This window comes from Methylobacterium sp. Gmos3, from assembly GCF_056430985.1.
Genome location: NZ_JBWJYL010000015.1, coordinates 1 through 55,532, shown reverse-complemented (window position 1 = coordinate 55,532; position 55,532 = coordinate 1). Strand labels below are relative to the sequence as shown.

The window sequence follows — 55,532 nt, the reverse complement described above, 5'->3', positions numbered from 1 at the left end:
GCGGTTCGACATACCCATCGAGATCAGGCTGTTCCGGTCCCTGGACTGCCGGAACGAGGCGGCCGACAGGCTGTGGGATCACTTGATCGAGCGGGGCTCCCGGACCTAACCTTCATCGAGTGGATGCCGGTTTACGGCCCTGAGGTGCCTGATTAAGCATTCCTCGGCCCCACCAAACCATCAATTTCGCGACCAATCGGGTGCTCGTCCCGAAGCCGTCGTTCCGCCTTCGACCGAGACCGTGTCGAAACGCATCGATCGTGCTTGCAAATGGTCGAACTGCCGCTTGGTACCAATCCCAAAACGACCGGCTTGGGTGGATCCCTGCCCGTTCACTTTGGCGCAAACTTAGCACCGAAGCGGACGTCGTAGGTTCGCGTTCAAAAGCGAAAACTTCACGTCCTCGCGTTTGCGGACGATATCCGGTCAAGTTCAGTAAAGACGTCGTCGGTCAGCGTCAGGCTGGCAACGTCGAGGTTCTCGTGCAGGTGTTTGAGCGATGACGTCCCGGGGATCAGCAGGACATTGGGCGCCCGTTGGAGCAGCCATGCCAAGGCGACCTGCATCGGTGTGACCCTCAGCCTCGCAGCGACCGCAGACAGCGTATTGGACTGGAGTGGGCTGAAGCCTCCGAGCGGGAAGAACGGGACGTAGGGGATGCCCTCGGCGGCGAGTTCGTCGATCAGTGCGTCATCGGCCCGGTTGGCGAGATTGTACTGGTTCTGCACACAAACGATTTCGGTGATGCGACGCCCCTCGGCGACCTGCTGCTGTGTGGCGTTGCTTAGCCCGATATGCCGGATCAAACCCTGCTGCTGGAGGTTCGCCAGCACCGTAAGGGGGGCCTCGATCGACCCCTCGGCCGGGCCATGGGCATCGAACATCAGGCGCAGGTTGACGACGTCGAGCTTGTCCAGTCCCAGGTTGCGCAGGTTGTCGTGGACCGCCTGCACGAGTTCCTCGGTGGAGAAGGCGGGGTTCCACGATGCGTCCGAACCGCGTCGGGCGCCAACCTTCGTGACGATCACCAGATCGTCCGGATAGGGATGCAGCGCCTCCCGGATCAGTCGGTTGGTCACATGCGGGCCGTAGAAGTCGCTGGTGTCGATGTGATCGACGCCCCGCTTCACGGCCTCCCTCAGCACGGCGAGGGCCGTCTCGCGATCCTTCGGCAGCCCGAACACGCCGGGGCCAGCGAGCTGCATGGCGCCGTAGCCAAGGCGTTTCAAGGTACGGTCGCCCAGGGCGAAGGTTCCTGCCGATGCGATGGTGGTCATGACGGTCTCCTCTTCGCCCACGCATGTAGACCCGCGCCACTGATCGGATAAGCAGGCAGTATCGGAACGGGCTGTTCGGAATTTCGAACGATGGCGGAACTTGGGGACTTGGCGGCCTTCGTCACGGTGGCGCGGGCCGGGGGCTTCCGCGACGGCGCCCGCGCCGGCGGCGGGAGCGCATCCGGTCTCAGCGAGGCCGTAAGCCGCTTGGAGAGCCGCCTCGGCGTGCGTCTCTTGAACCGCACCACGCGCAGCGTCGCCCCTACCGAGGCGGGGGCCCGGCTGCTGGAACGGCTGGGTCCGGCGCTGGGCGAAGTCGAGGCGGCCCTCGACGTGATGAACGGGTTCCGCGACCGGCCGGCCGGAACGCTGCGGCTCAACGTGCCGGTCAGCGCTGCGCGGCTGGTGTTGCCCGCCATCGTGCCGGCCTTCCTCGCCTCCTATCCCGAGATCCGGTTGGAGGTGCTGGCCGAGGACAGTTTCGTCGACGTGCTGGCTGCAGGCTGCGACGCAGGGATCCGCTACGACGAGCGGCTGGAGCAGGACATGATCGCGGTGCCAATCGGCCCGCGTCACCAACGCTTCGCGACGGTGGCCTCACCGGCCTACCTCCACCGCCATGGCCGCCCGCGACATCCGAACGACCTCCTTCACCACGCCTGCATCGGGGGGCGTTTTGCCAGCGGTGCGACGTTGCCTTGGGAGTTCGAACGAGATGGCGAGTTCGTCCGCATCAATCCTACCGGCCCGCTGATCGTGCGGGTGGGCGGTGCGACGGATCTCGCTGTCGATGCGGCGGTCGCAGGCGTTGGCATTCTCACGCTGTTCGAGGACTGGCTGAAGCCCCATCTTGATACGGGTGCCTTGGAACCTGTTCTTGAACCATGGTGGCAGCGTTTTTCGGGCCCGTACCTGTATTATCCCGGGCGCCGATACCTACCCGCTCCGCTTCGTGCTTTCGTGGACTTCATTGGTCTCAAGCGATGACGCGCACGTCGAGCCTTGATGCGCTTTCCTGACCAGACGTCGCTCGCCACCCCCTGATCGCGGGCATCATTATACGTCCGCTCTTGGGAGTTCCATGACCGAGCGCGGACGACCGGGCCGGGTCGCAACCAGCCCGTCTGCTTAGGCTGGCCTCACCTCATAGGTATCGACTTGGGTGTCTTCTCGCCTCGTCGGCATTGGCCGGCGAGGAGATAAACGATGGGACACTCCGCATACGATCCGGTCACTAAAGGGCGGCCGGCCTGGAACGCCGGTCGCAAGCTCGGCGCCAAGCGCGCCCTCAAACCTCAGCGGGTTTGGGCCATCCGGTTCTGGCTCGACCGCGAACGGCGCGTGCGCGACCGTGCGATGTTCGACCTCGCCATCGACAGCAAGCTGCGCGGCTGCGACATCGTCAAGCTCAAGATCGGCGATCTCGTCACCGGTGGTCGCGTCCGTAGTCGGGCCATCGTCGTTCAGCGCAAGACCGGTCGGCCGGTACAGTTCGAACTGCTGGAACCTGCCCGCACCAGCATCCTGGCATGGCTGGAGGCCCGGGGTGGAACGCTTGACGACTATGCCTTCCCGAGCAGGCTCGACGGCGTTACGCACATCAGCACCCGGCAGTATGCACGCCTGGTCGACGAGTGGGTTGCAGGCATCGGGCTGCGAAGCGAGGACTACGGGACCCATTCCCTGCGTCGCACGAAGGCGTCATTGATTTACAAGCGGACCGGCAACCAGCGTGCCGTCCAGATTCTGCTCGGCCATACGAAGATCGAGAGCACGGTCAGGTACCTCGGTGTGGACGTCGAGGATGCTCTGACCCTGGCCGAGGGTACTGAGATTTGAGCGTTTGGCCCCTCGGCTACAGTGTCGAGGGGCTTCCAAACCAGCCCAGCTGCAAAGCGCCCATTCCAGTCACTCAGCCGACTCCAGCGCCTTCTCCGAAGCGGGCACCAACAGCTCAGCGCGTAAGTCCGAGTAGGACCCAGCCACCTCGAACGAGGCTGCTCCCCTAAAGCCTACGCGCTTGCCCCACCCTATGGTCAGCCTCATCCACAGCCACTTGTGCAGCTTGTTTGACGTCATCGTCGTGGGTGGAGGCGCCGTCGGCTGCAGCGGCTTCCGGTAGATGGGAAGGCAACTCTCCTCGTTGAGGCGTCCCGTCCCAAAGGCAGCGCATTCACACAGGATCTCGGCGGATAGGCGCTCGCGACCCGCATCGAGAGGTTCGACTTCTCACGTCGACTGGCACTGGACCTCGGTCACTTCGAGGAGCGGTCGGCCACGAGCGTGAACCTGTGCAGAAATCCGAGGAGGTCGGGCCGCGGGGTTTCGCCCGCCGCGTCGACGGAAACCGTTGCTGTTCGACCCGAGACCAGCCGCGTCTGATCAGGCACGCCATCCAGCTTGATCCGCACGGGAATGCGCTGTGCCAGCCGCACCCAAGAAAAGGTCGGGTTGACGTTGGCGAGAAGGTTCGCACCAGCCGAACGCTCGCGGTCCTCGATGCCGCCGGCGACGCTCTCGACATGCCCGGTGATCAAGCCGTCCTCGCCCATCAGGCGGATGCTGGCCTTGTCGCCGACGTTGATACGCGGCAGCTTCGTCTCCTCGAAGTAGCCCTCGACCCGGAGCGTATCGCGGTCGACCAGCGCCATCACGCCCCTGCCGGTGTTGACGTAGTTGCCCGGGCGCAGCTCCATGTTGGTGATGCGCCCGTTGACCGAGGCCTTCACCGCCGAGCGTTCGAGGTTCAGCCGGGCGAGGTCGCGGTCGGCCACGGCCTGATCGTAAGCAGCCTTGGCCGCGAGGTCTGTCGCTCGCGCAAGCTCGACCTTCTGCTGCGAGACCGCGGCGTCGCTCAGCTTGATGTAGCGCTGGTAGTCGGCTGCAGTCTGTTCCGCCGTCGCCTTTTTGCCCTCGACGATCGCATCGGCCTGCCGCAGGGCCAAGGTGAAGCGCTCGGGATCGATCTTGAACAGCACGTCGCCGCGCTTCACCGTCTGGTTGTCCTCGACCAGCACCTCGGTGACGAGGCCGGAGACGTCCGGCGCCACCTCGACCACGTCGGCGCGCACGCGGCCGTCCCGGGTCCAGGGCGCTTCCATATAGTAGTTCCACAAAGCCAAGCCGACGACGATTGCGGCGGCCACCATGGCCAGGGTGACGACGAGCCGGAACGAAAGGGCAAGGAGCCGTGTCATGGCGGGAACCGAACGATCGAGAGAAGACGTGAGGAATTGACGGGGGCGAACGAGGAGCCGTCAGGAGACCAGCGGCTGCCCGACCGTGACGACACAGCCCAGCAGGACGACGTAGAGCGCGAGGTCGAACAACGGCCGGTGCCAGACCAGCCGGTAGAAGCCGGTCAGGGCGAGCACCCGGCGCAGGGGCAGGCTGATCAGGAAGGCGAGGATCATCCAGGCCGCGAGGCTCGGGACGAAGACGCCGTAGATATCGAGTTCTCCGGTCATGCAGCAATCGCCCCCTGGGTTTGGGACATCAGACTTGGACGATAGGCAGGAGCCTCGGGGAACAGCCCGCGGCGGATTCCCACAAGCCCGAGAAGCGCCGCGCGATGAGCCGAACGCCCCGGCTCGATCGCAATCGCGTCGAGCGCGGCATCGAGAGACTCCAGAAGCTCGCTGGGCGGGAGGGTCGCGCTGCCGCCGAAGTGCCGCGCCATGCCGGCGAGGAGCCACTCGACCGCGGTCCTGGCCTCGTTCGAGAGCTGTCGGCGGTCGCGGCGCAGCTCGACTACGTTGACCCCAACCCGCACCTCGGCAAGGAGGTCGGCTGTCCACTCCGCATCATCCGGCGGCAATGCCGCGAGACGCGGGGCGAGCAGTCCGACGCGGTCGAGCATGATGGCAGCGAGCTCCAAACCGCTCTGCGCGCCCTGACGCTCGGCGGCCCGTGCGAGGCTACGCCGGTTCACGGTCCGGAGGCGGTGCGCCGACCAGCCGGCCCCGACTGAGCGGACGAGGCGTGTCACCAGCGTCGCGACCCACATCCCGACGATGATCGAGAGCGCGGAATTGGCGAAGGCAGCGAAGTCGCCGGTGTAGCTGCTCTGAAGGGCGATCACGGCCGAGCCGTTGACCGCAGCCCCCATCGCCATCGGCGCCGTCCGCGGCTGCGTCATGCAGACGCCGCACAAGATGAGCGCCGGCGCCAACGCCAGGGCCAGCATCTCGAAGCTGGTAGCCTGCGGCAGCACCCCGAACAGGTAGATGGCGGCAACGACGGCGCCGAGCACGGCCGAGTTGGCGAAGCCGAGGATGGACGGTGCAGGGTCGTCCTGCGCGGCGAAGAAGCAGCAGCCGACCGATGCCATCATCGGCGCGCCGGAGCCATCCGGCCACCCGGTCGCGATCCAGATCCAGCAGGCGAGCAGGACGACGAGGAACACGCCGACCGCGGACAGGAGGGCCATGCCATGGTCACGGTGCCGGATCGTGCGTGCGGCGGCGGTATAGCGGAAAGCGAGCTCCTCTTCGACGGGGGTGCCGTCGACGATGTGCCGTTGCAGGAGCCTGGCATCCTGGCGCAGGTCGATGAAGTCGCGCAGGCGCGCCACCAAGCTGGCGAGCACCAGGTCCGGCCAGACGAAGTCCTGGTGCAGGACCGGATCGACCGCGTCGACTGCCATTCGCAGCCGGTCAGCCTCGACGGGATCGGTCGTCCCCGAGGCGAGCCACGCAGCCATATCGTCGAGTAGTGCGCGGACGTTGGCCGGAAGCACCTTGGCTTGCTCCAGGGCCTCGACCCGGTCTGCGACCGCGGAAACGATCGGCAGGAACATCAGCATGTGCTGGCGCAGCGTCGCCATCGCATCCACCGAGCGTTCGGCGCCGGTCATGTCGTAGCGCAGCGGCGTCGCCAGGACGTCGAAGGCGATGGCGTCCGAGGCCAGCTTCAGCCGCTTGGCCTGAGTGTCTCGCGTCTGACGCGCACGGCCGAGCACGTCGGCGACCCAACCGCGCGCGTCGCGCAGCCAGAAATCCAGGCGCGCGGATATCATCGGCGCCACGGACTGGGGCAGCACGATGGTGTTGACGAGGCTGGCGCACAGGATGCCGAGCGTGATCTCCTCGGCGCGGGCCACTGCGGTGTCGAACATCGTCCCGGGTTCGCCCACGCTCGGGAACCCGATTAGGGCCGCCGTGTAGCCGCCCAGCATCATCAGGTAGCTGCGCGGGGTGCGGTCGAGTAGCGAGAAGTACAGGCAGACCGACACCCAGAGCGCGATTGCGAGCGTCAGAAGCTCCGGCGCATTGACGAGGTTCGGCACGAGGGCGATGCTGGCGATAGCACCCAGCAGGGTGCCGAGCACCCGGTAGAGGGCCTTGGCCCGAGTTGCGCCAGCCAGCACCTGGCTGGTGATATAGACGGTGCCCAGCGCCCAGTAGGGCCGAGGCAGGTCGATCCACATGGCGAGATACATCGCCAGCACCGCCGCCACGAAGGTCTTGATCGAGAACGCCCAGTCGCGCCAGCTGGGGAGCGTCATTCTGCGGCCTCCTCGCGCGCTATGCCGTCCGGGAACTCACGGATGTATCTCTGAAGCGCCTGGAAGACCCTCAGGCTCGCCTCCAGATCGGCGGTGTCGACGTCGGCGAATACCTGCTCCCGTAGTTCGTTGAGTTCGGTCTCCATCTGCGCCACGGTCTGCCGCCCGGCCGGCGTGAGGCTGAGGATCTTTGCACGCCTATCCGTCGGATCTTCCTTCCGCACCACCAGTCCAGCCGTGCAGAGCTGATCGAGCAACCGCACCAGCGATGCGCCTTCGATGCCGACGGCCTCGGCCAGGGCGTTCTGGCGCGGCTTGCCGTCGAGTCGGCCAATCAGGATGAGAGGGAGCGCGGTCGCGTCCGAGAGGCCATGTGCCTCGACAACGCCGTTGGCTGCGCGCCGCCACTGTCGCCCGGCCAGCAGCAGGGTGTGGGTGTAGGCTTGGCGCAAGTGAGCGAGCTTCTTGGACATCCAGTTCGCCTGGCCGCCGAAGGCAAGTCGAGCCCACGAGCGTGACCCTTATAGATGCCTCGCTATCGGTTAGGATGCGATCTTTTAGATGCCCAGCCATGCGACCGCGGCAGGCCAATACCGCGATGGATGGTAGTGCCTACTCGATCAGGCGCAGGCGGCAGGCGAGCATCGCCAACACGTTGACCAGGGACCGGCCGTCACCCGGAGGGCCATGTGGCTGACCAGCCGCTAGACCTCTCGTGCAACAATCCCGTTAGCAGGGCCGCTTTGCGCCCGATTAAGAGACTCGGAAGTCGCCTCTGACAGCTCTGAAGCTGACGTCAGCTCGGTATAAATTGCCGGACGCAAACGTCCCATCATGATGACTGCGGATGTCATGAGGGACAAATCCGAGCCCAACAAGGGCGCGGGCCTGAACCAAGCAGGTAAGGCCGTTCCTCCAAGGCGGCTCAGACTGAAAAGACCAGGTCTCATCACACCGATCGGCAGGCTCAATATTTGGGCGACCATGGCGCGCAATGAGGCCCTACGTGACGGCTTTTTCAACCGCCGCGGTTTGACAAACCACTGATTTACAACTGATATACCGATATATCGCTAAGCCCGGCCGTGGGCAGGATAGTCCCGCCCTCTATCCCGTAAGCCCGCTGGCTTTTGGGTAGCAGGTGTAAATCTTGGAAGTTCCAAGACAAAAGCACACAAGATTTTTACGTATTCGATTTTTCCGCGCATGTAATGGCAGTGTACGGAGCTTCCATGTCGAACATTCTTCGAGCCTTGCTCACGATATCGGTTCTCGCCGTGCCATCTGTTGGACAGGCGCAGCCCGTCTCAGGCGGTCGTGCCAACCTGATCGTCCAGCCGGAGCCGCCCAGCTTGATGCTCGGCCTCGTAACCAACGCGCCAACGCAGCTGGTGGCCGGGCAGATCTACGAAGGATTGCTGCGCTACGACGACAAGCTCAAGCCGTTGCCGTCGCTTGCCAAGAGCTGGGATATTTCCTCTGACGGACTGACGTACACGTTTCACCTCAACCAAGGGGTGACGTGGCACGATAGTAAGCCCTTCAGCGCAGACGATGTTCTGTTTTCTGTCAAAGAATTTCTGATGAAGACGCAGCCGCGTCACAGGAACACAATGACGCGCGTGGCCAATGTCGCTGCGCCTGACGATCACACGGTGGTCTTCACCCTCAAGGAGCCCTTCGAGCCCTTCATCCGCAGCTTCGCCTTCTGGGTGATGCCGATGGTGCCGAAACACATTTACGAAGGCACCGAATACGCCTCCAATCCGGCAAACGACAAGCCGATCGGCACTGGGCCGTTCAAGTTCGAAAGCTGGCGGAAGGGTAGCGCGATCCACCTCGTGAAGAACGAGAGTTATTACCTCGCGGGCAAGCCTTATCTTCAGGACCTCTACTATCACGTCATCCCGGACGGCGCCTCGCGTGCCGTGGCCTACGAGACCGGCAAGGTCGATGTGCTGCCGGGCGGGTCGGTTGAGAATTTCGATGTGCCGCGGCTCACGGCGCTGAAGAACACCTGCGTCTCGCAGAAGGGTCAGGAGTTCGACTCGCCCCTTTCGTTTCTCTGGCTCAACAACCGGAAGCCGCCGATGAACGACGTGCGGTTCCGTCAAGCGGTCATGTACGCCATGGACCGGCAGTTCGCCCTCGACGTCCTTTGGAACGGAATCGGCAAGGTCGCCACCGGTCCGATCGCCGGGACGACACCCTTCCACAAGGACGTCCAGCCGCAATATCCGCACGATCCGAAGAAGGCCAAGGCGCTCCTCGCCGCGATGCACTACGATGGCAAGCCGTTGAAGCTGCTGCCGCTTCCCTACGGCGAGACGTGGCAGCGCTGGGCGGAGGCCGTGAAGCAGAACCTCGGCGAGGTCGGCATCCCCGTCGAAATTCAGGCGACCGATGTGGCGGGCTGGAACCAGCGCGTGTCCCAATGGGACTACGATATGGCGTTCACCTACCTCTTCCAGAACGCCGACCCCGCCCTCGGCGTCGAGCGGAACTACATCACCTCGCAGATCTCCAAGGGTAATCCCTGGAACAATGTCGAGGGCTACTCGAATCCGACCGTCGACGCACTGTTCGCCAAGGCGGCGCTGGCGACGCCGGCCGAGAAGCGCCAGGATTTCTACGACGAGGTCCAGAAAGCCGTTCAGGCGGACGTGCCCGTGGCGTGGCTGCTCGATCTGCGCTTCCCGGTCATCTACCGGTGCAATGTTCAGGACCTGATCACGACTGCCAACGGTCTCAACGACTCGCTGCGCGACGCGTGGATCAAGCGCTGACGGCGCGGGACCGGCACGCACGACGCCTCATTCATCGGCCTCGATCGCGAGGCCGCGTCCGACACCCAGCCGCCGGCCGTTCCGGCCAAGCTCCCGCACGCGGAGGACCGCTCCAGCCATGCCCCGCTTCATCGTCTCGCGCCTGGGAAAGATGGCGCTCATCCTCGTCGGGATCGTCATCCTCAACTTCGTGCTCATCCACGCGGCGCCGGGGGATCCGGCCTCCGTGATGGCGGGTGAGGCCGGCGATGCCGACGCCGCCTTCCTGCAGCAGCTGCGCGAGCGCTTCGGTCTCGACAAGCCGCTGCCGATCCAGCTCCTGACCTACCTTGGGAGCGTCCTGAGGCTCGATTTCGGCTATTCCTATCGTCAGGGCATGCAGGTGATCGACCTGATCGCCGATCGGCTGCCCGCCACCCTGCTCCTGTCGGGCTCAGCCTTCCTGATCTCCCTCGTCCTCGGCGTGGCAGCGGGCGCGCTGGCGGCCTCGCGCCAAGGCAAGGTCTCCGACTCGATCATCTCGACCCTCGCCCTCCTGTTCTACGCCACACCGCTGTTCTGGCTGGCGCTGATGGCGGTGCTGCTGTTCTCGGTGCAGCTCGGCTGGTTTCCGGGCTTCGGCTACGAGAGCGTCGGTTCGGGCTACAGCGGCCTCGAACGGGCCGCCGACATCCTCCACCACCTCGTACTGCCGGCCCTGACGCTCGGCCTGTTCTTCATGGCGGTCTACGCCCGCATGACCCGGGCCTCCGTGCTGGAAGTGAGCCGGCTCGACTTCGTGCGGACCGCCCGCGCCAAGGGGCTGCGCCCCCGCGTCGTGCTGGTCCGGCACATCCTGCGCAACGCCATCCTTCCGGTCGTGACGCTAGCGGGCCTCCAGGCGGGGCAGCTGGTCGGCGGTGCCGTGCTGATCGAGACCGTCTTCGCGTGGCCGGGCATCGGCCGGCTGATGTTCGAGGCCCTGGAGCAGCGGGACTACAACCTCCTGCTCGGCATCTTCGTGGTCTCCGCCGCGATGGTGCTGGCCTTCAATCTCATCACCGACATCCTCTACCGGCTGGTGGATCCCCGTATCGGAGCTGCAGCATGACGGCGTTCTGGGCTCGATACGCCCGCAACCGCGGCGCGGTGGCGGGGATCGTCATCCTCATCCTGGTGCTGGTTCTGGCGGTCGCGGCGCCGGCGCTTTACCCGCGCTCCCCCTGGGCGATGGTGCAGCGTCCGTTCCTGCCGCCCTTCACCAACGGCGGCTTTCCGCTCGGCACCGACACGATGGGCCGGGATATCGCCTCTGCGGTGGCCCACGGGGCCGGGGTGTCGCTGCTGGTCGGCTTCGTCTCGACGCTCGCGGCCCTGTTGATCGGCATCCCGATCGGGGCCGTCGCGGGCTATTTCGGCGGCCGGGTCGACGACCTGCTGATGCGCTTCACCGAGTTCTTTCAGAGCGTTCCGAACTTCGCCCTCGCGGTCGTGCTGGTGGCGATCTTCCGCCCGAGCCTCGTCTCCATCGTCGCGGCGATCGCGATCGTGAGCTGGCCGCCGGTGGCCCGGCTCCTACGGGGCGAGGTCATGGCGTTGCGCGGGCGGGAATTCGTTCAGGCCGCTGTGCTGTCGGGCCAGCGCAGCGGCCCGATCATTCTGCGGCAGATCCTGCCCAACACGCTCTCGCCGGTCATCGTCCTCGGCACCATGATGGTGGCCGCCGCCATCCTGCTCGAAAGCGCCCTGTCGTTCATGGGCCTCGGCGACCCCAACATCATGTCGTGGGGCTACGTCATCGGTGCCGGGCGCACGGTCATCCGGCAGGCGTGGTGGGTCAGCCTCTTTCCCGGCCTCGCGATCCTCCTGACGGTGCTCGCCCTGAACCTCGTCGGCGAGGGGCTGAACGACGCCCTCAACCCGCGCCTGTCGCGCAAGACGCGATGAGGGGCGCAGCCATGACCATCGCCCCGCTGAACCACGCCCCCGGCGAGCCGGTGCTCGTCGTCGAGAAGCTCGCCATCGCCCTGCCGTCCGGCGCGGACCGTCCCTACGCCGTCGACCGGGTCAGCTTCACGCTGAGGGCCGGCGAGATTCTCTGCATCGTCGGCGAGAGCGGATCGGGCAAGTCGATGTCGGCCAACGCCGCGATGGGTCTCCTGCCGGAGACGGTGCGGCCGGTCGGCGGCCGCATCCTCCTCGGCGGGACCGACTTGCTGGCCCTCGGCGAGGAAGAACTCTACGCGGTGCGGGGGCGGCGCATAGCGATGATCTTCCAGGAGCCGATGACGGCCCTCAACCCGCTGATGCGGATCGAGGCGCAGATCGCCGAGGTCTTCGCCGCGCATGGGCTGCTGACACCCCGGACGCGCCGGAGCCGGGCCCTCGAACTGCTGGCCGAGGTCGGCCTGCCGGACCCGGCTCGGGCGGCCGCGTCGTATCCGTTCCAGCTCTCGGGCGGCCAGCGGCAGCGCGTGATGATCGCCATGGCGCTGGCCCTCGAACCGCAGGTTCTGATCGCCGACGAGCCGACCACGGCGCTCGATGTCACGACCCAGGCGCAAATCCTGCGCCTGATCCGCGATCTTCAGACCCGGCGCGGCATGGCGGTGATGTTCATCACCCATGATTTCGGCGTCGTCGCCGAGATCGCCGACCGGGTGGCGGTGATGCAGCACGGCCGGATCGTCGAGGAGGGCCTCGCCGCCGACATCCTGGAGCGGCCGCAACACCCCTATACCGCCAAGCTGATCGCGGCGATTCCCGACATGGAGGCCGGGGCTGGCGCGGTCGCGCGGGCGGCGCCCCGGAGATCCGTCCTCGACGTCGAGGGCCTGACCAAGACCTACACCCTCGGCGGTGGCCTGTTCCGGGCGCCGCGGACGGTCGCGGCGGTGCGCGACGTAACGTTCAGCCTTGGGCGCGGCGAGACCCTGGGCATCGTCGGCGAGAGCGGATCGGGCAAGTCCTCGGTGGGGCGATGCCTCGTGCGGCTCCAGGACCCTGACGGGGGACGGGTGCGCCTCGGCGGGATCGACATGGCCAGCCTGTCGGGCGAAGCCCTGCGGCAGGCCCGGCGGCGGATCCAGATGGTCTTCCAGGATCCCTACGGCTCGCTGAACCCGCGGGTGCGCGTCGGGCGGGCCATCGCCGATGGCCCGATCGCCTACGGCGAGGATGTCGGGACTGCTCTTAAGGCCGCGTCCGCGCTTCTCGAACGCGTCGGCCTCGATGCCTCGGCGGCGGACCGCTACCCTCACGAGTTCTCCGGCGGGCAGCGCCAGCGCATCGGCATCGCCCGGGCCCTGGCGCTCAAGCCCGAGATCATCGTCGCCGACGAGGCGGTCAGCGCCCTCGACGTCTCGATCCAGGCCCAGATCCTCGACCTTCTCGACGAGCTGAAGCGGGAGCTGCACCTCTCGCTTCTGTTCATCACCCATGACCTGCGGGTCGCGGCCAAGATCTGCGACCGCGTGATGGTGATGGAGAAGGGCGCCGTCGTGGAGATCGGGCCTGGGCCCGAGATCTTCTCGAACCCCCGCCAGCCCTACACCCGCAGCCTTGTGGCGGCGATCCCCGGCCGCAGGCCCCGCACGACCCCGCCGGAGGCTTTCGCCTCCGCTTCCTTCCCCGACGCGATCAGGACATCCGTCTGATGACCTTCATGCCCAATTCCATCGAGGCGCGCGACATCGCCTACCAGCTCCATCCGCTGGTCGACCTGCGCAACTACGGCAAGACCGGCGCCCTCGTGATCGAGCGCGGCGAGGGAATCTATGTCTACGACAATGCCGGCCAGCGTTACATCGAGGGGCTGGCGGGGCTCTGGTCCGTCGCCGTGGGCTTCGGCGAGCGGCGGCTATCGGACGCCGCCAAGAAGCAGATGGACAAGCTGTCCTACTACCACATCTTCGCGCACAAGACCCACGGCCCCTCGGTCGACCTCGCCGAGAAGCTCATCGGCATGGCGCCGGTCCCGATGTCGAAGGTGCATTTCACGTCTTCCGGGTCCGAGGCCAACGACCTCGTCGTCAAGCTGGCGTGGTACCGCTCCAACGCCCTGGGCAAGCCGGAGAAGAAGAAGATCATCGGCCGCCTGAAGGGCTATCACGGCGTCACCATCGCGGCGGGCTCGATCACCGGCCTGCCGCGCAATCACGAGAGCTTCGACCTGCCGCTGGACCGGATGCGGCACGTCTCCTGCCCGGATTACGCGGGCTCGGCCCTGCCGGGCGAGAGCGAGGCCGCCTTCTCCCGGCGCATGGCGGACGAGCTCGAAGCGCTGATCCTGGCCGAGGGGCCGGACACCGTGGCGGCCTTCTTCGGCGAGCCGGTGATGGCCTCGGGGGGCGTCTATGTCCCGCCGGAAAACTACTGGCAGGAGATCCAGGCGGTGCTGCGGCGCTACGACGTGCTGCTGGTGGCCGACGAGGTGATCTGCGGCTTCGGGCGCACGGGGGCGATGTTCGGCTGCGAGACCTTCGGCATCGAGCCGGATGTGATGGTCCTCTCGAAGCAGATCACCTCTTCATACATGCCGCTCTCGGCGATCCTGATGAATGCGAAGTTCTACGATCCGATCGCCGACGAATCCGCTAGGCTCGGTGTGTTCGGCCACGGCTTTACGGCCTCGGGCCATCCCGTCGCCACCGCGGTCGGACTGGAGAACATCGGGATCATCGAGGAGCGCGACCTCGTGGGGAATTGCCGGCGCCTGAGCCCACTCTTCCTCGAACGGCTGGCGGGGCTCTCCGAGCACCCTCTGGTGAAGACATGGCGTGGCATCGGCCTGATCGGGGCCCTTGAGCTGAAGCCCTCCACGGCACCCGGGGCGAAGCCCGGCTCGGCCGGCGCCGCGATCCAGGCCGCCGCCCTCGAACAGGGCGTGATCGCCCGCGCCATCGGCGATTCCCTGTGCTTCTGCCCACCGCTGATCATCACGGCAGAGCAGATCGACACGATGTTCGACGCCGTCGGCCGCGCCCTCGACACGATTGCGGAGTGACGCCGATGGATCAGGTTCGCACCACCCCCAAGACCGACCTGGGCGAGATGGACGCGGTGGAACTCGGGGCGCTTTTCGCGTCCGGCCGGGCCTCCCCGGTCGAGGCCGCGCAGGCGGCGCTGGCGCGCATCGAACGGTTCAATCCGCAGGTGAACGCCTTCGCGTATGTCGCGCCCGAGCTGGCCCTCGAAGGCGCGAAGGCTTCGGAGGCGCGCTGGGTAAAAGGCGAAGCCCTCGGCCCGATCGACGGGGTGCCGACGACGATCAAGGAGCTGACCGCCGTCAAGGGCATCCCGTGGCGGCGGGGCTCGAAGCTCACGAGTGACGCTCCGGCCACCGACGAGATCCTGGTGATGCGGCGCCTGCGCGCCGCCGGCGCGGTCTTCCTCGGTACAACGACCTCGCCGGAATTCGGCTGGAAGGGCGTGACCCATGGCCCCGCCTTCGGGAACACCCTCAATCCATGGCGCACCGACCGGGCCTCGGGGGGCTCCTCCGGCGGGGCTGGCGTTGCCGCCGCCCTGAACATGGGCGTCCTGCACGAGGGATCCGACGGGGCGGGCTCGATCCGCATCCCGTCCTCGTTCTGCGGCGTGTTCGGCATCAAGCCGACCTTCGGCTGGCTGGCCACCGACGCGCCGACGCCCCTGCGGGACATGGCCCATCGCGGCCCGCTCACCCGGACGGTGGCGGATTCCGCCCTGTTCCTGAACGCCGTCACGGGCCCCTCCCCGGATGGGCTGTACGGCGACTGTCCGAGCCCCGTCCCGGACTGGACGGCGGCAGCGAGCGGTGGTGTCGCGGGCCTGCGTATCGGCTACAGCCGAAACTTCGGCTATGCCCGGGTCGACCCCGAGGTCGCCGCTACGGTGGACCGGGCCGCCGCCCGCCTTGCCGAGATGGGCGCCATCGTCGAGGAAGCCGATCCCGGCTTCGCCTCCCCCCTGGAGGCCCTGCGGGTGATCTGGTTCTCCGCCGAGGCGATCATCGCCGACCGCTTTGCGCCCACCGACGAGGCCAAGGCGCAGATGGATCCCGGTCTCCTCGCCATCGCCGAAATCGGCCGCCGCTACAGCGCGGCGGACCTCCTGGCGGCGGAGCAGGTCCGGGCCGAGCTGAAGGTCACGATGGCGCGCTTCCACGAGCGATACGACCTGCTCCTGTCCCCCACCATGCCCGTCACGGCGATTGCGGCGGGCATCGACTTCCCCGAGGGCCAGGGCATGACCGACTGGACGGACTGGAGCCCCTTCACCTACCCGTTCAACATGACCGGGCAGGCCGCGATCTCGGTGCCCTGCGGCTTCGATTCGGGAGGGTTGCCGATCGGGTTGCAGATGGTCGCCGCCCGGTTCCGGGACGACCTCGTCCTGCGGGCCGCCGCGGCGTACCAAGCGGCCTACCCGGAAGCCTTCCCGGATGCCCCCGTGGTCCGTTCCGCCTGAGGGCGCAGGTCGCGCCGGTTTCGAACAGCCTTCTGGATCTCCGATGTCCCATTCCACGATCGACGCTTCCAAGACCGGCATCGGCGCCGGCCTGTCGGTCGTGGCCGAGCCGGTCGATGCCCGCACCGCCGAACGCATCGCCGTTACGCATTACGGTATCTCCGGCACGGCGATGTGGCTCGCCGGGGAGAAGGATTCGAACTTCCGCCTCGATGCGGGGGCGGGGACCGCCTACTTCCTGAAGATTCTGAGCCCCGGCGAGGATCCTGCGGTGTCCCGCCTGCACAGCAATGCCCTCATTCATATCGCGGAGACTGCGCCGGACCTGCCGCTGCCGCGCCTTCTGCCGACCCGGGAGGGCCGACCGGACCTGCGCATCACCGTCGGGCCGGAGGATTGCCGGACCGTGCGGCTCACCACTTTCACGCCGGGTCGCTCGCAGGCCGCCGGTCCCCGAACCGACGGACAGCGCCGGGCGGCCGGGGCGCTGCTGGCGTGCCTCCAGGGGGCGCTTGAGGGCTTCACGGACCCGGCGGCGGACCATATCTCCTCCTGGGACCTACGGCACGCCGGGCGGCTGCGCGCCGTGCTCGACGTGTTTCCCGAGGGCGGACAGCGCGACCGCCTCGCCGGGATCCTCGATGCGTTCGATGCGCGGATCGTGCCCGCCCTGCCCGGCCTGCCGCATCAGGTGGTCCACAACGACCTCGGCGGCGACAACATCCTCGTCGATCCCGACGATCCCGACCGGATCACCGGGGTGATCGATTTCGGCGACATGGTTCGCACGGCCCGGCTCTTCGACGTGGCGATCGCGGCGGCCTATCAGCTCGGCCTCGACGCCGATCCTCTCGGTCCGGCCCTGGCCTTCCTGCGGGGTTACGCCTCGGTCGCGGTGCTGTCCGAGGCCGAGGTCGCGCTGCTCCCGACGGCGATCCGAACGCGGATGGCCCTGCGCCTCCTAATCCCGGAATGGCGTGCTCACCGCTTCCCCGACCGCCGGGACTACCTCACCCGCAACAGCGCCGCCGTCTGGGAGCAGTTCCGGCACCTCGACGCGATGGCGCCGGAGGCGATCGATGCGGCGATCGCGCAAGCCTGCCGTCCCTGAGGCCACGCCATGACCACCCGTTCCGCGTCAGCCGAGGCCATGATCGCCCGGCGCCGCAGCCTCCTCGGCGCCTCGTACCGGCTCTTCTACGAGCGGCCGGTCCACATCGTCCGCGGCGAGGATGTCTGGCTGTACGACGCCGAGGGGCGCCGCTACCTCGACGCTTACAACAACGTGCCCTGCGTCGGCCATTGCCACCCCCGGGTAGTGGAGGCGGTGACGCGCCAGATGGCCACCATCAACACCCACACCCGCTACCTGCACGAGGCGGTGCTCGACTATTCCGAGCGGCTGCTGTCCACCTATCCGGCGGCCTTCGGCCACGTCATGTACACCTGCACGGGGTCCGAGGCGGTGGACCTCGCCTTGCGGATCGCGCGCTACCAGACCGGTGGCACCGGTTTCGTGATCACGCAAAACGCCTATCATGGGACCACCGAGGCCACGGCGGGGATCTCCCCGTCGCTCGGCCCGGCCGTGCCCCTCGGGCGCGATGTCTGGACGGTGCCGGCCCCGGATGCCTACCGCAATCCCGGCATCGATGTCGGCGCGCGGCTGGCCGAGGACGTGCGGGCGGCCTTCGCCGACATGCGCCGCCACGGCGTGCGGCCTGCGGCGTTCATTGCCGACGGCATTTTCTCGACGGACGGGACCCTGGCCGAGCCTGCGGGCTTCCTCCGCCCGGCCCGGGAGGCGGTGCGGGAGGCCAGCGCGATCTACATCGCCGACGAGGTGCAGCCGGGCTTCGGCCGGACCGGCGCGGGGATGTGGGGCTTCGCCCGCCACGGCATCGTCCCGGACATGGCCGTAATGGGCAAGCCGATGGGCAACGGCCTGCCCATCGCCGGGGTCGCGATGTGCCCCGAAGTGGCGGAAAGGTTCGGCCGGGATGTGCGCTACTTCAACACCTTCGGCGCCAACACCGTCTCGATCGCGGCGGCCGGCGCGGTGCTCGACATCCTGGCGGATCAGGACCTCGTGGCGAATGCCGCCGCCACCGGCGCCCTGATGCTGGAAGGGATGCGGGCGCTGATGGCACGGATCCCCGCCATCGGCGACGTGCGGGGAGCGGGCCTGTTCCTCGGCCTCGACCTCGTCACCTGCCGCGAGAGCCGCGCCCCTGATGCGGCACTGGCGAAGCGGGTCGTCAACGCTCTGCGCGAGGAGGGCATCCTGATCAGCGCGTCCGGCCCCCACGACAACGTGCTGAAAATCCGCCCGCCGCTGACGTTCTCCGCCGAACACGCCGCGCTCTTCCTTGAGGTCCTGGGAAAAACCCTGGACGGTGCGGCCTGACAAGAAAAACACGAGACCTGGCGGGAGACGACCCATGCATCCGGCGGAAGTCCTGGATCCGAGTCCGATCGCGGGACCGGCCCTGCGCGCCGATCTGCCGAAGGCGGCGCGGGTCTACGCGACCCTGCGCGAAGCCATCATCGCCATGCAGCTGAAGCCGGGCGCGCGCCTCGTGGAGAAGGATCTCTGCGACGAGCTCGGCGTATCGCGCACGCCCCTGCGCGACGCGATCCTGCGGCTCGCACAGCAGCGTCTGGTGACGGTGGTTCCGAGCGATGCGACCTTCGTCAACAAGATCATCCTGGACGAGGTGATCGAAGGCCAGCTCGTGCGCGAAAGCCTGGAGCTGCGGATGGTGGCCCTGGCGGCGGAGCGCTTCGAGCCTGCCCAAAAGTCCGCCTTCGAACTCGTCCTCTTCCGCGAAGCCGACGCGGCACGGCGCGGCGACAACGCCGAGTCCTTCACGCTCGACAACGACTTTCACCGGCTACTATGCGCCTGCGCCGGTTTCCCGCGCGTCTGGGACACGATCCACCTCGCCACCGGCCAGCTCGACCGCGTGCGGCGGAACGCCTTCCCCATGCAGAATTATCATGTGGAGGTGCTCGACGAGCACAGGGCGATCTTCGAAGCACTCTGCCGGCGGGATGCGGAGGCAGCGGTCTCGCTACTGCGAACGCATCTGGGCGGGACGCTGACCTCGCTGCGGATCCTGCTCGCGCGGGAGCCCGATTTCGTCGCGCTCGACCCCGCATCGCCGGCCTTCGCGCTGTTGCGGCGCTCCGAACCAGCCGAGGACGCCGCGCCGCCCGAAGGAGCCGTAGGATCGCCACGGCGAGGCGCTCGCCGCAGCATCGCGGACCGCCGAACTGCGCCGGGGGCCGTGTAGGGCGATGGCGATCCCTGTCGTTCTCAAAACCGTTCCGGAGCACGCCCGCGTCTGGCACCAGGTGTTCGCTCAGGAGGCGCCGGAGCTGCGCCTGATCGACTGGACGCCTGGCAGGCGGTTTCCCGGCGTCGGCGATTTCGCCGGTTGGAAGCCGCCCGCAGACCTGACCGTGCAGATGCCGGACCTGCGCCTCGTGTTCTCCGTCGGTGCCGGGATCGATCACCTGCCCCTCGATGCCTTGCCGGAGCACATGCACATCGTCCGCATGGTCGCCCCCGACGTGACGCGCTCAATGGTCGAGTATGTCACGCTCGGAGTGCTGGCCCTGCACCGGGACCTCGTTCCCTACGCGGACGAGACCCGTCGGGGCATCTGGAACCCGCGCACGATCCGCACGGCCCGGACCACCCATGTCGGAATCCTCGGGCTGGGGATACTCGGGAGCGCTTCGGCGACCGCGCTGACCGGGTTCGGCTTCAAGGTTCGCGGCTGGGCGAGAAGCCCCAAGACGCTGGACGGCGTGACGTGCTTTGCGGGCCGTGCGGCGCTCCCCGATTTCCTGTCCGGCTGCGACATCCTCGTGTGCCTGCTGCCCCTGACGCCGGACACGCGCGGACTGCTCGATGGAGACCTGTTCGTCCATCTCCCGGTCGGGGCCGCCCTCCTGAATGCGGGGCGGGGTGCCCATGTCGTCGAGAGCGACCTGATCGCGGCACTGGACTCGGGCCAGCTCAGGGCGGCCATGCTCGACGTGCTGTCGGAGGAACCGCCGCCCGCGAATCATCCGCTCCTCGGCCACCCACGGATCCTCGTGACGCCCCACAGCGCCAGCGCCAGCCAGCCGGACGATGCAGCGCGTCAGATGATTGCGGCGGTTCGCGCCCTTCGCGACGGGCAGCCGCTCCTCAACCGAGTCGACCGCCGCCGCGGCTTCTAAGCACCGTCGACGATTTCCGGATCAAACCGGTCCAGTCGATGTCCACACCGGGTGGCGCGGAGAATCGGCCAGCGGGGTGCAGCCAGTTGGGCTTCTCTCACGATATCGTCGTCGGGGACGTATTCGGGAATATATCCGTTCGGTGTTGTTGGCGGCCCACCAGGGCACGCAATCGTCGAGGCCATGCAAGCAACCTCTACGTCGACTCGCTTGACTGTGTATCGGAAAGTGTCAGGCAATCCGATTGGGCCGATGAGCAAAAGTCCGCTTCGCGACACCCGCGCTCGGAACCGGACCGGCCGCTTACGGCCAGACTACGCCACGCTGGATTGCAGATGAGCGCAAAAGCAGCCGTTCGGCTCAGCGTCCGACGCGCTCATCAGGACAACCACTGTGATGTCCCGTTAGCAGACACATGCGGAGCGAATACAGCCCGCTGCACCCTCAAAGTCGTGTCGTCTTTTTGCCTTCGGTCGGTCGGCCGGAAAAACGTCTCGAGGGACCGCTCGGGCCGACAACCTCTCTCGTTCGTGGGGCCCGACTATGGTTTCTGGGCCTCTTCGACGAACTGGTTCGTCCAGAGGTCGTTTTCGGAAGCCTTCGCGTCGACACCCTTGCCATAGGGGGCACCGACCTCTTGTGCGAAAGTCAAAGCATTGCCGACGCTGCCCGCATCCAAGCGGCCGTTCCCAGTGACACCGCTCGCCATCGCCTTCACCGCAGATGCGATGGCATCCGGGCTCGCCTTGGCGAAGAAGCGCTTCTGAATTTCAGCGGCGGTCTCATCAGGTTTCGCCGTGACGGCCGCGCTCGCCGCCTGCATGGCGCGCACTGTCTTCGTGATCAGGCCGGCCTTTCCGGCCTCGATCGGCTTCTTGGCCACCAAGACGAGATACGGTTGCTGGGCGAGGAGAGGAAACTCATCGCCCAGCGACACGAGCACCACGCCCGTTCCCGCCTTCTCGGCATTGTAGCCTTCCGGCGGCGAGAGGACGAAGGCGTCGATCCGTCCGACTTCGAGGGCGGCCTGCACCGCAATCGGGCTGCCGACCTGAGCCACCTTGATGCCAGTCTTCGGATCGAGGCCGCCCTTCGCCGCGAGCCAACGGGCGGCGTTCTCCTGCACGCCAGCGAGGGACGTCACCCCGATCGTCGCGTCCTTCAGCGCTGCGAGCCTTTTGGGGAGGGGATCGCTCGCCGTCACGCCCACCCGCTTCAGGAAGGCGGGGGACGCCACGAGCTGGAGCGTGACCTTCGACATCAGCGTGTCGACCATCTCGAAGGGCTGACCCTTGGCCACGGCCCGGAGAACCGCATCGGTCCCGACCGCCGCGAGGTCGATATCGCCGGCATCCAGGGCGGCCAGCGCCGAGGCATCACCGCCGGGCAGGGACGCGACGCTGGCCGTCAGCCCCTGAGCCTTGAAACTGTCGAGGGCGCGCGCAGCCCAGATCGGCAGATAGCTCAGGACCGGGGCGCCGAGACCGATGCGAACCGTCTCCTCCGCGCGAGCCTCTCGCGGCAGCGGCAGCAGGAGCGCAACGCTCAAGATCAGAGCCTGCATTCCGTTCCCGAGGCTGCGCATCGAATGCTCCCTGTGTCGGAGTGGTGGCGGATGAAATCAGATCTCGCTCGGACCGGAGCCGGAGAGCGTGCGCCAGCGCAGGAGACGGCGCTCTAGCCGGCCGGCCAGGATCCCGGCGACGACGACGAACACGAGCAGGATCGCGATTCCCGCGAAGACGCCGGCCGGGTCGTAGGTCGAGGAGGCTTCGTGGATGAACAGGCCGAGCCCCTGCGTGGCCGACGTGAACTCTCCGACGATGACTCCGATGACGCTGTAGGGAATCGCCAGCCGCATTCCCAGCATCACGAAAGGCGCCGCCGCCGGCAGGTAGACGTGGCGCGTGAGTTGGCGCTGGTTCGCCCCCATGACCAGGGTCAGGTTAACGAGTTCCCGATCGACGCCGCGCACGCCCGTGTAGACGTTGTAGAAGACCAGGAAGAACACCATGATCGCCGCAAGCGCGATCTTCGAGCCCATGCCGATCCCGAACCAGATGATGAACAGCGGCGCCAGCGCGATCTTCGGAATGCCGTAGAACGCCATCACGTAGGGTTCGAACACGCGGGCCAGTCGCGGCGAGCGCCCGAGGGCGTAGCCCGCCACAACCCCACCGGCGACGCCGATCGTATAGCCGAGCACGAGTTCCTGGGCGGTCGTCCAGAGATGCGGGTAGATCTCGCCCGAGGCGAACAACTCGTACAAGCGCGCCACCACGGCCGTCGGCTTGCTGACGTAGATCTCGCGCACGAGGCGGCCCGAGGCCCACTGCCAGAAGGCCAGCAGCGCGAGGCCCGGCACCCACGGGATCAGCCGCTCGAACCACGCGCGGCGCGAGCGGGTCCGGCGCGCGCCGGGTCCCGCTGCCTCTGCGGATGGCGTGACCTCTGTCCGGGTCGGATAGGCGGCATCTGTCATGGCGCGGGCTCCCGGCCTCAATGCATCCGGTGGCCGATGGCGATCTGGGTGCGGAAGCGCGACCAGACCGCCTCGTACGCGGCCTCGAAGCCGGGGTTGCGGAACGGCTCGAAGACGTCGCGAGGACGCGGGAGGGTGATCGCGATATCGGCGAGGACCCTCGAAGGGCGCTGGCTCAGCACGACGACCCGGTCGGCGAGGACGACCGCCTCGGTGATGTCGTGGGTGATGAAGACGACTGTCGCGCCCGCCTCGCGGGACAGCGCCTGCAGGTCGGCCTGCATGACCATCCGGGTTTGGGCATCAAGGGCCCCGAACGGTTCGTCCATCAGGATGACGTCGGGCTTGTAGATGAGCGTCCGGGCGATCGAGCCGCGCTTCTGCATCCCGCCGGACAGTTGGTTGGGGTAGTGTCTCTCGAAACCGTCGAGGCCCACGGCCCGGAGCGCATCGACGACGCGGCTCCGCCGTTCGGCATCGGGCACGCCCCGCAGGAGAAGAGGCAGCTCGACGTTCTCGGACAGAGTCTTCCACGGGAAGAGCTGCGCCTGCTGCGGCACGAAGCCGACCTCGCGGTTCACGCCGATGACGGGCCGCCCGCGATGGCGCACCGTCCCCCCGGTCGGCGCGAGCAGGCCCGCCGCCATCTGGAGCAACGTGCTCTTGCCGCAGCCGCTCGGCCCGATCACCGCGATGAACTCTCCCCGACCGACATCGAAACTGATCCCGTCGAGGACGCGGGTCGGCGGCTCCGCATTCGGCCCGGGGAACTCCTGCCGGATCTCGGCGAAGGTCAGGGCAACGTCGTCCATGGATGCGGACTCCGGGCTCGAGCCTCGGGAAAGCGATGACTATGTCTATACATATTGGGCAGCGATGCAAGCAAGGCGAGATGGTAGGCAAGGCGTGGCCATCCCTTGGGCAGCGCCCGAAAAGCGCGGGCCGCACGTAATCCGCCGGTTGACAGCCCCTATCATGGTCATAATGTATAGACATATCTCGTGCGCGCTAGGCGCCATCCGGCCTTAGGCCGAGGTCGAAGCGGGAGGCCCCACCGTGCAACCCATCTATATCGCCTACCTCAATCGTCTGGACATCGAAGCGCTGGCGATTACCGACGACGAGATTCTGCGGGCGGTCGAAGGTGCGCTGGCGAGCCAGGGCCGCGGCGAAACGGTGATCGAGCCGCGTGTGCACCTCGAACCGGGTGTCGCCAACGGGCACTTCAACGTGCTGCGGGGGGCGATCCGGGAGCCGATCGACTCGGCCGGGGTGAAGGTCGTCGGCGACTTCGTGGACAACTACAAGAGCGGCCTGCCGTCCGAACTCGCCATCCTGGCGCTGTTCGATCCGCGCACGGGAGTGCCCAAGGCGATCCTCGATGCCAGCGGGATCACCGACATGCGCACCGGCGCCGTGACGGCGATCGGCGCCAAGCACCTCGCCCGCAAGGGCTCGAAGATCCTCGGGCATGTCGGCGCGCGGGGGACGGCCTACTGGAACGTGCGCCTGCTCGATCGGCTGTTCGGTTTCGATGAGATCCGCGTCCATTCCCGCCGCCCGGAGAGCCGGAACGCCTTCGCCGAGCGCCTCTCCAGGGACCTCAGCAAGCCGGTACGGGCGACGGAGGATTGGCAATCCTGCGTCGAGGGCGCCGACATCGTCGTCGAGGCGTCGCGCCTCAACGCGCCGGAGCCGATGTTGAAGACGTCCTGGATCAAGCCCGGCGCCCTGGTCGTCCCCTACGGCACGATGAGCGCGGTCGAGCTGTCGCTCACGGACATCATGTCCAAGCTGGTCGTGGACGATTGGGGGCAGTGCAAGGGCGGCAAGTTCGGAAGCCTGCGCGCCCATGTCGAGACCGGCCGGCTCTCGGAGGCGACGCTCCATGCCGAACTCGGTCAGATCGTGGCCGGGCTCAAGCCCGGACGCGAGAGCGAGGACGAGACCAACCTGTTCTGGCATCGCGGGCTGTCGCTCTCCGACATCGCCCTGGGCCACGCTATGCTGGAGAAGGCGGAGCACCTGGGAATCGGCCAACGGCTTCGGTTTGCGTGACGGGCTCGGCGGGGCGGCCGATGGCCCTAGTCGCCAATGCCCGGATGTATGGCGTCAACACACAGTCGCGGGCTGCGTGGGCCGATCTGTTCGCGTGGCTGTCACGGAGGAGCGGCGTCGAGCTTTCGGTCGTCGCCCACGCCTACCCTGCTCCGTTGCGGGACCTCTGGACACGGGCGGATCTCGCCTGCGGGTTCATCTGCGGGTTTCCGTTCGCTCGATCGCACCAGGGGCTCATCCCGGTCGCGGCCCCTGTCCCGACCGGCGGCCCCGCGCCGGGCGAGCCGCGCTACGCGAGTCGCTTCGTCGTCGCGCACGGTTCGGCGTTCCGCACCCTCGACGACACGTTCGGCAAGCGGCTCGGTTACACCGTCGAGGATTCGCATTCCGGCTTCAACGCCCCGCGCCACCACCTCCTGGCGTACCGCACGCCGGAGCGTCCGGCCCTGTATCGCGCGAGCGTCGGACCACTCGTCACGCCGCGCCGAGTGATCGACGCCATCCTGTCCGGGGCCATCGATGTCGGACCCCTCGACAGCTATGCGCTCGACCTGATGCTGCGACACGAGCCCGAACTCGACGGATCGATCCGCGTCATAGCAAGCACGCCAACCGCGCCGATCCCGTTCCTGTCGGCGAGCCCCACAACGCCCAGCGCTGTCATCGAAAATCTGCGCGCCTCGCTGTTAGGCTTCGGCGATGCGCCGGACTGCGCCGACCTGCGCGATCGGCTCTGCCTCGACGGTTTCGCTCCGATCGATGCCGGCGCCTACGACATGCTAAGCCGGTGGGACGACGAGGCGCGAGCGGCTGGCTATCTGGCACCCGGCTGAACGCCCGGCGGGCCCAGGACAACGAGCCATGCGCGGGGGCCTCCGACTGGACGGATCGCGATCGATCGGCCTGCCGGCTCCTCGAAGAGAGCGGCGTCGCCGCGCTCCAGCCGGAGGCTCGCCGGGGAACCCGAGCCATCGACATCCACCGGCCCCACAGGCGCGACCAGAACCGCCGCGACGACATCGGCCGCCAGCAGATGCTCGACCGGCCCCGTCACCGGCAGAATGGTGTGCCGGACCCGATGGCGACGGGTCATCACGTTGAGGGCGTCGACCGGCTCAGCGCTCAGCCGGGCATGGACGGAGAGCTCTCCCGCGAAGGCGAGGGGCGCCGAACCAACCGTCAGGTGTGCCAAGCCGGTGCCGGCGATCTCAAGTGACAATCCCCCGCCGGAAACGACGGCGAGCGTCCGGTCGATGCCCGGATAGGGCGAGAACGGCCCGTCGCACGCGATGCGCGCCAGGCTGACGCGCCACGCGAAATCCGCCGCGGCATCGCCGGGAGGATGGCGGGCGATCTCGGTGGTGACCCCGCCGCCGTTCTTCCACGGCACCGCCGGACGGGTTGCGGCGCGGAGGATAGCCGCGCCGCGGACGCTCACGCGAGGCTCGGCAGATCGAGCCCGTGCTGGCGCGCGCAGGCGATGGCCTCGTCGTAACCCGCATCGGCGTGGCGCATCACCCCGGTGGCCGGATCGTTCCACAGAACCCGGCCGACACGGGCGGCCGCCTCCGGCGTCCCGTCGCAGACGACGACCATGCCGGAATGCTGCGAGAAGCCCATTCCGACCCCTCCCCCGTGATGGAGGGAAACCCAGGTCGCGCCGCTCGCGCAGTTGAGCAGTGCGTTGAGCAGGGGCCAGTCCGAGACGGCATCGGACCCGTCGCGCATTGCCTCGGTCTCGCGATTGGGTGAGGCGACCGAACCGGAATCGAGGTGGTCGCGGCCGATCACCACCGGCGCCTTCAGCTCGCCGCTCGCCACCATCGCGTTGAAGGCGAGGCCGAGGCGGTGGCGATCGCCGAGTCCGACCCAGCAGATCCGCGCCGGGAGGCCCTGGAAGCTGATCCGCTCGCGGGCTATGTCCAACCAATGGTGGAGGGTGGCATCGTCGGGCAGGAGCTCCTTCACCTTGGCATCGGTGCGGTAGATGTCCTCGGGGTCGCCGGACAGGGCCGCCCAGCGGAACGGGCCGATCCCCCGGCAGAACAGCGGCCGGATGTAGGCCGGCACGAAGCCCGGGAAATCGAAGGCGTCCGCGACCCCCTCATCGAGGGCGACCTGCCGGATGTTGTTGCCGTAATCGACCACCGGGATACCCATGCGGTGGAAGTCCAGCATGGCGCGGACATGGGTTGCCATCGAGGCGCGGGCCGCCCGCTCCACACCACGGGGGTCGGTTTCCCGGCGGCTCTCCCACTCGTCGTTGGTCCAGCCCTGCGGCAGGTAGCCGTTGACGGGATCGTGCGCGGAGGTCTGGTCGGTCACGGCGTCGGGACGGACGCCCCGCCGGACGAGTTCGGGGAAGATGTCGGCGGCGTTGCCGAGGAGGCCGACCGAGACGGGTTTGCCCTCGCGTCCCGCCCGGTCGATCATCGCCAGCGCCTCGTCGAGGTCCGCGGCCTGCCGGTCGAGGTAACGCGTGCGCAACCGCATCTCGATGCTCGACGGCCGACACTCGACGGCGAGGCAGGAGGCGCCGGCCATGGTCGCGGCGAGCGGCTGGGCACCGCCCATGCCGCCGAGCCCCGCCGTCAGGATCCAGCGGCCCTTGAGGCTGCCGCCGTAGTGTTGTCGCCCGAGTTCGGCGAAAGTCTCGTAGGTGCCCTGAACGATGCCCTGGCTGCCGATGTAGATCCAGGAGCCGGCCGTCATCTGCCCGTACATCGCCAGCCCCTTGCGATCGAGGGCGTTGAAATGCTCCCAGGTCGCCCAGTGCGGCACGAGGTTGGAATTGGCGATCAGCACCCGCGGCGCGTCCGCATGGGTGCGGAAGACGCCCACCGGCTTGCCGGACTGGACCAGAAGCGTCTGATCGCCTTCCAGCCGCCGGAGGGCGGCGACGATGCGGTCGAAGCTCTCCCAATCGCGGGCGGCGCGGCCGATCCCGCCGTAGACCACCAACTCGCCCGGTCGCTCGGCGACGTTCGGGTCGAGGTTGTTCATCAGCATCCGCAGGGGCGCTTCCGTCTGCCAGGACTTGGCGGACAGGTCTCGCCCGTGGGGGCTGCGGATCACGCGGGCATTGTCGATGCGGGTCATCGGGAAGTCCGGTCGCGGGCAAAGGCAAGGCACGCCTCCAGCACCCGGACCAGGGTCGCCCGGGTCCCGGATGTGTCGGCGGAGTCGTAGGCGCCGGGCCACTCGGCCGGATCGACCGTCCCGGGAGGCTCGTGCATGTAGCTGCGGCAGGCCAGTTCCATCTGCACGGCGTGGACGCCTTCGGCGGGGCGACCGTAGGCGCGCGTGATGTAGCCGCCCTTGAACCGGCCGTTCGTGACCCGGGTCAGGCCGCTGGCGTCGCACAGGGCTTCGACCTGCGCGGCGAGACCGGGATCACAACTGCGACCGTCGTCGGTGCCGATGTTGAACACCGGCAGCGTACCGGGGAACAGGCGGGGGATGACCGAGCGGATCGAGTGGCAGTCGTAAAGCACCAGCGCCGGATGATCCTGGCGCAGGCGTGCGATCTCGCCGGCGAGGGCAGCGTGATAGGGATCGAAGTAGGTCCGGCGACGCTCGGCGATGTCCGTTGCCGCAGGCTCAGCGCCGGGGCGGTAGAGGGGCTCGCCATCGAAGGTCTCGGTCGGGCAGAGGCCCGTCGTCGCCTGACCCGGATAGAGCGATTGCCCGGAAGGGTCGCGGTTCACGTCGATGACCGTCCGCGAGATTGCCGAGCGGACGACGGTGGCGCCCAGCCCGGCCGCGAATTCGTAGAGGCGTTCGATCCACCAATCCGCATCCTTGCGAGCGAGCCACGGCGACACGAGGCCATCGAGAAAGGGTTCGGGGATCTCGGTCCCGGTATGCGGGAGGCTCACGATCAACGGAGCCTGCCCGGCGACAACCGTTAGCCAAGCTGGATCGCGCACGCTCATGCCCACCCCTTGCCGATTCCGGGTGTCGGGATCCCGGCATGGACCCGGGCGTGAAGCGGGTTGAAGCCCATCCGGTAGACCAGTTCGGCGGGCCGCTCGATATTCCAGATCGCGAGGTCACAGCGCTTGCCCGTCTCGAGGCTGCCGATCTCGTGAAATTGCCCGAGGGCGCGGGCGGCTTCGCGGGTAACGGCGGCGATGCACTCATCGACCGTGAGGCGGAACAGCGTCGCGCCCATGTTCAGTGTCAGGAGCAGTGAGGTCAGAGGCGAGGTGCCGGGATTGCAGTCGGTCGCCAGCGCGATCGGCACGCCATGCGCGCGCAAGGCCGCGACAAGCGGCGCCTGCCTCTCACGGATGAAGTAGAAGGCGCCCGGCAGGAGGACCGCGACGGTGCCGGCTGCGGCCATGGCGGCGACGCCTGCCTCGTCGGCATACTCGATGTGATCGGCGGAGAGCGCCCGGAACCGCGCCGCGAGGGCCGCCCCGTGGAGGTTCGAGAGCTGATCGGCATGGAGCCTGAGCGGGAGGTCGAGACTGGCCGCAGCCTCGAAGACCCGCGCCGTCTGCTCGGGTGAGAAGGCGATCCCCTCGCAGAACGCGTCGACCGCGTCGGCCAGCCCCTCTCCGGCGAGGGCGGGCAGCATCGTCTTGCACACGGCCTCAATGTAGCCGTCGGCGTCGCCCCGCCATTCCGGAGGGATTGCGTGGGCGCCGAGGAATGTCGTGCGGATCGCGACAGGGCGCTGCGTGCCGAGCCGGCGTGCGGCCCGGAGCTGGCGCCGTTCGGCTTCGAGTTCGAGGCCGTAGCCGGACTTCACCTCGACCGTCGTCACGCCCTCGGCCAACAGGGCATCGAGCCGGGGCAGCGCGGCGGCCACGAGATCGTCCTCGCTCGCGGCCCGCGTGGCCGTGACGGTGGAGACGATGCCTCCGCCGCCCCGGGCGATCTCTTCGTAGGTCGCCCCCGCCAGACGCTGCTCGAACTCGCGAGCCCGGTCTCCGCCGTAGACGAGATGGGTATGGCAATCGATTAGGCCGGGCGTGATCCATCGTCCATCGCAGGCGATGCGCTCGGCGGGCGCGAGCGCCGGCGCCTCGGCGGCGGACCCTGCATAGACGATGCGCCCCCCCGCCTCGGCGACGAGCCCGTCCATCACGGTTCCGATGCCTTCGCGCATCGGTGCCAGCGTGGCGAGGCGGCACCCGTGCCAGACGCGATCGACCTTCATCATGGGTCGGGCTGCCCCGTCGAACATCGTGATCCGGACCGGCGTGGCGGCTTGGCGCCCGCTCGATTTGTCTATACATATTAGCCGGATTTGGTGCTGTAAAGGGGCTTTCGCCGAGCCCTCGGGATGCTTGCGATGACGACCCTGTACTTCGATGCGGCGCTCCTGCCGGGAGGCTGGGCTCAAGGTGTGAGGATCACCGTCCGCGACGGCCTTATCGCCGAGCTTGCCATCGGAGCCGTCCGGGAGACCAGCGACGAGCATCACCGCCTTGGACTGCCCGGGCTGAGCAACCTGCACAGCCACGCCTTCCAGCGCGGCATGTCCGGGCTGGCGGAGGTGCGAGGCCCCGGCACCGACAGTTTCTGGACGTGGCGGGAGGTCATGTACCGATTCGTCGGGCAGATGGATGCCGACGATGTCGAGGCGGTGGCCGCGCAGGCCTACGCCGAGATGCTGGAAACCGGCTTCACGCGCGTGGGCGAGTTCCACTACCTGCACCACGATGCGGCGGGGATGGCGTATTCCGATATCGCCGAGCTTGCCGGGCGGATCGCCGCCGCGGCAGAAACAACGGGAATCGGCCTGACCCTTCTGCCCGTCTTCTATGCCCACTCCGGATTCGGAGGGGATGCACCGACGGCCGGGCAGCGGAGGTTTGCGAACGACCCCGACAGCTTCACCCGTCTCGTGGACGCCTCCCGCCGGATCCTAGCCGATCGGGCGGGCGCGGTCGTCGGCATCGCGCCCCACTCCCTTCGGGCGGTGACGCCCGGGGAGCTCCAGGACATTCTACCGCTCGCGCAGGGGGGGCCCGTGCATATACACGTCGCGGAGCAACTCGCGGAAGTTGAGGCGTGTCTCACCTGGATTGGATGCCGTCCCGTGGAGTGGCTTCTGGACAATGCGCCGGTCGATCCGGCGTGGTGCCTGATCCATGCGACGCACACGAGCCCAGAAGAACTCGCCGGAATCGCACGGAGGGGGGCCGTCGTCGGGCTCTGCCCCGTCACCGAAGCCAACCTCGGCGATGGGATTTTCCCGGGCTCCACCTTCGCGTCCGCAGGGGGACGCTACGGCATCGGATCGGACTCCAACGTCCTCATCGACGCCGCTGGTGAGTTGCGGCAGTTCGAATATACGCAGCGCCTCGCCGGGCGCGGACGCAATGTCATGGCAACGAACGGTTCGACCGGGCGCGCGCTCTTCGACGCGGCCCTGTGCGGCGGAGGGCAAGCGCTCGGCGCAGGGACGGGCGGCGTACGGCTGGGCGCGTCCGCCGACCTCGTGAGCCTCGATCCGGATCATCCGGCTCTGATCGGCCGCCGCGAGGACGCAATCCTCGACAGCTGGATCTTCGGCGCGAGACAGAGCGTAATCGACTGCGTATGGGTGCGAGGGAAGAAACGCGTCGAGGGAGGCCGTCACCGCGAAGCCCCCGCGATCACCGCCCGCTTCCGCCGCACCCTCGAAGGATTGCTCGCCCGATGACCGTGCCGCTCAAGCCAGGTACGGATGGAGCCCCGGTCGCGCTGTACCAGCGCATCCGCAACGATATCGAGAGCCGGATACTGTCGGGCGAATGGCCCCCAGGTCACAGGGTGCCGTTCGAGCACGAACTCATGGACTTGTATGCCTGCTCGCGCATGACCGTGAACAAGGTCATTTCCGGCCTCGCGAGTGCCGGATTGGTCGAGCGGCGCAGGAGAGCCGGGACATTCGTGTCGCGCCCACCCATCCAATCCGCAGTTCTGCAGATCCCCGACCTGAAAGCCGAGGTCGAGGGTCGCGGCGAGCGCTACGGCTACCAGCTCCTGGAACAGCACCAGCGCACCGCCAGCCGCGCGGATATAAGGCGTCTCGGCGTCCCCGCACGATCCTCCGTCCTCGCCCTGCGATGCCTGCACCTTTCCCAGGAACGGCCCTTCGCCGTCGAGGATCGCCTGATCAGCCTGCGCGCCGTTCCTCAGGCACAGCATCAGGACTTCACGGTAACGCCGCCCAACGTCTGGCTGGTGAGCCACGTCCCCTGGACCGAAGCGGAGCACCGCATCGGCGCGAGCAAGGCGGATGAGCGAACGCTGGCCGATCTTCAGATCCGTGCCGACGAGGCGTGCTTGGTCCTCGATCGGAGAACGTGGCGTAACGGGGAGCCGATCACCTCGGTACGGATGATCCATCCCGGCTCGCTCTACGATGTCATCGCTCGCTTTACTCCTACCGGCTGAGGGAACGACTTTTCATCAAAGGAGCGCCGAGAGTAAGCCGGGCGCCACGCATGGGTCGGCGGGCGGCCGTCCGCCTCTCCGGCAAATTCGGGCCTGTAGGAGGCCGTCCGCTTTTCCTGCGGACTTCCTCCGAAGCAGCCCTTCCGCTAACGGCCAGATCCTGCCGGACGTCGAATGTCCGCTATTTAGGTTCGGGGCTCGAAAGCCGAATGGCAGAAATCCACCCAACCTAGCCATTTAGCGGCGCCCGCCGATGCAACGCGAGTTGGCCGAAAGCAGAATGGCCGCTTTGGAGGAGGCTGACCGGAAAAGCGGACGGCCTGCTACCGACCCGACCCAGCCGCTCAGATCAGAGTGGGAGTTTCTCCAAAGCAGCCGTTCACACGACGCGTGTTCCGGAGCGCTGCGGTCGGCCACACCATCGAAGTTGCGGTTTTAGAAACGCAAGTCAACGTCGGCTATCGAAGCAGATCACCGGCAGCAGAAAGCATTTCCTTCATGGCCGCGCCCGCAGCCCGATAGGCCGGAGTGCCGACATCCCAATTCTGCGCCGCGAGCGCCTCGATCATCCGCTCGGCCTCAGCCCGTGCCTTCGCTTCCGCATCGAGGAAGCGCTGGACCGCGCCCTGGTCGGCTTTGGGATCATGCCGCAGCGCCTCGACAGCCCTGCGAGCCGCATACTCCCGTGAGATCGCCAACGACCGCTCGGGCGTCGTCGCTCCCAGGAGAACCGAGGCCAACGTCCGCTTCCAGACCCCAAGGTCGGCAGCCAGACGGGACAGCTCAGTTCCGGCGGTGCTTCCCTCTTCTTCGCTCAATCCCGCCTGGGCCATCGCTTCCGCCTTCAGCAGGCGTTTAGTGATCGCGTCGATCTCGGTACGGGTCTTGGCAGCCTTCTCGGCAATGCCGTTGACGCTTCTGGAGATCTCAGACGTCGCGGCGCGCTGCTGCTCAAGGGCTGTAGCCAGAGCTTGGCCCATCTCGTTTGATCGAGCGATCTGCGAACCGGCGTCCTCAACCTGCGACCCCAGGGACGCGACGACGACACCACCTCGTTCGACGGCTGCACGGCTCTCCGCGACGGCCTTGGCGATATGCTCCATCTCGGCCTGCAGTGTCATCAGACCTGCCCGGATCTGTTCCGTCGACTTCGCGGTCTGACCGGAGAGAGCCTTCACCTCTGCGGCCACCACCGCGAAGCCCTTGCCGGCCTCGCCCGCTCGCGCAGCCTCGATCGTAGCGTTCAAGGCGAGAAGGTTCGTCTGACCAGAAATGGCGGCGATCGTCCCGGCCATGCTGCCGATCTCGGATACGGCCGCCTGTAGGACGGAAAGTCGCTCGTCGATCTGATGAGTCCGCGATTCGATCGCCTGCATCGCCTCCCGAGCCTGCCGAACGTCGTTCGTGCAGGCCTGCATTGACGCCTGGGCGGAATCCGCACTGCGGCCCGCGGACTGCGAATTTTGCGCGACTTCGTTCATTGAAGCCGCCATCTCCTCGATGGCGCTTGCAGCCGTCCCAGTCGACTGGGCGATGTCTCCGACGTCGTAGGTCGTCCAACCGATGTTGATCGCGGCCTCGGATGCCTCCTTGGCAACCGCCGCAAGCTGCAGGCGTCCCTTTCTTAGCTGTGTCGCTCTCGCCAGTTGGATCTTGCTCAATGCCTGGCCGACGATACCGTCCGGAAGATCGTCGAGATCGAGATCCTGGCAGTGCGCAAGTTGCTCCATCGCCGCCAACAACCGGGTCCTATCATGATCCATTACCGGACTGGTCGTGCGGGTTTCCGAGGGACGCGACGGGCGGCGGGATTTCAAGCTGAACATCGCAACCAACTTTAAGAAGGTCGCGCCGGAGTAGCGTAAAAAGATTTAACAATCAGATACCGGTCATCTCCTATTTCGGAATGCCATCTGTTTTGCTCGAGCGGTATAGAGTGGGCTGCGGAAGTCAGCATTGACATATTTTCTGCCAAATCGCTTCAGCGCCACTGCAGTCAACTCGAGGCTTCGGGCGAAAACGGTCATCACGGGGCGGATATACGGAATCATTGGTCGTCATCACGCTTTCTGCAGCAAACTACCATTAAGAAAATTTCGTTAAGCATCGTTTTGCGGACCAGAATGGGTCGATCCGGACGGACGTTGCCACGATGCGCTGCATGCCATGGCCGGCGTTGCTCACCATCGCATCGACGCTTCTGCTGCCAGTTGTCGCCGGGCTGGCAGGGGACGCACGCTCGGTCGCAGTCCTCGCCCTGACACAGGACGAGCTCGACGCCTCCATCGCGGCCGTCGCGGCGGCCGACGGCGAGATCGTCGCCGTGGCGGCGAGACACATCCTCTTTGCCCGATCGGATCGGGCCGGCTTCACCTCCCGCCTCCACGCGGCCGGGGCGTGGCGCGTGCTGCCCGCCCCAGTATCCGGCTTCAGCCCGAGCCCTCTCGTCCGTTGAAACAGACCCTTCGAGCAGCGCCCGACCATGACCGATCTCGACCAACTTAGGACCTCCTTCGCACGCCTCCTCGTCGCGCTCCTGTGGATGCACGTGCCGGTCACGTGCGCTATCGCCTACTGCGTAAACCATGATTTCAGCGTTGGCCCGCCGCTCGCGGCTCTGGCGCTGGCCAGTCTTGCGACCCTTTCCTGGGTGCGCGATCCAATCGGTTTGGCTACCCGCCTTGTCACGGGCGCGGCGCTCACAGGCATGGCCGCGACCTTGCTCGCCGCCCTGATCGACCATCCCTGGCAGGTCGATATGCACATGTACTTCTTCGCCTGCCTCGCGGTGCTCGTGGGCTGGTGCGACTGGCGGGTGATCCTCCTGGCGGCTGGGGTAACGGCGGTCCATCACCTTGCCTTCGGCCTCGTCCTCCCATTGCTGATCTTCCCCAGCGTGTCCGGGGCGAGCTTTGCTCGCGTGGTGCTGCACGCCGCGATCGTGCTCATCGAGACCGGTGTCCTCACCTGGGTGTCGTGGACCGTCGCGCGGGCCTTCGACCATCTCAGGCTGTCCGCCGGTGAGTTGCAGGCCCGCCTCGACCGCACCCGCACCCTGGAGGCGGAGGCGGAACTCGCCCGCAGCCAGACCGAGGAGCGACGCCGGGCAGCGATGATCGAGATCGCGGAAGGGTTCGAGGCTGCGGTGGGCGGCATCGTCAGCTTGGTCAGGTCGTCCGCGACCGAACTCCAGGCGACCGCGCGACAGATGACCGAGACCGCCGCCGAGACGGCCGCCCAGTCCACCACTGTGTCGGCCGCCGCAGAGGAGGCGTCGTCCAACGTCAGCAACGTCGCAGCTGCCGCCGAGGAGCTCGGCTCGTCCGTTCAGGAGATCGGTCGGCAGGTCCAGGGATCGGCCGGGCTCGCGCAGGCGGCCGTGGGCGAAGCCGCCCAAACCGCCCACCTTGTGCAAGCCTTGAAGTCGACCTCGACCAAGATCGGCGAGATGGTCGGCCTGATCTCAGGCATCGCCAACCAAACCAACCTGCTGGCCCTCAACGCCACCATCGAGGCCGCCCGCGCGGGCGCAGCGGGCAAAGGCTTTGCGGTGGTGGCGACCGAAGTGAAGGCCCTGGCCGAGCAGACGGCCCGTGCCACGCAGGAGATCGCCAGCCAGATTGGCGAAATCCAGGGGGTGACGGACCAAGCGGTGTCGGCCATCGGCAGCATCACGCACCGCATCCGAGAAATTGACACCGTCGCGACCAGCATTGCGGTAGCGGTCGAAGAGCAAGCTGCGGCAACCCAGGAAATCGTGCGTAACGTCTCGCAGGCCGCGACTGGCACCTCGGAAGTAACCGGAACCATCGCCGGCGTGGCCCAGGCCTCGGAGGAAACCGGGGCGGCGGCTAGCCAAGTGCTGTCGGCTGCTTCGGAATTGTCGCGGCAGTCAGAGCATCTCAATGCCGAGGTTACTCGCTTTCTCGCGACCGTTCGCGCAGCCTGATCGCCGTTTCCGACTTCGTTACGTTGATTGAGTGTCCGCTTCCATTCCGTTTGGGTTAGAAGCGGGCATACCGCTTTCCACCCAACCCAGCCATTCGAAGGCGCCTACTCAGGCGGCTGGAGCTGGCCGTAAGCGGAATGGCTGCTTCGGAGTTTGGGAGGTAGGTAACCGGACGTAGACCCCGCGGCGTTGAGCGTTCAATTAGACGCAAACGGCGCCTCTGCGGCCGGTCAAGCTACCTTGATTATGGCAACGCCGAACTCGCCGTGAACCCGGAGCTCAAGATCACCAACATCGTCGCCTTTCTACAACTCGTCGTGGTGGTTGGTGAGTAATTGATAGCGGCCCCAAAAATCCGTTTATCAACCCCTATGTTCCGCACTGCAGCAACCTGAGGTGATTAGGCCGCTCATTGAATGGGCGGCCTTTTTGTAATGGCATGCCGGTTGGCCGGCGGCCCTGAAGCGGTGTCAGGATGTGACTGCTGACGCCTTCACGAAGACGCCGCTCTTCCCGACTTCGACCGGTAGGTCGCGCTCTTAGTCCGCGAGCCTTCACCGCGCGGGATGCCCCACCCAGGGCGGTCGGTAGCCTTCCCACCACATGGCGCGGACCCGTTTGCACGGTTCGGGACTTGAGTGACGATGACCGCCCAGGCCGATCCCTCAACGCCCTTCGCCCTCGTCGTCGACGACGACGGTCTCATCCGCATGGACGCGATGGACATCCTGGCGGACGCCGGGTTCCGCACGTTCGAGGCCGGCGACGGCGACCAGGCCGTGGAGCTCCTGGAGCGGGAGCATGCCTCGATCGTCCTGCTGTTCACCGACGTCCAGATGCCCGGCACCCGCGACGGCTTCGCCTTGGCCCGCGAGACCGCGCGGCGATGGCCGCACATCGCCATCGTCGTCGCCTCGGGCCAAGCCCATCCGGGACCCGGCGACATGCCGGAAGGCGCGCGCTTCATCGGCAAGCCATTCACCGCCGACATGGTGCACGACCACCTCCAGGAAATCCTGCCGGACGGGCGCAAGCCGGCCCCGCTGCGCGACATGGCTTGACCGACCAGCCGCCACGGCCTGCCGGATACCTTTGCCGGCGTTCCGCATTCCTGAAGGGAGTTATGAGGTCGACGGTCGACCTGGACCCTCGGGGCAACGCAGGGCGCATGGACGCGAGCATGGAAGACCAGGGACCGCCGGTCGACCTGACATCCTGCGACCGGGAGCCGATCCACGTGCTCGGCGCGGTGCAGCCGTTCGGCTTCCTGCTCGGCGTCTCTCCGGACTGGATCGTGGTGCGCGCCAGCGCCAACGCTCCGAAGTGGCTCGGACGACCCGCCGAGGACTTGCTTGGGCTTCCGCTCGACACCCTGGTCGACCGCGAGGCCATCCATCTCCTGCGCGGCCACCTGCAGACGCTGCGCGGCCCCGACGCCGTGGACCGGGTCTTCGGGGTCCGCCTCATGCCGGGCGGACCTGCCTTCGACATCGCGCTGCACGTGTCCGGGGGCGCCATCGTCATCGAGGTCGAGCCAAGCGCGCCCGAGCACCTCAGCGCCGGCAACCTCGTGCGCAACATGGTCTCCCGCCTGCAGCATACGGTCGAGTTCGAGCCGCTCTGCCGCGAGGCCGCCCGGCAGATGCGCGCGCTCACCGGCTTCGACCGGGTCATGGTCTACCGCTTCGCCCCCGACGGATCGGGCGAGGTCATCGCCGAGGCCGTGCGCTCGGGCCTGGACCGTTACCTCGGCCTGCACTACCCGGCCTCAGACATCCCGAAGCAAGCCCGTGCCCTCTACGAGCGGAACTGGCTGCGCATCATCGTCGACGTCGATGTCGCGGCCATCCCGGTGGTCCCAACCCGCGACCCGGCGGGCGAGCCCCTCGACCTGTCGCTTTCGACCCTGCGCACCGTGTCGCCGATCCACCTCGAATACCTGCGCAACATGGGCGTGGCCGCCTCGCTGTCGGTCTCCATCCTGCGCGGCGGGCGCCTCTGGGGCCTGTTCGCCTGCCACCACACCGAGCCGCGCCACATCTCCCTGGAGCGCCGCACGGCCGCCGAGCTGTTCGGGCAGATGTTCTCCTGGATCCTGGAGAGCCGGGAGCGCGAGGTCATCGCCGCCCAGGAGGCGCTAGCCCGCGACACCCACAACCGCCTGATGAGCGCGATGGCCGCGGGCGGCGCCGGTTTGGAGGGGTTGGCCGACTTCGCCGACGAGCTCTCCGGCATCGTCGCCTGCGACGGGCTGGGCGTGTGGGTGAACGGCGAGATCACCCTGCAGGGCGAGACGCCGACGCGGGAGGAGTTCACAGGTCTCGTGCGCTTCCTCAACCGCACGGCGGCGAGCCGGGTCTACGCCACGGACGAGATCGGGCGGTTCCACGAACCCGGCCGCGATTTCACCGAGCGGGCGGCCGGGATGCTGGCCGTGCCGGTCTCGCGCACGCCGCGCGACTTCCTGGTGTTCTTCCGCAAGGAGGTGGCGCGCACCGTGACCTGGGCGGGCAATCCGGAGAAGCCCGCGAGCCTCGGTCCGAACGGCGTCCGGCTGATCCCACGCAAAAGCTTCGAGGCGTGGCGCGAGGTTGTTCACGGTCGCTCGCTTCCTTGGACGGAGGCGGAGGCCCGCACCGCGGAGGCACTCCGGGTCACGCTCCTTGAGGTGATCTTGCGCTTGAGCGACACGGCAGAGCGCGAGCGCAAGGAAGCGCAGGAGCGACAAGAGCTCCTCATCGCCGAGTTAAACCACCGGGTGCGCAACATCCTCAACCTGATCCGAGGCGTGGTTACCCAGAGCCGCGCCAGCGCTGCCGACGCCGAGGACTTCACCGAAGTAGTCGGCGACCGCATCCAGGCCCTCGCCCGGGCCCACGACCAGGTCACCTCCGCCAATTGGGGGCCGGGCTCCCTCGCCGAACTCCTCACCGTCGAAGCCTCGGCCTACCTCGGCGCCAAGGCCAACCGCGTCGTCCTTGACGGCGTCGACGTCCTGCTGGAGCCGCAGGCCTTCACCACGATGGCGCTCGTCGTGCACGAATTGATGACCAACTCGGCCAAGTACGGGGCGCTCAGCGACAGCGGCGGACGGATCGACGTGCGCCTGGAACGGGACGCCTTCGACAGCCTCGTCATGCACTGGACCGAAACGGGCGGCCCCGCCGTCAAGGCGCCGACCCGGCGCGGGTTCGGCTCGACCATCATCGAGCGCTCCGTGCCGTACGAGCTGAAGGGCGAGGCCGAGGTCCGCTACGCACTAACCGGCCTGACCGCGCGGTTCTCGATTCCCGCCGCCTTCGTCCGCGCCGCGCCGCCGCGGGCGGTGCGCGCGGTCCAGCCCGAAGCCGTCCCCACTGTCTCGTTCAACGGGACAGCGCTGGTGGTCGAGGATAACATGATCATCGCGCTGGAGGCGGAGGAGGTCCTGACCGCGCTGGGGGCCGACGCGGTCGACATGGCGGCCTCGGTCCGGGAGGCGCTCCGGCTGATCGACGCGTCGCCGCCCGACCGTGCTCTGCTCGACGTGAACCTGGGGTCTGAGACCAGCGTCGCGGTCGCCCGGCGCCTGGCCGAGCTCGGCATCCCGTTCGCCTTCGCGACCGGTTACGGCGAGAGCTTCCAGGTCCCGCCCGACCTCGGCGACGTGCCGGTGATCAAGAAGCCCTACGGGGCGGATAGCCTGCGGCAAGCCTTCGGTCGCCCTCAGACCCATTGAATCCTAAGGGTGGTGGACCGACCCCGAGCCCACGCCCCGGACGCCGACCTCCAGGCCCTCAGGCTCGTGGTGGAACGGTCCCGGCGGGTTTTCCGTATGAGGCGTAAGCCAGGGAAGGCGAGCGCGGACGGAGGCGGGTGCTTTGAGGACGCCGAAGGGTTTCGCCGAGTTCTCCTCACGGGTCGCCCGAGCCGCGGGCCGGCCTTTGACTTTTGCGATCAGCATCGGGCTGATCGTCGTCTGGGCGGTCACGGGCCCCCTGTTCGGGTACTCCGACACCTGGCAGCTCGTGATCAACACCGGTACGACCATCGTGACGTTCCTGATGGTGTTCCTGATCCAGAATACCCAGAACCGGGACGGGGCCGCCATCCAGGCCAAGCTCGACGAGCTCATCAGGGCGAGCGCGGCGCAGAACCGCTTCATCGGGATCGAGAACCTGACGGAGGAGGAGCTCGACGACCTGCGCGCCCGCCTCGCGTTGCATAACGGTGCGAGCCCCGGCGCCATCGTAAAGGCGGCCGACCAGGCGGAGGCTGCGGCCGATGCCAAGGCCCGCGAGGCGGCGGCCCGGGTCGGTGGCGCCCCGAGCTACCCGAGCTGACGAGCCCGGCGCGCCGGCTACGGGGCGCGGCAGTCCATGGCGGCGGTCGCCTCAACGACGCTCAGGGCCCGGCGCCGGACTTCCAGCGAGGCGGTAGAGCCATCCGCGACGACGGTCGCCTCGCGCTTGAGCGACGCGTCGCATGCGCAGGAATGGTATCCGGCGGTGTCGTAGCAGGCGTCGTGCCGCATGCAGGCTGCATCGAGGGCGTCGGTCGGCGGCAAGCCCTCGCCGCGCTGGCCCTTGCCGCAGTAATTCCCGTGGAACAGCTCCTTGCCGGCGACAACCTGGCCAAGATCGCCCTTCGGCGGGGCTGGCGCCTCGGCCCGGCCGCCGGGGTTGAGTTCGTTGGCCGGGCCGCCCGCCCTGGAGCCGGAGGCGCGCAGGGCCTTCGGGATGCTGGAACCCTCGCCGGGCTCGTTCAAGGCCTCGCCGGCCTTGCCGTTCGGATCGGAGAGATCGGGCAGCGGCGGCGGCGGCCCCGGTCGGGGCTCCTCGACCTCGACTGCAGCGGCGGGTGCCTCCTGGACGCCTTGCGCCTGAGACGCGTGCGGGAAGGCCACGATGAGCAGGCCGAGCATTGTTAGGATGGACGGTCGCAAGGATGGCCCCCGGGTCAGCGGGCCTAAACTCGAAGCCCGGTTTTCCCGTTCCGGGGCGGGTGCCGCGAAGGTTACGGAGACCCTGCCGCGGCGGAGCGGCGTCGGAATAGCCCCCGGAGGATGCGGAGCGGCAGGAAGACGAGTTTCAGGATGGCCCGGGCGAGCAGGACGGCCAACACCGCGAGGACGGCCAGGAAGGTGTTGAGCATGGGGTTTCCGTCTGGCGCCGCGAGCATCGCCATACGGTGCCCTGTGTAGGATCGCCTAAGGCGCGAAAGCGGCGACATGAGGGAGGTGCCGCCCGGGCGGCCCTCAGCCGCCGCGGATAGCCTACCGGTCCGGCAGTGCGGACGCGCAGCAGGGGGATGCGACCGGCTCGCCGAGCGCCTCCCTGACGACCTCCGCACACAGTTCGGGACGGCCCCCGCAGCATTCGTCCAGCAGGTACCGCATCAGGCCGCCAAGGGCTTCCGGCACCGCCGTGTAGATCACGGAGTTCGCGTGACGCCGCGACCGGGCCAGGCCCGCCTGCTCCAACTGCGCCAGGTGGAACGACACGGTGGATGGCGTCCCGTCCACTTCCTTGGCGATGCGTCCTGCGGCCAAGCCTTCGGGATGGCTCCGGAGCAACGCGCGCATGGCCCGCAGACGGGTGTCCTGCGCCAGGGCGGACAGCACGGTTAAGGCCGCGTTGTCGTTTAGCATGGGTTCATGTTTCGATTGATATCGAAATTGGAAGAGTTACAAACGGCGCAGCTTGATCGGTCCTGGTTGATTTCAGCATGAGCGATGGATTGCAAGGGTACGATGACGCCGACGGCCGCAGATCCGGGCGTGAAATATTTAGTCGCGACCTGTCGTTTTACCTGGCCACCCCGCTTAAGGACTACTTCAGCCACATCCAGTCCGAACCGCTCCCGGCCGCGCTGACGGACCTAGTCGCGCGATTTGAGGACACCTTCGCCCAGCAGGGAAGGACCGTCGCCACCGAGTTCCGGGACGACCTGCTGCGCGCGTTGCCTGCGCTGCGGACCTTCGCCCTCTCGCTCACTGGCGACGTCCCCCGGGCCGACGACCTCGTGCAGGAGACCTTCGCGAAGGCCTGGACGAAGTGGCGCCACTTCACGCCCGGGACGAACTTCACCGCGTGGCTGTTCACGATCCTGCGCAACCACCTCTACTCGGAGATGAGGAAGCAAAAGCGCGAGGTCGAGGACGCGGAGGGCGTGCAGGCCGGAAAGCTCATGTCCCCGGCCGACCAAGAGGACGCCAGCACCCTCAAGGTCGTCTGGGAGCGGATCGGCGGCCTGCCGGAGGCCCAGCGACAGGCCCTGCTCCTGGTCGGGGCCGAGGGGCGGACCTACGAGGAAGCCGCCGCCCTGATCGGGTGCCAGGTCGGAACGGTCAAGAGCCGGGTCAGCCGGGCGCGGGCGCACCTCGTCGAGCAACTCGGCATGGGGGACGCGAGGCGAACGGCGTGAGATCACCACCGCCCGGTCGCTCGAAGGGCGGCATGTCCGGTACGGGGGCCGCCTCGCCGGACGACGAAGCCCTCCACGTCCTCGCGGCGACCTCGGTTCGGGCAGTCGAGACCATCGACGGCGGAGACACGATGGCCGTCCGCATGACGACCGCGGGTGGCGGAGAACTCTGCGTCCTGCTGCCGACGGGCGTGGCGGGCGAGATGCTGTTCCTTCTTGCCGAGGCGGTGGGCGCGGGACACGACCAAGGTTAGCCGCCGTTCACGAACGTCATGCACGTGTGAGGACGGTCAGGCAGGAGGCTGCACCCGAAGGCAAGGCAGGGAGGCGAGGCGCCCGTCCGCAATCGGCCTCCCGCAAAAGGGGCGCATCTGTCTTGGTTGACGAGGCGTTACGAGGGCCCGGCGACCATGGGGGCATCGCGCCCGCCTCCCGTCGCCGCCGAGGCCGAATACATGACCGAAACCGGATCCGACCCGGTACCGCCCGAACTTTCCCTCGCATCGCCGGCGCAGCCGCGTCGGCCGCACCCGCTCGCGCTGACCTTCAAGCGCGGCCTCGACATCGTCGTCGCGGCAACGTCGATCTTCCTGCTTCTGCCGCTCATGCTTTTCGTGGCCGGCACGATCTGGGCCCTCGACCGCGGACCGCCCGTCGTCCGGGAGCCGAGCCTGGGATGCGGTGGTCGTACCTTCGACCGCCTGCGGTTCCGTACGAGCGGACACGGGATCGAAACACCTTCCGGCATTCAGGACGGCTGGGCGGCCCCCGATGGGGTGGAACGTATGACGGCCATCGGACAGGTGCTGAGCCGGACGTCCCTGGACGAGTTGCCGACGCTCCTGAACGTGCTCCGGGGCGAGATGAGCCTCGTGGGCGCCCGTCCGATCCCCGAGGGGGCCGCGCGTTACGGATCGGATATCGACGCCCGCCTCTCGACGCCACCTGGCCTGACCGGGGCGTGGCAGGTCGAGGGAGGTCCCGGGGCGACCGACATCGAGCGGGCGGCGCTCGACCTCGACTACGCGAGACGATGAAGCCTGCGCCGGGACTTCGCGATCATGCTCCGTGGCGTCGCCACCGCCTTCGCGAGGCGGGACCGCGCCTGAGCCGGCATGGCTAGATCCGGGATGTCTTCCGTACGGCATGCCGCCCACCATTCAGCTCACCTCATGGCGTCCGGGTTATAGATGCTTAGTCTTATTTGGGGCGCGGATTAAAACGGCGGCACCCATCCTTATCGCGCTTTGGCTGCGGAACCGTATTTGAAGGAAATGGGTTTGAGTACCAGATAAACACTCGGAGCAAATACATGAAGTTGCTTGCCCTGACCCTTGCCGCCGGCGTCGCGCTGACCGGCGCCGCCGCGACCGCCCAGGCCCATGAATGGGGCGGCGGCTACGGGTACGGCCCGCGCGCGCATTCCCGCGTCATCGTCCGCGAGGGGTACCGTGACGGCTACCGCGGCGTCGGCCTGCACCACGGCTGGGACCGTCCCGGCGTCCGCGTGATCGAGCGACGTGGTTACGGCTACGGCCGCCGCGGCTGGGACGACTGAGCCCTCGCGACGGAGGTTCGACGTTAGAGGGGCGCCCGCACGGGCGCCCCTTTTCGTTTCGGCGCGCCCCAACCTGCCGAAGGGGATTACCGGACGCTTTGATTGTCGCCCGGGGATCAGGTCGAACGTACATCCCCGCTCCGCGAGCAAATGATCATCCGTCGTCATCCCAACAAACGCGGAACACTTTTCCAGGCTTGACCGTATTCAAGGGTTGCCACGGCGACCGGTCGTGGCCCGAAGTCCGGAGAGGCATGCCGTGAAGCGCGACGCCTTCCTGATCACCTTGCACGCATCCGGCTTGGTGCGGCGCCTCACGGCGCCGACGGAGCGGGAGGCCGCGCTGGCGGCGGAGTCCGTCGTCAGGTTGCATTGCGACCGCCCGGGCGGCATCGGCTTCGTCATCGATGCCGTGGACGGGCGGGCGAGCCGGCGCATCGCGGCCTACCTCTCGGACGTTATGCCCGAGACGGCCACGTACGCCTCCGCCGCCCAGGCATGAGGGAGGCGCCCCGGATGTGTGCGGTGAGGAGCGACCCCGGAGCCGGCGCCAAACCCCCCATTTCCATCGCGAAGTGGGTGGGTCGGTCGCGACCTGGCGCAGCGGCCAACGACAACCGGGCTCGCACCACCCACATCGATCTCGCGGCGCTGCTCCTTGTCCTGGGCTGGCGAATGACCTTGGGCGCGTGCTGGCTCGGCATGCTCGCTGCGTGCGCGTGCCTGTTCGCCGTGGCCTCGCCCCACCCTTGAACCGTCTCCGCCTCGCCGAGCTCGGATCGCGTGAACGCCTTCGCGGCCGAGGGGAAAGGCGCTCCCCCGTCGAGGCCGGGCCCGGAACCGGACCCCGGAGCTTAGGTTGAACCGACCACCCCGGGACAGGCCCCTACCCGATCACGACGAGGGCAGGTCGACCGGACGCGACGACCGGATCGCCCTCCGTGACGTCGGCCGCCCTCAGGCATGCCTCCACGGCGGCGCGGAGCGATGACACGTAGACGTCCGCGCCGACCTCCCGACCGAGCGCGGCGTCGGTGAGAACCCGCTCGCCCACCGGCCAGAGGCCGACGAGAACCGGCACGCCCGGTGCCCGGCGCCTTATCCGTTCCAGCAGGTAGCGCAGGTGCGCCGGGTTGCCGGTGATGTCGAGGTAGGAGACGCAGATCATCGCCACGCCGGTCAGGTCGAGATCGCGGATGCCCTCCCTTGAGACCGCCTTGTAGGACGTCGCCCTGGCGCCGAGCCCGTGCTTGCGCAGCAACTGGGCCAGCATCGCCGAGGAGGCCTCGTCGAGGGGCCGCGCCCGGCCACGCACAGCACGGGCGCCTCGCCGCGCCATGCCTCGGGTAGCGCCTCCCGCGGCGGCGCCTGCCCCGGCACGGCCTCGGTCTTCGGATGGGCACGCTCCGCGAGCGTGGGCGTCTCGCTCGGGTTCACCGCCTTGTCGTCGCGCTCCGGCTCGGCGTCGGGATGGTCCTCGAAATCCTCCACCAGCGAGCGGGCCGAGGCGCGGATGTTGTCGAGTTGCACCGGCGTCACCACCCCGCGCGCGAAATCGTTGGCGGCGAGTTGAAGCCCCTTGAGCGCCACCTTGTCGTAGTACGACGAGAGCGAACGGTCCTTCAGCATCGCCTCCGCAACGTCGCGGACCTCGTCGGGGTCGCCGGCGAGCATGCGCTGGTAGAAGTTCTCGACGGGCGTGAGAGGCGGCCGGTCGCCGAGGAGCACGTCGAGGAACTCTAGGCTGTCGACGTGGCGTCCGAGCACGACGAGGCAAACGGTGAACGGGGTGGCCAGGATCAGGCCGATGGGCCCCCACAGGAAACCCCAGAACAGGGTCGAGACGATCACCGCGAAGGGCGAGAGCCCGGTGGAGTGGCCGTAGAGCAGCGGCTCGATCACCTGACCGAAGATCGGCTCGGCGATGAGGAACAGCGCCGCGGTCGCGATGACCATCGACCAGCCCGGGTCGACCGCGGCCGCTAGGGCCACGGGCAGGATGCCGGAGGCGATGGCGCCGATGTAGGGGATAAAGCGCATGATGGCCGAGAACACGCCCCACAGGAGCGGGTTGGGCACGCCGATGAACCAGAGCCCGACGCCGACGATAATCCCGAACGTCGCGTTCATGCCGAGCTGGGCCAGGAAGTAGGTGCCGAGCCGGCCCGCGGCGTCGTCCATGGCCACCGTCGTGCGGTGCAGGTCGCTCGACCCGAACAGGCGGATCATGCGGTTGCGCAGGTCCTCGCGCTGCAGGAGCAGGAACACGACCACGACGAGGACGATGCCGACGTCGGTCAGCGGCGAGACGATGGGGCCCAGGACCTTCTCGGCCAGCGTCAGCGGCGAGGGTTCGGGCTCCTCGACGCGCACGAGTTGCGCCTTGGGCGTCTCGCCCGCCGGTCCGGTCGCGGCGGTGGTGCCGGCGGCGTCGGCCTTCTGGGTGGCGTCGTGGACCTGGTGGTTGAACTTCTGGAGGACGCGGTTCGCCTCCCCGAGCCAGCCCTGCTGCAGGCCCGCGACCTTCCTCTGCACGGTGGCCTGGTACTGGGGCAGGTTGCCGGCGAGTCCCGCGACCTGGGTGCCGATGACCGCCCCGATGCCGCCGAGGACGCCGAGCGCCAGCAGGACCGCGACGATGACGGAGGGCACCCGCCCGAGCTTGATCTTCCGCAGGAGGTTGACGACCGGCCCGAGGACGAAGCTGAGCAGCACGGCCAGGACCAGGGGGATGAACACCTCGCGACCGAAATACAGCGCCGCGACGAGCACGACGCCCACCGCGAGGGTCAGGAGGCCGCGCAGGCCCGGGACGAGGGGCGGCGGGACCTGGGCGGGCTGACGCAGGGCCGTGGCTTCGTCGGTCGGCATCGCGGGTTTGCTCCTCGGCGCCGAGCCGGATTCCGGCGCCCTGCGGCTTCGTCCAAAGAATACGACCTGCGTCGCGCGTGGGTCGGACGGTCCCCGCCCGATACGACGGGCGCCGGGTCGGCCCCCACCGTTCCAGGTATGGAACCGGTCGCAGGCCGCCTCGGGCGAAAGAAACCCCGCCCGGCTGCGGCCGGGCGGGGTCGGGCGAATGTCGGATGTTCAGGCCGAGGATGCGGTCAGTCGATGACTTCGACGATCCGGTGGCTGCGGTCGACGAGCACCGGCCGGTCGTTCACGACCGTGTACCGGTAACCCGGCTTGACGCGGTACTGGTCCGGCACGTCGTAGTACGTCACGCCCGAGGACGGCAGCGTGCTGCCCACGGCGATGCGCCCGTCGTAGTTGTAGGAGCGGACGTTGCGCTCGCGGACGTAAGAACGGAAGCGAGGACGGTCGTCCACGCCCAGGATGCCGCCGACCGTACCAGTCGCCGCACCGACCGCGCCGCCGACGATGCCGCCGACCGGGCCAGCCGCGTCCGCGCCGACCGCGGCGCCCTCGGCCGCGCCCCGCACGGTGCCCTGGGCCTGGGCGGCCACCGGCAAGGCGAGCATGCCGGCCGTGGCCAGCGCGAGAAGGATCTTGTTGGTCATGGAATTGTCTCCTTGAGCATCAGCGGATCGGGCGAGGCGGCGCCTCAGTTGCAGCCCTCCTTGTGGACGGTCTTCGAGTTGCCCATGCCGTCCTCCTTGTGGACGGTCTTGGATCCGCAATCGACGCTGCCGGTGGTGACCTCGCGCTTCTCGACGACGGTGTCGCGATGGTCGACGACGGCGGGACCGTCGCGGTGGATGACGGTGGTTTCCGCGGCAATGGCGGGGGCGGCGATGCCTGCGAACGCGGCGGCGACGAAGCCGAGGATGACGGTCTGGCGCATGTCTTTCTCCGTGCTTCTACCGGTATGGGTAGGATGACCGCAGCAACGGCGTACTGGTACTAACGGTTCCGCCTTGTTTGGAGGCAGTATTACCTTTCAAAAATTATTCGCCAAACACTGTGTCGCGCGATTTAATTGCGGACCATGCATGCTGCCGCAACCTCGATGCATATCTATGCGGCCGTCGGCGCAAGCACTGCGCTGGACCGGATCGGCTGGCCAGCTCCCGGCGAACCGGACTTCCCCGTTCGTCGGCAGCCAGCGTCCGGGCACGCCACTGTCGCCGACCGACCCGGCGACGTGACGTCGATGGGTCTGCACGGTCGCCGCTGCGCTCGCCCGATGCGGACCTCACCTTCGTCGCGTCGGCGGATGCGACCCACCCACACCGCTCAGGTTCCTACCTGAAGAACGGTCGATCCCACCCATGAACTAGAATTTAGTATTCAATTCCGCCGCCGTTCAGTCTTGAGGCTGCCTAACGGGATGCATTCATCTGGACGGGGTGGGACGCATGAACGAAACGGTGCCGATCCGGGATACGGCCTCTCCTGACGAAATCGTCGACGTCGCGACGCATGTGAGGCGCCATCTCGGGACGGAACTTCGGGACTACTTCGCATTGCCTGCCGCGACCGAGCTTCCACCTCGGCTCGCCCACTTGGTCGCGCGCTTTGATGCGGTCGTCCCCCCCGGCCGAACCCAACCCGACGACGGGTTTCGGGACGACCTGATCCGGGCGGTTCCCGCCCTTCGCGGCTTCGCGTTCTCGCTCGCCGGCGACACGGTGCGGGCCGACGACCTGGTTCAGGAGGCCCTGGTGAAGGCGTGGGCGAACCGGCAGCGTTTCACGCCAGGCACCAAGATGAACGCGTGGCTCTTCACGATCCTGCGCAACCAATTCTACAGCGAGGTCCGCAAGGCCAAGCGTGAGGTCGAGGACGCCGACGGAGCCCACGCCGCGACCCTCATGGCGTTGCCGGCCCAGGAGGGCGTCGTCGACCTGGAGCGTCTCCGGCAACGCCTCGACGGCATCCCGCCGGCCCAGCGCATGGCCCTCCTGCTGGTGGGAGCGGAGGGCTACACCTACGAGGAGGCCGCGGAGTTGCTACGCTGCCGGGTCGGTACGGTGAAGAGCCGGGTCAGCCGTGCAAGGGCCGGCCTGTCGGAGGCGTTGGGCCTCGGCGGTTCCGATGCAGGGGATGCCATCGCTTGAGACCGCCCAGGTTCCGGAGCTCATCGGTGCGATGTTTGTGGGCCCGGCTCGGACCCTAGTTGGCGATTGCCGGCGGCGGATACGGGACGAACCTCGTCGCCGCTTCCGGCGCGCCCGCAGCAGGCGGCTCGGAGCCGCCCGTCGAGAAAGGGATCGAGGTGTCGCAAGCATACACGCCACAGGTCCTGGCGGCGGCCCATGTCCGGTCGGTCGGGATCATCGACGGCGGGGATACGGTCGCCGTCCACATCGAGGCCGCCGGCGGGGAGGAGATGTGCCTGCTCCTTCCGCTCGCCGCCGTGAGCGATCTCCTCATGCATCTCGCCACGGCGCTCGACTTCGGCGTGCCCGCCCGCGCGCTGCCGGATACGTGACCGGTGGCGAGGGCGTGCGATTTGACGGAAAACGTTTCGCCGCCTGCGTCGTGTCCCTCGTTCACCGATACGTGGCCGGCGATGTTCTCACTTGCTTCGCGCGCTACCTTCCTGCCGGCCGCGCCAAGCGGTGAAAGAAAAGAACCATGAGGAAACGTATGATGCTCAAGAATGCCGCGCCGTTTGTGGTTTTGGCCGCCGTGTTCGCCACGCCGGCCCTCGCCCTTGAAGTCACGAGGACCGCGACGGTCGCGGCGTCGCCGGACAAGGTCTGGAAGACCGTCGGCGGTTTCTGCGGCATCGGCGATTGGCACCCCGTCATCGAGAAATGCGTACTGTCCCGGAAGGGCGGCAAGCAGGAGCGCACGCTCTCCCTGAAGGGTGGGGGCACCATCGTCGAGGAAGAGCAGTCCCGGGACGACCGGAAGATGGATTACACCTATACGATCATCTCGGGCCCGTTGCCGGTGCAGGACTACAGGTCGACCATCATGGTCGAGAAGGACGGCGGCGGGTCGAAGGTCACCTGGACCGGGTCCTTCAAGGCCAAGGGTGCGCCGGACGACAAGGCCAAGGAGGCGATTGCCGGTGTCTACGAAGCGGGCCTGAAGGGCATCTCCGAAAAGGCCAAGTAGCCGGTCCCCCGGGCGGGGCGACCGAGCCGTCCCCGTTCCGCCTCGGGGCGGGGGCACGCCTCGGATGCCGGGTCCACCCCATCGGCCAAGCGAAGGAGCGGTCGAGCATGCGACAGGTGAAGGTCAGGCTGATCGAGCCGGGATTGCGTCCCCGGCGGACGCGCCTGGAAATCCCCGGCTGGGCCGGCAATCCCGAACCCCGCGTGGATGGCTCCCAGGAATATGCCTGGCACTGCATCCCCTTCTCGGAGGCGGCCAAGGGCGGAATCGAGCTGTTCTATCCCTACGATGCCGAACTGCGTGTCGGCACGCGGGATGGGAAGCTGGTGATCGAGGGCGACTTCGGCGAGCCACCCGAACCCGGCATGCAGTGGCCGCCGTTCCGGAGTTTCGGCGACGCCTACTACACCTACCAGATCCTCATCGACCTCAAGGTCGAGGAGGGCTGGGCGATCAAGACCGAGACGCATCCACGCTTCTACACCGACCGGACCGGGACCGTTCCGGTCGCCGTGCCGGCCCTCATCCGGCACTGGTGGCCGATGATGTACTTCATGGTGTTCAAGGCCCCCGACGAGGGACGGACCCACGTATTCCGGAAGGGCGAGCCCTTCATGCAGGTCACCGTCGTCGAGGCCGAGGCCGATTTCGAGCTCGTGCCCATGTCCGAGGAGGAGGCCGCCGAGCGCGAACTGCAGTCCCGGCGCATCTATGCCAGCCGCCACACCCTCTCGGCCGACACGCAATGGACCTCGGCGACCGACACGGTCTTCGACGGTACGTACAGGCGCATCCTCGGCGCCGCGAAAGGCCCCCGTTGAAGTGTGCCGGGGCGGTCCCCCGCCCCGGCGGCAGGGTGCTCAGTACCCGTAGGGCCTGTAGTACCCATGATGGTGATGGTGGTGGTGATGGTGGTACCGCCGGAAGTAGCGGTGGTGGTGATGATGGTGATGATAGAACGGCCGGAAGAACCGGTGATGATGGTGGTGATGGTGGTGGTAGTAGTATTGGGCCTCCTGGATGGTCGCCTCGCCCTCCGTGGCGGCCGCTAGCGGTTCGGCCCTCGCGGCGGCCTCGTCGGATTCCTTGAGGAGGGCCACCGCATCTGGGATAGGCTTGAGCAGATCGGCGTAGCTCCCGGCGTGCATGGCCGCGGTCAGCCCGGTCTGAGCGGGCATCGCGGCCAGCGCCGGGTCGGCAGCCGCGAGCAGGGTGACGGCCCCGATCAGGCCAGCGACTGTCTTGTCCATCGACGGATCCTTCCTTCAACGGCGCACTCCTCCCCCCGGAGAAAAGGAGGACGGAAGCGCTGCCGGAAACACAACGCGCCGGAAAGCCGTTCCTGCTTGACCCGGGCCAGGCAATCACTTCTTCGGCATGAGCACCGAGTTGTTTGGCGCCAATTGCCGATGCCGGCTTCGATACTCCATGAAATAAAATTTAGTCGATCTTCCTCATGTCCTCAGCCTTCGCATCCCGCGCGACTACGGCATCGAAGGGTCAGCGCAACAAAGCGGCGCGTGCCGGTCGCTTTTCGGGGAGACGGCGAGACAAATGTCCTGAGCGTCCATCCCCGTTACGGGCAATGTCCGGGAGCGGTGGGAAGTGAGGGCGAACGTCGCCGGCGGCGTGGCGGATCGGCCACGGTGTTGCTCCCATCAGGGTTCCGCTGGCGTCGACGGCATCCACCCGGGAACCGCCGTCGCGCCCCGTGCTTGGACCGAGGGAACCTGTCGGGACGCCGGGAAAATTCGCCGGCACCGTGTTATTCCTTATTCCTCGCGAGCGACTAGCCGTCACGGTCGGCCATCGCGCTTCGGTACGGAGCAAACGATGAGCAAGGCGAGCGCCGCCCAGATGCTGCCGACCCTCGCGACCGCGCGGGCGGGCCGGTCGCAGCGCCGGTTCGCCGTCTTCGTGGGAACCGCCTTCTTAGCCGTCACGCTCGCCCTGCTGCCGATGGCTGGGCGGCCGATGCCGCCGATGCCGGGCTTCGTGCCCGTCTACCAATCGGCGCTCGTCGTGGTCTATGGCCTGACGACGTTCCTGTTCCTGACCCAGTACCGCCGCATCCGCTCGCTGCCGCTGCTCATCCTCGGGACGGGGAGCCTGTACGTGACGCTCGTCGTCATCGTGCAGATGCTGTCCTTCCCGAACGTCCTCGCTCAGGACCGCCTCGTCGGTGACGGTCCGTCCACCACGACTTGGCTCTGGACGTTCTGGCATCTCGGCCCTCCGCTTTTCGCGCTGCCCTACGCCGTCATGGAGGCCGACCGGCGTCCTTGGCTTGCCCTGCCCCGGCGCGCCGGATGGATCGGCCTGTTCGCGGTCGCGGGCACCGTCGCTGCCGTGGTGGCGACCGGCCTCGCGGCGACCCGCTACGTCCACCTCCTGCCCAAGTGCGTCGAGGGCGACGATTATTGGCTCCTCACCACGTCCGGCATCGGCCCCGGGGTCGTCGCCGTAACCGTGGCGGCGCTTGCGGTCCTGTGGTGGAAGACCCGGCTGCGCACAGTGCTCCAGCTCTGGCTCGCCGTATCGCTGCTGCTGCTGGTGTTCGACAACGCCGTGACCTTGATGGGGGCAGCCCGGGGAACGGTCGGATGGTTCGCCGGACGCATGGAGGCGCTGGTGGCGGGCTTCATCATGCTCGGGGTCTACCTGCGGGAGGTCGACTTCCTCTACGCCCAGGCCGAGGCCGCCGCCGGGGAGCGCGAGGCGCGGCGGGCGGAACTCCACTTGGCGCGTGAGAGCCTCGCGCTGGCCCTGGAAGCGGCCGAGATGGGCAACTGGGACCTGGACCTGCATCGCGGCACCTCACGCCGGTCGCCCCGGCACGACGCGATCTTCGGCTACCGCGAGCCCGTCGCGGCCTGGGACGTCGAGACCTTCCTCGGCCACGTCGTCCCGGAGGACCGCGACGCGGTCCAGGCGGCATTCGATGCGGCGGGCGGTAGCGGGCGCCTTGAGATCGACTGCCGCATCCGGCGGGCCGACGACGGGGGGACGCGCTCGGTCACGATCCGGGGCAAGGTCTACCGCGACGAGGCCGGCCGGCCCCGCTCCATGGCCGGCGTCGTCATGGACATCACCCGGCAGCGCGAGGCCGAGGAGCGTCTGAACCAATCGCAGAAGATGGAGGCCATCGGCCAGCTTACGGGCGGCGTGGCGCATGATTTCAACAACTTGCTGACCATCATCGTCGGCAATCTCGACATGATCGTGCGCAAGCCCGACAACCCGCAGCGCGTGGAGCGGCTGGCCACGTCGGCGATGACGGCGGCGCGCCGCGGGGCCGAGGTCACGGAGAAACTGCTGTCGTTTTCGCGGCGCCGGGTGGTTCGGCCTGAGACCGTCAACCTGAACCGGCTGCTCAGGGAATTCCAGGCCTTGCTGGAGCGGGCGGTAGGCGAGACGGTCGAGGTGCGGTTCGACCTCGACGCGGTCCTCGACCCGGTCCGGCTCGATCCGGGGCAGTTCGAGAGCGCGGTGCTGAACCTCGCGGTCAACGCGCGGGACGCGATGCCGGACGGCGGCGTCCTGACGGTGAAGACCTGCAACGGCCACCTCGACGCCGTGGAGATCCCCGACCGGCCGGACCTCCGGCCGGGGGCCTACGTGCTCGTCTCCGTCACCGACACCGGCCAGGGAATGGACGCCGCCACGCGGACCCGCGCCTTCGAGCCGTTCTTCACGACCAAGGACGTCGGCAAGGGGACGGGCCTCGGCCTCAGCCAGGTCTACGGCTTCGTGCGGCAGGCCGGGGGACATGCGCAGATCAAGAGCGAGGTGGGGCGAGGTACGTCCATAGAACTCTACCTGCCGCGCTCGGCCGAGAAGGCGGCCGACGAGCCCCGGCCCGACAACGCCTTTCCGCTGCGAAGGGCGACCTCCGGCGAGGTGGTGCTCGTGGTCGAGGACGAGCCGGCAGTGCTGGAGATGGCGGTCGAGAGCCTCGGCGAGCTCGGCTACATGACGCTGACCGCGACCCGGGCGTCGGAGGCCCTCGACCGCCTGGGAGGTTCGGAGCGCATCGACATCCTCTTCTCGGACGTGGTGATGCCCGGCGGCATGAACGGCGTGCAGCTCTCGGTTCAGGCCCGGCGGCTGCGCCCCGGCCTGCGGGTACTGCTGACCTCGGGCTACACGGGCACGGCGCTGGCCGAGCACGCGGTACCCGCCGACCTGCCCCTGCTGAGCAAGCCTTACCGACGGGACGAGTTGGCGAACAAGCTTCGTGTTGTCATGGGCTGAACCGTCATGGGCGACTTCGGCCATCGACCGCCTCGGCCCGTCGCCTTTCCGCTCCAACGGTCATTCGGCCGCCAAGGGCATCGCCGGCTCGCGGGCAGGCACTTGCCGCACCTCCGCATCCGGCAGGCCCCGGCCCTTGACCAGGGCGTAGACGGCCGGGATCACCACGAGCGTCAGCACGGTCGAGGAGACCATGCCGCCGATCATCGGCACGGCGATGCGTTGCATGACCTCGGAGCCGGCGCCCGTGCTCCACAGGATGGGGATGAGACCGGCCATGATCGCGGTGACCGTCATCATCTTCGGGCGCACCCGCTCGACGGTGCCGACCATGATAGCCCGACGCAGGTCCTCGCGGGCGAGGGGCCGCCCCTCGCGGTCGCACGCGGCCCTGACCTCGTCGAGGGCGTGGTCAAGGTAGACCAGCATGATCACGCCGGTCTCGGCCGCCACGCCCGCGAGCGCGATGAACCCGACGGCCACCGCCACCGACATGTTGAACCCCATCCACCACATCAGCCAGATGCCGCCGACCAGCGCGAAGGGCAGCGACAGCATGACGATGAGCGTCTCGGTCAGGCGGCGGAAGTTGATGAACAGCAGAAGGAAGACGACGAGCAACGTCAGCGGCACCACCACCTTAATGCGCGCCTCGGCCCTCTCCAGGTACTCGTACTGCCCGCTCCATTGCAGGGTCGTGCCCTGCGGGAGCCTGACCTTGCTGCCGACCGCGGCCCGTGCGTCGGCGACGTAGCCCCCGAGGTCCCGGCTCGCGATGTCGACGAAGATATAGACCGCGAGCTGGCCGTTCTCGGTCCGGATCGAGGTCGGGCCGCGCATGAGCTCGACCTTGGCGACCTCGCGCAACGGCACCGTGCCCCCGGCCTGCAGCGGTACCTGCACCTCGTCGGCGATGGCCCGCGGGTCCGAGCGGAAGGCGCGCGGGTAGCGCACGTTGACCGTGTAGCGCTCGCGTCCCTCGACGGTGTTGGTGACGCTCTGGCCGCCAAGCGCGGTCGCGATGACGTCCTGCACGTCCCCGACCGCTAGAGCGGAGCTCGTCCGATCGGAAGCTGTGCTGGGCGGCTAGGGGTTGATGGGGCAAGGAGGAGCCCATGCCGACAACCTTATCCGTCGATCTTCGCCAGCGCGTGGCATCCGCTGTCT

General features: G+C 67.7%; 51 protein-coding genes and 2 pseudogenes (1 of these 53 running past the window's edge). 32 read left to right on the top strand and 21 right to left on the bottom strand.

Features of this window, described 5'->3' with window-relative positions:
- On the top strand, nt 1–109 hold the final stretch of the coding sequence (locus ACS5Q7_RS23415) for a LysR family transcriptional regulator (RefSeq protein ID WP_478341669.1). It extends 797 nt beyond the left edge of the window; only the last 109 of its 906 coding nucleotides appear in the window; its start codon lies beyond the left edge, outside the window; the stop codon is at nt 107–109.
- A 286-nt stretch (nt 110–395) separates the two neighbouring features.
- Here ACS5Q7_RS23415 and ACS5Q7_RS23410 read toward each other — a convergent pair whose 3' ends face one another.
- Nucleotides 396–1,277, bottom strand: coding sequence for an aldo/keto reductase family oxidoreductase (locus tag ACS5Q7_RS23410; protein ID WP_478341668.1), 882 nt, complete (start codon nt 1,275–1,277; stop codon nt 396–398).
- A 90-nt stretch (nt 1,278–1,367) separates the two neighbouring features.
- On the opposite strand from ACS5Q7_RS23410, the gene ACS5Q7_RS23405 reads away from it, so the two are divergent.
- Both ACS5Q7_RS23405 and ACS5Q7_RS23400 read left to right on the top strand, forming a co-directional pair.
- Nucleotides 1,368–2,264, top strand: a complete 897-nt coding sequence (locus tag ACS5Q7_RS23405) for a LysR family transcriptional regulator (RefSeq protein WP_478341667.1) — start codon at nt 1,368–1,370, stop codon at nt 2,262–2,264.
- Between the two features lie 219 nt (nt 2,265–2,483).
- Nucleotides 2,484–3,116, top strand: a complete 633-nt coding sequence (locus tag ACS5Q7_RS23400) for a tyrosine-type recombinase/integrase (protein WP_478341666.1) — start codon at nt 2,484–2,486, stop codon at nt 3,114–3,116.
- 416 nt (nt 3,117–3,532) lie between these two features.
- Here ACS5Q7_RS23400 and ACS5Q7_RS23395 read toward each other — a convergent pair whose 3' ends face one another.
- Genes ACS5Q7_RS23395 through ACS5Q7_RS23380 form a run of 4 tightly spaced genes read right to left on the bottom strand, consistent with a single transcriptional unit; the run spans nt 3,533 to nt 7,256 of the window.
- Nucleotides 3,533–4,474 carry an efflux RND transporter periplasmic adaptor subunit gene (locus tag ACS5Q7_RS23395; protein WP_478341665.1) on the bottom strand — a complete coding sequence of 314 codons (942 nt, stop codon included), beginning with the start codon at nt 4,472–4,474 and terminating at the stop codon, nt 3,533–3,535.
- Between the two features lie 60 nt (nt 4,475–4,534).
- Nucleotides 4,535–4,744: a DUF1656 domain-containing protein gene (locus ACS5Q7_RS23390; protein ID WP_478341664.1), complete on the bottom strand. Its 210-nt coding sequence runs from the start codon at nt 4,742–4,744 to the stop codon at nt 4,535–4,537.
- Complete coding sequence (locus ACS5Q7_RS23385) at nt 4,741–6,783, bottom strand: FUSC family protein (RefSeq protein WP_478341663.1); 2,043 nt, start codon at nt 6,781–6,783, stop codon at nt 4,741–4,743. Before ACS5Q7_RS23385 ends, ACS5Q7_RS23390 begins: the two co-directional genes overlap by 4 nt.
- Nucleotides 6,780–7,256, bottom strand: coding sequence for a MarR family winged helix-turn-helix transcriptional regulator (locus tag ACS5Q7_RS23380; protein ID WP_478341662.1), 477 nt, complete (start codon nt 7,254–7,256; stop codon nt 6,780–6,782). Before ACS5Q7_RS23380 ends, ACS5Q7_RS23385 begins: the two co-directional genes overlap by 4 nt.
- A 759-nt stretch (nt 7,257–8,015) precedes the next feature.
- Here ACS5Q7_RS23380 and ACS5Q7_RS23375 point away from each other — a divergent pair.
- The 10 genes from ACS5Q7_RS23375 to ACS5Q7_RS23330 all read left to right on the top strand — a co-directional run bounded on the left by ACS5Q7_RS23375 (nt 8,016) and on the right by ACS5Q7_RS23330 (nt 20,231).
- Complete coding sequence (locus ACS5Q7_RS23375; RefSeq protein ID WP_478341661.1) at nt 8,016–9,569, top strand: ABC transporter substrate-binding protein; 1,554 nt, start codon at nt 8,016–8,018, stop codon at nt 9,567–9,569.
- A 118-nt stretch (nt 9,570–9,687) separates the two neighbouring features.
- Nucleotides 9,688–10,659 carry an ABC transporter permease gene (locus tag ACS5Q7_RS23370; protein ID WP_478341660.1) on the top strand — a complete coding sequence of 324 codons (972 nt, stop codon included), beginning with the start codon at nt 9,688–9,690 and terminating at the stop codon, nt 10,657–10,659.
- Nucleotides 10,656–11,495: an ABC transporter permease gene (locus ACS5Q7_RS23365; protein WP_478341659.1), complete on the top strand. Its 840-nt coding sequence runs from the start codon at nt 10,656–10,658 to the stop codon at nt 11,493–11,495. Before ACS5Q7_RS23370 ends, ACS5Q7_RS23365 begins: the two co-directional genes overlap by 4 nt.
- A gap of 11 nt (nt 11,496–11,506) precedes the next feature.
- Nucleotides 11,507–13,204, top strand: coding sequence for an ABC transporter ATP-binding protein (locus ACS5Q7_RS23360; RefSeq protein ID WP_478341658.1), 1,698 nt, complete (start codon nt 11,507–11,509; stop codon nt 13,202–13,204).
- Entirely contained in the window at nt 13,204–14,553 is a 1,350-nt protein-coding gene (locus ACS5Q7_RS23355) for an aspartate aminotransferase family protein (RefSeq protein ID WP_478341657.1), read from the top strand. Before ACS5Q7_RS23360 ends, ACS5Q7_RS23355 begins: the two co-directional genes overlap by 1 nt.
- Before the next feature lie 5 nt (nt 14,554–14,558).
- Complete coding sequence (locus ACS5Q7_RS23350; RefSeq protein ID WP_478341656.1) at nt 14,559–15,998, top strand: amidase; 1,440 nt, start codon at nt 14,559–14,561, stop codon at nt 15,996–15,998.
- Nucleotides 15,999–16,041: 43 nt separating this feature from the next.
- Nucleotides 16,042–17,109: a phosphotransferase gene (locus ACS5Q7_RS23345; protein WP_478341655.1), complete on the top strand. Its 1,068-nt coding sequence runs from the start codon at nt 16,042–16,044 to the stop codon at nt 17,107–17,109.
- 9 nt (nt 17,110–17,118) lie between these two features.
- The gene (locus ACS5Q7_RS23340) at nt 17,119–18,405 is read left to right on the top strand and encodes an aspartate aminotransferase family protein (protein ID WP_478341654.1); all 1,287 of its coding nucleotides are present in this window, start codon (nt 17,119–17,121) and stop codon (nt 18,403–18,405) included.
- Nucleotides 18,395–19,294 carry a GntR family transcriptional regulator gene (locus tag ACS5Q7_RS23335; RefSeq protein WP_478341653.1) on the top strand — a complete coding sequence of 300 codons (900 nt, stop codon included), beginning with the start codon at nt 18,395–18,397 and terminating at the stop codon, nt 19,292–19,294. Before ACS5Q7_RS23340 ends, ACS5Q7_RS23335 begins: the two co-directional genes overlap by 11 nt.
- Before the next feature lie 4 nt (nt 19,295–19,298).
- Nucleotides 19,299–20,231, top strand: coding sequence for a 2-hydroxyacid dehydrogenase (locus tag ACS5Q7_RS23330; protein ID WP_478341652.1), 933 nt, complete (start codon nt 19,299–19,301; stop codon nt 20,229–20,231).
- A gap of 541 nt (nt 20,232–20,772) precedes the next feature.
- On the opposite strand, the gene ACS5Q7_RS23325 is transcribed toward ACS5Q7_RS23330, so the two are convergent.
- From ACS5Q7_RS23325 to ACS5Q7_RS23315, 3 genes are read right to left on the bottom strand one after another with little or no spacing between them, the layout of a single operon-like run.
- Nucleotides 20,773–21,816: an ABC transporter substrate-binding protein gene (locus tag ACS5Q7_RS23325; RefSeq protein ID WP_478341651.1), complete on the bottom strand. Its 1,044-nt coding sequence runs from the start codon at nt 21,814–21,816 to the stop codon at nt 20,773–20,775.
- 36 nt (nt 21,817–21,852) lie between these two features.
- Entirely contained in the window at nt 21,853–22,713 is an 861-nt protein-coding gene (locus ACS5Q7_RS23320; RefSeq protein WP_478341650.1) for an ABC transporter permease, read from the bottom strand.
- Nucleotides 22,714–22,730: 17 nt separating this feature from the next.
- On the bottom strand, nt 22,731–23,525 hold the full coding sequence (locus tag ACS5Q7_RS23315) for an ABC transporter ATP-binding protein (protein WP_478341649.1): 795 nt from the start codon (nt 23,523–23,525) through the stop codon (nt 22,731–22,733).
- 244 nt (nt 23,526–23,769) lie between these two features.
- On the opposite strand from ACS5Q7_RS23315, the gene ACS5Q7_RS23310 reads away from it, so the two are divergent.
- On the top strand, nt 23,770–24,771 hold the full coding sequence (locus tag ACS5Q7_RS23310) for an ornithine cyclodeaminase family protein (protein ID WP_478341648.1): 1,002 nt from the start codon (nt 23,770–23,772) through the stop codon (nt 24,769–24,771).
- A 20-nt stretch (nt 24,772–24,791) separates the two neighbouring features.
- Nucleotides 24,792–25,604 (top strand): phosphate/phosphite/phosphonate ABC transporter substrate-binding protein, encoded by an 813-nt coding sequence (locus ACS5Q7_RS23305; protein ID WP_478341647.1) that lies wholly within the window; start codon nt 24,792–24,794, stop codon nt 25,602–25,604.
- Here the strand turns inward: ACS5Q7_RS23305 and ACS5Q7_RS23300 are convergent.
- Genes ACS5Q7_RS23300 through hutI form a run of 4 tightly spaced genes read right to left on the bottom strand, consistent with a single transcriptional unit; the run spans nt 25,586 to nt 29,938 of the window.
- Nucleotides 25,586–26,209 (bottom strand): HutD/Ves family protein, encoded by a 624-nt coding sequence (locus tag ACS5Q7_RS23300; protein ID WP_478341646.1) that lies wholly within the window; start codon nt 26,207–26,209, stop codon nt 25,586–25,588. The genes ACS5Q7_RS23305 and ACS5Q7_RS23300 overlap by 19 nt on opposite strands.
- Complete coding sequence (gene hutU, locus ACS5Q7_RS23295; protein WP_478341645.1) at nt 26,206–27,870, bottom strand: urocanate hydratase; 1,665 nt, start codon at nt 27,868–27,870, stop codon at nt 26,206–26,208. The genes ACS5Q7_RS23300 and hutU overlap by 4 nt, the downstream gene beginning before the upstream one ends.
- The gene (gene hutG, locus ACS5Q7_RS23290; RefSeq protein WP_478341644.1) at nt 27,867–28,706 is read right to left on the bottom strand and encodes an N-formylglutamate deformylase; all 840 of its coding nucleotides are present in this window, start codon (nt 28,704–28,706) and stop codon (nt 27,867–27,869) included. The genes hutU and hutG overlap by 4 nt, the downstream gene beginning before the upstream one ends.
- Nucleotides 28,703–29,938: an imidazolonepropionase gene (hutI, locus tag ACS5Q7_RS23285; protein ID WP_478341643.1), complete on the bottom strand. Its 1,236-nt coding sequence runs from the start codon at nt 29,936–29,938 to the stop codon at nt 28,703–28,705. Before hutI ends, hutG begins: the two co-directional genes overlap by 4 nt.
- A 135-nt stretch (nt 29,939–30,073) precedes the next feature.
- Between hutI and ACS5Q7_RS23280 the strand changes: the two genes are divergently transcribed.
- Nucleotides 30,074–31,429 (top strand): formimidoylglutamate deiminase, encoded by a 1,356-nt coding sequence (locus tag ACS5Q7_RS23280; protein ID WP_478341642.1) that lies wholly within the window; start codon nt 30,074–30,076, stop codon nt 31,427–31,429.
- Complete coding sequence (gene hutC, locus ACS5Q7_RS23275; protein WP_478341641.1) at nt 31,426–32,166, top strand: histidine utilization repressor; 741 nt, start codon at nt 31,426–31,428, stop codon at nt 32,164–32,166. The genes ACS5Q7_RS23280 and hutC overlap by 4 nt, the downstream gene beginning before the upstream one ends.
- A 458-nt stretch (nt 32,167–32,624) precedes the next feature.
- On the opposite strand, the gene ACS5Q7_RS23270 is transcribed toward hutC, so the two are convergent.
- On the bottom strand, nt 32,625–33,896 hold the full coding sequence (locus ACS5Q7_RS23270; protein ID WP_478341672.1) for a methyl-accepting chemotaxis protein: 1,272 nt from the start codon (nt 33,894–33,896) through the stop codon (nt 32,625–32,627).
- A gap of 431 nt (nt 33,897–34,327) precedes the next feature.
- Here ACS5Q7_RS23270 and ACS5Q7_RS23265 point away from each other — a divergent pair, with 431 nt between their 5' ends.
- The 5 genes from ACS5Q7_RS23265 (at nt 34,328) to ACS5Q7_RS23245 (ending at nt 40,437) form a co-directional block, all read left to right on the top strand.
- Nucleotides 34,328–34,621: a hypothetical protein gene (locus ACS5Q7_RS23265; RefSeq protein WP_478341640.1), complete on the top strand. Its 294-nt coding sequence runs from the start codon at nt 34,328–34,330 to the stop codon at nt 34,619–34,621.
- A gap of 27 nt (nt 34,622–34,648) precedes the next feature.
- Nucleotides 34,649–36,115, top strand: coding sequence for a methyl-accepting chemotaxis protein (locus ACS5Q7_RS23260; protein WP_478341639.1), 1,467 nt, complete (start codon nt 34,649–34,651; stop codon nt 36,113–36,115).
- A 644-nt stretch (nt 36,116–36,759) separates the two neighbouring features.
- Complete coding sequence (locus tag ACS5Q7_RS23255) at nt 36,760–37,176, top strand: response regulator (protein ID WP_478341638.1); 417 nt, start codon at nt 36,760–36,762, stop codon at nt 37,174–37,176.
- A gap of 119 nt (nt 37,177–37,295) precedes the next feature.
- A complete protein-coding gene (locus ACS5Q7_RS23250) occupies nt 37,296–39,833 on the top strand; it encodes an HWE histidine kinase domain-containing protein (protein WP_478341637.1) in 2,538 nt (845 codons plus the stop codon).
- Nucleotides 39,834–39,975: 142 nt separating this feature from the next.
- Entirely contained in the window at nt 39,976–40,437 is a 462-nt protein-coding gene (locus tag ACS5Q7_RS23245) for a low affinity iron permease family protein (RefSeq protein WP_478341636.1), read from the top strand.
- A 17-nt stretch (nt 40,438–40,454) separates the two neighbouring features.
- Here ACS5Q7_RS23245 and ACS5Q7_RS23240 read toward each other — a convergent pair whose 3' ends face one another.
- The 3 genes from ACS5Q7_RS23240 to ACS5Q7_RS23230 form a co-directional block, all read right to left on the bottom strand.
- The gene (locus tag ACS5Q7_RS23240) at nt 40,455–41,018 is read right to left on the bottom strand and encodes a phospholipase A2 family protein (RefSeq protein ID WP_478341635.1); all 564 of its coding nucleotides are present in this window, start codon (nt 41,016–41,018) and stop codon (nt 40,455–40,457) included.
- Between the two features lie 92 nt (nt 41,019–41,110).
- Entirely contained in the window at nt 41,111–41,248 is a 138-nt protein-coding gene (locus ACS5Q7_RS23235; protein ID WP_478341634.1) for a hypothetical protein, read from the bottom strand.
- A 121-nt stretch (nt 41,249–41,369) separates the two neighbouring features.
- Nucleotides 41,370–41,744, bottom strand: coding sequence for an ArsR/SmtB family transcription factor (locus tag ACS5Q7_RS23230; protein ID WP_478341633.1), 375 nt, complete (start codon nt 41,742–41,744; stop codon nt 41,370–41,372).
- A 77-nt stretch (nt 41,745–41,821) separates the two neighbouring features.
- Here ACS5Q7_RS23230 and ACS5Q7_RS23225 point away from each other — a divergent pair, with 77 nt between their 5' ends.
- The 5 genes from ACS5Q7_RS23225 (at nt 41,822) to ACS5Q7_RS23205 (ending at nt 44,580) form a co-directional block, all read left to right on the top strand.
- On the top strand, nt 41,822–42,520 hold the full coding sequence (locus tag ACS5Q7_RS23225) for a sigma-70 family RNA polymerase sigma factor (RefSeq protein ID WP_478341632.1): 699 nt from the start codon (nt 41,822–41,824) through the stop codon (nt 42,518–42,520).
- 32 nt (nt 42,521–42,552) lie between these two features.
- A complete protein-coding gene (locus tag ACS5Q7_RS23220; RefSeq protein ID WP_478341631.1) occupies nt 42,553–42,774 on the top strand; it encodes a hypothetical protein in 222 nt (73 codons plus the stop codon).
- Nucleotides 42,775–42,975: 201 nt separating this feature from the next.
- Nucleotides 42,976–43,557, top strand: a complete 582-nt coding sequence (locus ACS5Q7_RS23215; protein WP_478341630.1) for a sugar transferase — start codon at nt 42,976–42,978, stop codon at nt 43,555–43,557.
- A 275-nt stretch (nt 43,558–43,832) separates the two neighbouring features.
- Complete coding sequence (locus ACS5Q7_RS23210; protein WP_478341629.1) at nt 43,833–44,078, top strand: hypothetical protein; 246 nt, start codon at nt 43,833–43,835, stop codon at nt 44,076–44,078.
- Nucleotides 44,079–44,337: 259 nt separating this feature from the next.
- Nucleotides 44,338–44,580, top strand: a complete 243-nt coding sequence (locus tag ACS5Q7_RS23205; RefSeq protein ID WP_478341628.1) for a hypothetical protein — start codon at nt 44,338–44,340, stop codon at nt 44,578–44,580.
- 384 nt (nt 44,581–44,964) lie between these two features.
- On the opposite strand, the pseudogene ACS5Q7_RS23200 reads toward ACS5Q7_RS23205, so the two are convergent.
- The 3 genes and pseudogenes from ACS5Q7_RS23200 to ACS5Q7_RS23190 form a co-directional block, all read right to left on the bottom strand.
- Nucleotides 44,965–46,949 (bottom strand): annotated as a pseudogene (locus ACS5Q7_RS23200) (AI-2E family transporter).
- A gap of 236 nt (nt 46,950–47,185) precedes the next feature.
- Nucleotides 47,186–47,602 (bottom strand): DUF1236 domain-containing protein, encoded by a 417-nt coding sequence (locus ACS5Q7_RS23195; protein ID WP_478341627.1) that lies wholly within the window; start codon nt 47,600–47,602, stop codon nt 47,186–47,188.
- Nucleotides 47,603–47,646: 44 nt separating this feature from the next.
- Nucleotides 47,647–47,886: a hypothetical protein gene (locus ACS5Q7_RS23190; protein WP_478341626.1), complete on the bottom strand. Its 240-nt coding sequence runs from the start codon at nt 47,884–47,886 to the stop codon at nt 47,647–47,649.
- A gap of 514 nt (nt 47,887–48,400) precedes the next feature.
- On the opposite strand from ACS5Q7_RS23190, the gene ACS5Q7_RS23185 reads away from it, so the two are divergent.
- The 4 genes from ACS5Q7_RS23185 (at nt 48,401) to ACS5Q7_RS23170 (ending at nt 50,932) form a co-directional block, all read left to right on the top strand.
- Nucleotides 48,401–49,102: a sigma-70 family RNA polymerase sigma factor gene (locus ACS5Q7_RS23185; RefSeq protein ID WP_478341625.1), complete on the top strand. Its 702-nt coding sequence runs from the start codon at nt 48,401–48,403 to the stop codon at nt 49,100–49,102.
- 59 nt (nt 49,103–49,161) lie between these two features.
- Nucleotides 49,162–49,476 carry a hypothetical protein gene (locus ACS5Q7_RS23180; protein ID WP_478341624.1) on the top strand — a complete coding sequence of 105 codons (315 nt, stop codon included), beginning with the start codon at nt 49,162–49,164 and terminating at the stop codon, nt 49,474–49,476.
- 146 nt (nt 49,477–49,622) lie between these two features.
- Nucleotides 49,623–50,111: an SRPBCC family protein gene (locus ACS5Q7_RS23175; RefSeq protein WP_478341623.1), complete on the top strand. Its 489-nt coding sequence runs from the start codon at nt 49,623–49,625 to the stop codon at nt 50,109–50,111.
- A 107-nt stretch (nt 50,112–50,218) separates the two neighbouring features.
- Complete coding sequence (locus ACS5Q7_RS23170) at nt 50,219–50,932, top strand: DUF6065 family protein (RefSeq protein WP_478341622.1); 714 nt, start codon at nt 50,219–50,221, stop codon at nt 50,930–50,932.
- Nucleotides 50,933–50,971: 39 nt separating this feature from the next.
- On the opposite strand, the gene ACS5Q7_RS23165 is transcribed toward ACS5Q7_RS23170, so the two are convergent.
- Entirely contained in the window at nt 50,972–51,361 is a 390-nt protein-coding gene (locus ACS5Q7_RS23165) for a hypothetical protein (protein ID WP_478341621.1), read from the bottom strand.
- Between the two features lie 583 nt (nt 51,362–51,944).
- Here ACS5Q7_RS23165 and ACS5Q7_RS23160 point away from each other — a divergent pair.
- Nucleotides 51,945–54,365 carry an MASE4 domain-containing protein gene (locus ACS5Q7_RS23160; protein WP_478341620.1) on the top strand — a complete coding sequence of 807 codons (2,421 nt, stop codon included), beginning with the start codon at nt 51,945–51,947 and terminating at the stop codon, nt 54,363–54,365.
- Nucleotides 54,366–54,425: 60 nt separating this feature from the next.
- Here ACS5Q7_RS23160 and ACS5Q7_RS23155 read toward each other — a convergent pair.
- Nucleotides 54,426–55,415, bottom strand: a pseudogene (locus tag ACS5Q7_RS23155) (efflux RND transporter permease subunit); the annotation flags it as partial.
- Nucleotides 55,416–55,532: the final 117 nt, after the last annotated feature.

What these genes read in the sequence shown, in the direction of transcription:
- ACS5Q7_RS23250 (WP_478341637.1), top strand. Translation starts at nt 37,296, where the DNA reads ATGGAAGACCAGGGACCGCCGGTCGACCTGACATCCTGCGACCGGGAG.
- ACS5Q7_RS23325 (WP_478341651.1), bottom strand. Translation starts at nt 21,816, where the DNA reads ATGCGCAGCCTCGGGAACGGAATGCAGGCTCTGATCTTGAGCGTTGCG.
- ACS5Q7_RS23320 (WP_478341650.1), bottom strand. Translation starts at nt 22,713, where the DNA reads ATGACAGATGCCGCCTATCCGACCCGGACAGAGGTCACGCCATCCGCA.
- hutG (WP_478341644.1), bottom strand. Translation starts at nt 28,706, where the DNA reads ATGAGCGTGCGCGATCCAGCTTGGCTAACGGTTGTCGCCGGGCAGGCT.
- ACS5Q7_RS23220 (WP_478341631.1), top strand. Translation starts at nt 42,553, where the DNA reads ATGTCCGGTACGGGGGCCGCCTCGCCGGACGACGAAGCCCTCCACGTC.
- ACS5Q7_RS23280 (WP_478341642.1), top strand. Translation starts at nt 30,074, where the DNA reads ATGACGACCCTGTACTTCGATGCGGCGCTCCTGCCGGGAGGCTGGGCT.
- ACS5Q7_RS23375 (WP_478341661.1), top strand. Translation starts at nt 8,016, where the DNA reads ATGTCGAACATTCTTCGAGCCTTGCTCACGATATCGGTTCTCGCCGTG.
- ACS5Q7_RS23160 (WP_478341620.1), top strand. Translation starts at nt 51,945, where the DNA reads ATGAGCAAGGCGAGCGCCGCCCAGATGCTGCCGACCCTCGCGACCGCG.
- ACS5Q7_RS23345 (WP_478341655.1), top strand. Translation starts at nt 16,042, where the DNA reads ATGTCCCATTCCACGATCGACGCTTCCAAGACCGGCATCGGCGCCGGC.
- ACS5Q7_RS23315 (WP_478341649.1), bottom strand. Translation starts at nt 23,525, where the DNA reads ATGGACGACGTTGCCCTGACCTTCGCCGAGATCCGGCAGGAGTTCCCC.
- ACS5Q7_RS23165 (WP_478341621.1), bottom strand. Translation starts at nt 51,361, where the DNA reads ATGGACAAGACAGTCGCTGGCCTGATCGGGGCCGTCACCCTGCTCGCG.
- ACS5Q7_RS23405 (WP_478341667.1), top strand. Translation starts at nt 1,368, where the DNA reads ATGGCGGAACTTGGGGACTTGGCGGCCTTCGTCACGGTGGCGCGGGCC.
- hutU (WP_478341645.1), bottom strand. Translation starts at nt 27,870, where the DNA reads ATGACCCGCATCGACAATGCCCGCGTGATCCGCAGCCCCCACGGGCGA.
- ACS5Q7_RS23185 (WP_478341625.1), top strand. Translation starts at nt 48,401, where the DNA reads ATGAACGAAACGGTGCCGATCCGGGATACGGCCTCTCCTGACGAAATC.
- ACS5Q7_RS23210 (WP_478341629.1), top strand. Translation starts at nt 43,833, where the DNA reads ATGAAGTTGCTTGCCCTGACCCTTGCCGCCGGCGTCGCGCTGACCGGC.
- hutC (WP_478341641.1), top strand. Translation starts at nt 31,426, where the DNA reads ATGACCGTGCCGCTCAAGCCAGGTACGGATGGAGCCCCGGTCGCGCTG.
- ACS5Q7_RS23235 (WP_478341634.1), bottom strand. Translation starts at nt 41,248, where the DNA reads ATGCTCAACACCTTCCTGGCCGTCCTCGCGGTGTTGGCCGTCCTGCTC.
- ACS5Q7_RS23365 (WP_478341659.1), top strand. Translation starts at nt 10,656, where the DNA reads ATGACGGCGTTCTGGGCTCGATACGCCCGCAACCGCGGCGCGGTGGCG.
- ACS5Q7_RS23395 (WP_478341665.1), bottom strand. Translation starts at nt 4,474, where the DNA reads ATGACACGGCTCCTTGCCCTTTCGTTCCGGCTCGTCGTCACCCTGGCC.
- ACS5Q7_RS23195 (WP_478341627.1), bottom strand. Translation starts at nt 47,602, where the DNA reads ATGACCAACAAGATCCTTCTCGCGCTGGCCACGGCCGGCATGCTCGCC.
- ACS5Q7_RS23175 (WP_478341623.1), top strand. Translation starts at nt 49,623, where the DNA reads ATGAGGAAACGTATGATGCTCAAGAATGCCGCGCCGTTTGTGGTTTTG.
- ACS5Q7_RS23240 (WP_478341635.1), bottom strand. Translation starts at nt 41,018, where the DNA reads ATGCTCGGCCTGCTCATCGTGGCCTTCCCGCACGCGTCTCAGGCGCAA.
- ACS5Q7_RS23360 (WP_478341658.1), top strand. Translation starts at nt 11,507, where the DNA reads ATGACCATCGCCCCGCTGAACCACGCCCCCGGCGAGCCGGTGCTCGTC.
- ACS5Q7_RS23370 (WP_478341660.1), top strand. Translation starts at nt 9,688, where the DNA reads ATGCCCCGCTTCATCGTCTCGCGCCTGGGAAAGATGGCGCTCATCCTC.
- ACS5Q7_RS23390 (WP_478341664.1), bottom strand. Translation starts at nt 4,744, where the DNA reads ATGACCGGAGAACTCGATATCTACGGCGTCTTCGTCCCGAGCCTCGCG.
- ACS5Q7_RS23385 (WP_478341663.1), bottom strand. Translation starts at nt 6,783, where the DNA reads ATGACGCTCCCCAGCTGGCGCGACTGGGCGTTCTCGATCAAGACCTTC.
- ACS5Q7_RS23255 (WP_478341638.1), top strand. Translation starts at nt 36,760, where the DNA reads ATGACCGCCCAGGCCGATCCCTCAACGCCCTTCGCCCTCGTCGTCGAC.
- hutI (WP_478341643.1), bottom strand. Translation starts at nt 29,938, where the DNA reads ATGAAGGTCGATCGCGTCTGGCACGGGTGCCGCCTCGCCACGCTGGCA.
- ACS5Q7_RS23190 (WP_478341626.1), bottom strand. Translation starts at nt 47,886, where the DNA reads ATGCGCCAGACCGTCATCCTCGGCTTCGTCGCCGCCGCGTTCGCAGGC.
- ACS5Q7_RS23400 (WP_478341666.1), top strand. Translation starts at nt 2,484, where the DNA reads ATGGGACACTCCGCATACGATCCGGTCACTAAAGGGCGGCCGGCCTGG.
- ACS5Q7_RS23215 (WP_478341630.1), top strand. Translation starts at nt 42,976, where the DNA reads ATGACCGAAACCGGATCCGACCCGGTACCGCCCGAACTTTCCCTCGCA.
- ACS5Q7_RS23265 (WP_478341640.1), top strand. Translation starts at nt 34,328, where the DNA reads ATGCCATGGCCGGCGTTGCTCACCATCGCATCGACGCTTCTGCTGCCA.
- ACS5Q7_RS23305 (WP_478341647.1), top strand. Translation starts at nt 24,792, where the DNA reads ATGGCCCTAGTCGCCAATGCCCGGATGTATGGCGTCAACACACAGTCG.
- ACS5Q7_RS23340 (WP_478341654.1), top strand. Translation starts at nt 17,119, where the DNA reads ATGACCACCCGTTCCGCGTCAGCCGAGGCCATGATCGCCCGGCGCCGC.
- ACS5Q7_RS23330 (WP_478341652.1), top strand. Translation starts at nt 19,299, where the DNA reads ATGGCGATCCCTGTCGTTCTCAAAACCGTTCCGGAGCACGCCCGCGTC.
- ACS5Q7_RS23225 (WP_478341632.1), top strand. Translation starts at nt 41,822, where the DNA reads ATGAGCGATGGATTGCAAGGGTACGATGACGCCGACGGCCGCAGATCC.
- ACS5Q7_RS23260 (WP_478341639.1), top strand. Translation starts at nt 34,649, where the DNA reads ATGACCGATCTCGACCAACTTAGGACCTCCTTCGCACGCCTCCTCGTC.
- ACS5Q7_RS23410 (WP_478341668.1), bottom strand. Translation starts at nt 1,277, where the DNA reads ATGACCACCATCGCATCGGCAGGAACCTTCGCCCTGGGCGACCGTACC.
- ACS5Q7_RS23355 (WP_478341657.1), top strand. Translation starts at nt 13,204, where the DNA reads ATGACCTTCATGCCCAATTCCATCGAGGCGCGCGACATCGCCTACCAG.
- ACS5Q7_RS23350 (WP_478341656.1), top strand. Translation starts at nt 14,559, where the DNA reads ATGGATCAGGTTCGCACCACCCCCAAGACCGACCTGGGCGAGATGGAC.
- ACS5Q7_RS23270 (WP_478341672.1), bottom strand. Translation starts at nt 33,896, where the DNA reads ATGGAGCAACTTGCGCACTGCCAGGATCTCGATCTCGACGATCTTCCG.
- ACS5Q7_RS23230 (WP_478341633.1), bottom strand. Translation starts at nt 41,744, where the DNA reads ATGCTAAACGACAACGCGGCCTTAACCGTGCTGTCCGCCCTGGCGCAG.
- ACS5Q7_RS23380 (WP_478341662.1), bottom strand. Translation starts at nt 7,256, where the DNA reads ATGTCCAAGAAGCTCGCTCACTTGCGCCAAGCCTACACCCACACCCTG.
- ACS5Q7_RS23170 (WP_478341622.1), top strand. Translation starts at nt 50,219, where the DNA reads ATGCGACAGGTGAAGGTCAGGCTGATCGAGCCGGGATTGCGTCCCCGG.